Source organism: Rhizobium sp. P40RR-XXII, assembly GCF_012641405.1.
Lineage (GTDB): Bacteria > Pseudomonadota > Alphaproteobacteria > Rhizobiales > Rhizobiaceae > Rhizobium.
On record NZ_JABAII010000020.1, the window covers coordinates 56806 to 113740 of the forward strand.

The 56935-nt window shown below is 55.4% G+C and carries 53 protein-coding genes and 3 pseudogenes (1 of these 56 cut by a window edge); 29 read left to right on the top strand and 27 right to left on the bottom strand.

The window, feature by feature from the left end; all coding sequences use genetic code 11:
- Positions 1–475: 475 nt before the first annotated feature.
- Positions 476–913, top strand: a complete 438-nt coding sequence (locus tag HGP16_RS28080; protein WP_168843245.1) for a universal stress protein — start codon at positions 476–478, stop codon at positions 911–913.
- 526 nt (positions 914–1439) lie between these two features.
- Here the strand turns inward: HGP16_RS28080 and HGP16_RS28085 are convergent.
- The 3 genes from HGP16_RS28085 to HGP16_RS28095 all read right to left on the bottom strand — a co-directional run bounded on the left by HGP16_RS28085 (position 1440) and on the right by HGP16_RS28095 (position 2874).
- Positions 1440–1688 (bottom strand): PDZ domain-containing protein, encoded by a 249-nt coding sequence (locus tag HGP16_RS28085; protein WP_168843246.1) that lies wholly within the window; start codon positions 1686–1688, stop codon positions 1440–1442.
- An 86-nt stretch (positions 1689–1774) separates the two neighbouring features.
- Positions 1775–1975, bottom strand: coding sequence for a PDZ domain-containing protein (locus HGP16_RS34785; protein WP_168843300.1), 201 nt, complete (start codon positions 1973–1975; stop codon positions 1775–1777).
- Complete coding sequence (locus HGP16_RS28095) at positions 1906–2874, bottom strand: trypsin-like peptidase domain-containing protein (protein ID WP_168843247.1); 969 nt, start codon at positions 2872–2874, stop codon at positions 1906–1908. The genes HGP16_RS34785 and HGP16_RS28095 overlap by 70 nt, the downstream gene beginning before the upstream one ends.
- Positions 2875–3117: 243 nt before the next feature.
- On the opposite strand from HGP16_RS28095, the gene HGP16_RS28100 reads away from it, so the two are divergent.
- Positions 3118–3645 (top strand): universal stress protein, encoded by a 528-nt coding sequence (locus HGP16_RS28100; RefSeq protein WP_168843248.1) that lies wholly within the window; start codon positions 3118–3120, stop codon positions 3643–3645.
- 38 nt (positions 3646–3683) lie between these two features.
- On the opposite strand, the gene HGP16_RS28105 is transcribed toward HGP16_RS28100, so the two are convergent.
- From HGP16_RS28105 to HGP16_RS28115, 3 genes are all read right to left on the bottom strand, one after another.
- Positions 3684–4130 (bottom strand): DUF3775 domain-containing protein, encoded by a 447-nt coding sequence (locus HGP16_RS28105; protein ID WP_168843249.1) that lies wholly within the window; start codon positions 4128–4130, stop codon positions 3684–3686.
- A gap of 68 nt (positions 4131–4198) precedes the next feature.
- Entirely contained in the window at positions 4199–4846 is a 648-nt protein-coding gene (locus tag HGP16_RS28110; protein ID WP_168843250.1) for a BON domain-containing protein, read from the bottom strand.
- A gap of 73 nt (positions 4847–4919) precedes the next feature.
- The gene (locus HGP16_RS28115) at positions 4920–5759 is read right to left on the bottom strand and encodes a 3'(2'),5'-bisphosphate nucleotidase CysQ (RefSeq protein WP_168843251.1); all 840 of its coding nucleotides are present in this window, start codon (positions 5757–5759) and stop codon (positions 4920–4922) included.
- Between the two features lie 134 nt (positions 5760–5893).
- On the opposite strand from HGP16_RS28115, the gene HGP16_RS28120 reads away from it, so the two are divergent.
- From HGP16_RS28120 to HGP16_RS28150, 7 genes are all read left to right on the top strand, one after another.
- Positions 5894–7450, top strand: a complete 1557-nt coding sequence (locus HGP16_RS28120) for an AAA family ATPase (RefSeq protein WP_168843252.1) — start codon at positions 5894–5896, stop codon at positions 7448–7450.
- A gap of 162 nt (positions 7451–7612) precedes the next feature.
- Entirely contained in the window at positions 7613–9463 is a 1851-nt protein-coding gene (gene ftsH, locus HGP16_RS28125; RefSeq protein ID WP_168843253.1) for an ATP-dependent zinc metalloprotease FtsH, read from the top strand.
- Between the two features lie 9 nt (positions 9464–9472).
- Positions 9473–10501: a YbhN family protein gene (locus tag HGP16_RS28130; RefSeq protein WP_168843254.1), complete on the top strand. Its 1029-nt coding sequence runs from the start codon at positions 9473–9475 to the stop codon at positions 10499–10501.
- A 449-nt stretch (positions 10502–10950) separates the two neighbouring features.
- Positions 10951–11787, top strand: a complete 837-nt coding sequence (locus tag HGP16_RS28135; protein WP_168843301.1) for a universal stress protein — start codon at positions 10951–10953, stop codon at positions 11785–11787.
- Between the two features lie 54 nt (positions 11788–11841).
- Complete coding sequence (locus HGP16_RS28140; protein ID WP_168843255.1) at positions 11842–12279, top strand: universal stress protein; 438 nt, start codon at positions 11842–11844, stop codon at positions 12277–12279.
- 16 nt (positions 12280–12295) lie between these two features.
- Entirely contained in the window at positions 12296–15016 is a 2721-nt protein-coding gene (locus HGP16_RS28145) for a bifunctional acetate--CoA ligase family protein/GNAT family N-acetyltransferase (RefSeq protein WP_168843256.1), read from the top strand.
- Between the two features lie 89 nt (positions 15017–15105).
- Positions 15106–15753, top strand: a complete 648-nt coding sequence (locus HGP16_RS28150) for a BON domain-containing protein (protein WP_168843257.1) — start codon at positions 15106–15108, stop codon at positions 15751–15753.
- Between the two features lie 212 nt (positions 15754–15965).
- On the opposite strand, the gene HGP16_RS28155 is transcribed toward HGP16_RS28150, so the two are convergent.
- The 4 genes from HGP16_RS28155 to HGP16_RS28170 form a co-directional block, all read right to left on the bottom strand.
- Positions 15966–16484 carry an Hsp20/alpha crystallin family protein gene (locus tag HGP16_RS28155; RefSeq protein ID WP_168843258.1) on the bottom strand — a complete coding sequence of 173 codons (519 nt, stop codon included), beginning with the start codon at positions 16482–16484 and terminating at the stop codon, positions 15966–15968.
- A gap of 845 nt (positions 16485–17329) precedes the next feature.
- On the bottom strand, positions 17330–17695 hold the full coding sequence (locus HGP16_RS28160; RefSeq protein ID WP_168843259.1) for an SPW repeat protein: 366 nt from the start codon (positions 17693–17695) through the stop codon (positions 17330–17332).
- 104 nt (positions 17696–17799) lie between these two features.
- Positions 17800–19899, bottom strand: a complete 2100-nt coding sequence (locus tag HGP16_RS28165; protein ID WP_205927577.1) for an ABC transporter permease — start codon at positions 19897–19899, stop codon at positions 17800–17802.
- A 10-nt stretch (positions 19900–19909) separates the two neighbouring features.
- Positions 19910–21151: an efflux RND transporter periplasmic adaptor subunit gene (locus HGP16_RS28170; RefSeq protein ID WP_246705615.1), complete on the bottom strand. Its 1242-nt coding sequence runs from the start codon at positions 21149–21151 to the stop codon at positions 19910–19912.
- Positions 21152–21409: 258 nt separating this feature from the next.
- Here HGP16_RS28170 and HGP16_RS28175 point away from each other — a divergent pair, with 258 nt between their 5' ends.
- The 5 genes from HGP16_RS28175 (at position 21410) to HGP16_RS28195 (ending at position 25028) form a co-directional block, all read left to right on the top strand.
- Positions 21410–21991, top strand: coding sequence for an NAD(P)H-dependent oxidoreductase (locus HGP16_RS28175; protein ID WP_168843261.1), 582 nt, complete (start codon positions 21410–21412; stop codon positions 21989–21991).
- A gap of 239 nt (positions 21992–22230) precedes the next feature.
- The gene (locus HGP16_RS28180; protein ID WP_168843262.1) at positions 22231–22932 is read left to right on the top strand and encodes a CBS domain-containing protein; all 702 of its coding nucleotides are present in this window, start codon (positions 22231–22233) and stop codon (positions 22930–22932) included.
- A gap of 93 nt (positions 22933–23025) precedes the next feature.
- Positions 23026–23424 carry an SPW repeat protein gene (locus HGP16_RS28185; protein ID WP_168843263.1) on the top strand — a complete coding sequence of 133 codons (399 nt, stop codon included), beginning with the start codon at positions 23026–23028 and terminating at the stop codon, positions 23422–23424.
- 12 nt (positions 23425–23436) lie between these two features.
- Positions 23437–23895 carry a host attachment protein gene (locus HGP16_RS28190; RefSeq protein ID WP_168843264.1) on the top strand — a complete coding sequence of 153 codons (459 nt, stop codon included), beginning with the start codon at positions 23437–23439 and terminating at the stop codon, positions 23893–23895.
- A 158-nt stretch (positions 23896–24053) separates the two neighbouring features.
- A complete protein-coding gene (locus HGP16_RS28195) occupies positions 24054–25028 on the top strand; it encodes an ABC transporter ATP-binding protein (protein ID WP_312867341.1) in 975 nt (324 codons plus the stop codon).
- 246 nt (positions 25029–25274) lie between these two features.
- Here HGP16_RS28195 and HGP16_RS28200 read toward each other — a convergent pair whose 3' ends face one another.
- Both HGP16_RS28200 and adhP read right to left on the bottom strand, forming a co-directional pair.
- Positions 25275–26096, bottom strand: a complete 822-nt coding sequence (locus tag HGP16_RS28200) for a universal stress protein (RefSeq protein WP_168843265.1) — start codon at positions 26094–26096, stop codon at positions 25275–25277.
- A 276-nt stretch (positions 26097–26372) separates the two neighbouring features.
- The gene (adhP, locus tag HGP16_RS28205; protein ID WP_246705616.1) at positions 26373–27446 is read right to left on the bottom strand and encodes an alcohol dehydrogenase AdhP; all 1074 of its coding nucleotides are present in this window, start codon (positions 27444–27446) and stop codon (positions 26373–26375) included.
- Between the two features lie 142 nt (positions 27447–27588).
- Between adhP and HGP16_RS28210 the strand changes: the two genes are divergently transcribed.
- Together HGP16_RS28210 and HGP16_RS28215 are read left to right on the top strand one after the other, a co-directional pair.
- Entirely contained in the window at positions 27589–28035 is a 447-nt protein-coding gene (locus HGP16_RS28210) for a hypothetical protein (protein WP_168843266.1), read from the top strand.
- Between the two features lie 112 nt (positions 28036–28147).
- A complete protein-coding gene (locus tag HGP16_RS28215; protein ID WP_168843267.1) occupies positions 28148–28894 on the top strand; it encodes a helix-turn-helix domain-containing protein in 747 nt (248 codons plus the stop codon).
- A gap of 261 nt (positions 28895–29155) precedes the next feature.
- On the opposite strand, the gene HGP16_RS28220 is transcribed toward HGP16_RS28215, so the two are convergent.
- The 4 genes and pseudogenes from HGP16_RS28220 to HGP16_RS28235 all read right to left on the bottom strand — a co-directional run bounded on the left by HGP16_RS28220 (position 29156) and on the right by HGP16_RS28235 (position 31697).
- Positions 29156–29671, bottom strand: coding sequence for a GNAT family N-acetyltransferase (locus HGP16_RS28220; RefSeq protein WP_168843268.1), 516 nt, complete (start codon positions 29669–29671; stop codon positions 29156–29158).
- A gap of 302 nt (positions 29672–29973) precedes the next feature.
- Positions 29974–30933: pseudogene (locus tag HGP16_RS34790) on the bottom strand (hypothetical protein).
- Positions 30934–31033: 100 nt separating this feature from the next.
- Positions 31034–31549 carry a CBS domain-containing protein gene (locus HGP16_RS28230; protein ID WP_168843269.1) on the bottom strand — a complete coding sequence of 172 codons (516 nt, stop codon included), beginning with the start codon at positions 31547–31549 and terminating at the stop codon, positions 31034–31036.
- Entirely contained in the window at positions 31542–31697 is a 156-nt protein-coding gene (locus tag HGP16_RS28235) for an HPP family protein (RefSeq protein WP_168843270.1), read from the bottom strand. Before HGP16_RS28235 ends, HGP16_RS28230 begins: the two co-directional genes overlap by 8 nt.
- Positions 31698–32015: 318 nt before the next feature.
- On the opposite strand from HGP16_RS28235, the gene HGP16_RS28240 reads away from it, so the two are divergent.
- The gene (locus tag HGP16_RS28240; protein ID WP_246705617.1) at positions 32016–32768 is read left to right on the top strand and encodes a universal stress protein; all 753 of its coding nucleotides are present in this window, start codon (positions 32016–32018) and stop codon (positions 32766–32768) included.
- Positions 32769–32801: 33 nt separating this feature from the next.
- On the opposite strand, the gene HGP16_RS28245 is transcribed toward HGP16_RS28240, so the two are convergent.
- A complete protein-coding gene (locus HGP16_RS28245) occupies positions 32802–33524 on the bottom strand; it encodes a response regulator (RefSeq protein WP_168843272.1) in 723 nt (240 codons plus the stop codon).
- A gap of 324 nt (positions 33525–33848) precedes the next feature.
- Between HGP16_RS28245 and HGP16_RS28250 the strand changes: the two genes are divergently transcribed.
- Entirely contained in the window at positions 33849–35726 is a 1878-nt protein-coding gene (locus HGP16_RS28250) for a PAS domain-containing sensor histidine kinase (RefSeq protein WP_246705622.1), read from the top strand.
- 157 nt (positions 35727–35883) lie between these two features.
- On the opposite strand, the gene HGP16_RS28255 is transcribed toward HGP16_RS28250, so the two are convergent.
- The 3 genes from HGP16_RS28255 to HGP16_RS28265 all read right to left on the bottom strand — a co-directional run bounded on the left by HGP16_RS28255 (position 35884) and on the right by HGP16_RS28265 (position 37504).
- Positions 35884–36636, bottom strand: coding sequence for a CBS domain-containing protein (locus HGP16_RS28255; RefSeq protein ID WP_312867345.1), 753 nt, complete (start codon positions 36634–36636; stop codon positions 35884–35886).
- A 93-nt stretch (positions 36637–36729) separates the two neighbouring features.
- Entirely contained in the window at positions 36730–37188 is a 459-nt protein-coding gene (locus HGP16_RS28260) for a universal stress protein (protein ID WP_168843274.1), read from the bottom strand.
- A gap of 10 nt (positions 37189–37198) precedes the next feature.
- On the bottom strand, positions 37199–37504 hold the full coding sequence (locus tag HGP16_RS28265) for a hypothetical protein (protein ID WP_168843275.1): 306 nt from the start codon (positions 37502–37504) through the stop codon (positions 37199–37201).
- A 328-nt stretch (positions 37505–37832) separates the two neighbouring features.
- Here HGP16_RS28265 and HGP16_RS28270 point away from each other — a divergent pair, with 328 nt between their 5' ends.
- A complete protein-coding gene (locus tag HGP16_RS28270; RefSeq protein ID WP_168843276.1) occupies positions 37833–39146 on the top strand; it encodes an NRAMP family divalent metal transporter in 1314 nt (437 codons plus the stop codon).
- 243 nt (positions 39147–39389) lie between these two features.
- Here HGP16_RS28270 and HGP16_RS28275 read toward each other — a convergent pair.
- The 4 genes and pseudogenes from HGP16_RS28275 to HGP16_RS28290 all read right to left on the bottom strand — a co-directional run bounded on the left by HGP16_RS28275 (position 39390) and on the right by HGP16_RS28290 (position 44275).
- Positions 39390–40373: pseudogene (locus HGP16_RS28275) on the bottom strand (zinc-dependent alcohol dehydrogenase family protein).
- 98 nt (positions 40374–40471) lie between these two features.
- Complete coding sequence (locus tag HGP16_RS28280) at positions 40472–40900, bottom strand: hypothetical protein (RefSeq protein ID WP_168843277.1); 429 nt, start codon at positions 40898–40900, stop codon at positions 40472–40474.
- Between the two features lie 184 nt (positions 40901–41084).
- Entirely contained in the window at positions 41085–42539 is a 1455-nt protein-coding gene (locus HGP16_RS28285; RefSeq protein WP_168843278.1) for an ATP-binding cassette domain-containing protein, read from the bottom strand.
- 131 nt (positions 42540–42670) lie between these two features.
- Positions 42671–44275 carry an ATP-binding cassette domain-containing protein gene (locus HGP16_RS28290; RefSeq protein WP_168843279.1) on the bottom strand — a complete coding sequence of 535 codons (1605 nt, stop codon included), beginning with the start codon at positions 44273–44275 and terminating at the stop codon, positions 42671–42673.
- 101 nt (positions 44276–44376) lie between these two features.
- Here HGP16_RS28290 and HGP16_RS28295 point away from each other — a divergent pair, with 101 nt between their 5' ends.
- Genes HGP16_RS28295 through cydX form a run of 3 tightly spaced genes read left to right on the top strand, consistent with a single transcriptional unit; the run spans position 44377 to position 47290 of the window.
- A complete protein-coding gene (locus HGP16_RS28295) occupies positions 44377–45960 on the top strand; it encodes a cytochrome ubiquinol oxidase subunit I (RefSeq protein WP_168843280.1) in 1584 nt (527 codons plus the stop codon).
- A gap of 24 nt (positions 45961–45984) precedes the next feature.
- Entirely contained in the window at positions 45985–47139 is a 1155-nt protein-coding gene (gene cydB, locus HGP16_RS28300) for a cytochrome d ubiquinol oxidase subunit II (protein ID WP_168843281.1), read from the top strand.
- 19 nt (positions 47140–47158) lie between these two features.
- Positions 47159–47290: a cytochrome bd-I oxidase subunit CydX gene (gene cydX / locus HGP16_RS28305; protein WP_168843282.1), complete on the top strand. Its 132-nt coding sequence runs from the start codon at positions 47159–47161 to the stop codon at positions 47288–47290.
- 63 nt (positions 47291–47353) lie between these two features.
- Here the strand turns inward: cydX and HGP16_RS28310 are convergent, their stop codons facing one another.
- Positions 47354–49066 carry a GMC oxidoreductase gene (locus HGP16_RS28310; protein WP_168843283.1) on the bottom strand — a complete coding sequence of 571 codons (1713 nt, stop codon included), beginning with the start codon at positions 49064–49066 and terminating at the stop codon, positions 47354–47356.
- Positions 49067–49438: 372 nt separating this feature from the next.
- Between HGP16_RS28310 and HGP16_RS28315 the strand changes: the two genes are divergently transcribed.
- The 7 genes and pseudogenes from HGP16_RS28315 (at position 49439) to HGP16_RS28345 (ending at position 56012) form a co-directional block, all read left to right on the top strand.
- Positions 49439–49915: a pyridoxamine 5'-phosphate oxidase family protein gene (locus HGP16_RS28315; protein WP_168843284.1), complete on the top strand. Its 477-nt coding sequence runs from the start codon at positions 49439–49441 to the stop codon at positions 49913–49915.
- 580 nt (positions 49916–50495) lie between these two features.
- Positions 50496–50771 carry a hypothetical protein gene (locus HGP16_RS28320; protein ID WP_168843285.1) on the top strand — a complete coding sequence of 92 codons (276 nt, stop codon included), beginning with the start codon at positions 50496–50498 and terminating at the stop codon, positions 50769–50771.
- Positions 50772–51370: 599 nt separating this feature from the next.
- Positions 51371–52915: a PAS domain-containing sensor histidine kinase gene (locus HGP16_RS28325; RefSeq protein WP_246705618.1), complete on the top strand. Its 1545-nt coding sequence runs from the start codon at positions 51371–51373 to the stop codon at positions 52913–52915.
- Positions 52916–53085: 170 nt separating this feature from the next.
- Positions 53086–53876, top strand: a pseudogene (locus HGP16_RS34225) (MFS transporter); the annotation flags it as partial.
- Between the two features lie 377 nt (positions 53877–54253).
- Positions 54254–54745: an NUDIX domain-containing protein gene (locus HGP16_RS28335; RefSeq protein ID WP_168843286.1), complete on the top strand. Its 492-nt coding sequence runs from the start codon at positions 54254–54256 to the stop codon at positions 54743–54745.
- Positions 54746–55518: 773 nt separating this feature from the next.
- Positions 55519–55734, top strand: coding sequence for a hypothetical protein (locus tag HGP16_RS28340; protein WP_168843287.1), 216 nt, complete (start codon positions 55519–55521; stop codon positions 55732–55734).
- A gap of 89 nt (positions 55735–55823) precedes the next feature.
- Entirely contained in the window at positions 55824–56012 is a 189-nt protein-coding gene (locus HGP16_RS28345; RefSeq protein ID WP_168843288.1) for a hypothetical protein, read from the top strand.
- A 215-nt stretch (positions 56013–56227) separates the two neighbouring features.
- On the opposite strand, the gene HGP16_RS28350 is transcribed toward HGP16_RS28345, so the two are convergent.
- Complete coding sequence (locus HGP16_RS28350) at positions 56228–56431, bottom strand: hypothetical protein (protein ID WP_168843289.1); 204 nt, start codon at positions 56429–56431, stop codon at positions 56228–56230.
- A gap of 84 nt (positions 56432–56515) precedes the next feature.
- Positions 56516–56935, bottom strand: partial view of a DUF2249 domain-containing protein gene (locus HGP16_RS28355; protein ID WP_168843290.1) — the 3' portion only. The gene runs 153 nt beyond the window's last position; only the last 420 of its 573 coding nucleotides appear in the window; its start codon lies off the right edge, out of view; the stop codon is at positions 56516–56518.

Here is a 56935-nt window from a genome sequence, read left to right on the forward strand (position 1 = left end):
GCCGCAGATCCCCCCTAGAAATCCGGTCGCGCCATAGGTTCTGGGGCGCGCCGTTCGTTCACCGGCCGCCATGTTGCGATCCCGCCAGCCGCGTTCGATGCCGACAAGGGCGCCGATTGCAAGCGCGAGACCCAAACGTTGGAATCCCTCGATTGCAGCCATATTGCTAATCACATCCATCGGCACCGTGGGCTGCTTATCGTCGCCAATGGCTTGCCGGTCATTTCATCATGATTGGTCACTACCCGCAGCAAAACCAGACATGCCAGATGTTGGCATTGTTGCCCGATTGTCGCCAAGGATGTTGATGGCGACTAATTCAGCTTCGTCTTGTAATTGAAGATGCCATTTGGGTGCGGGGCAACAATCGCTTCGGCGCGGAATGCAAGCTCGCTGCCATTCGGATGGCTTTGATGCCGATCAAGGTTGATGTGGACGGCATCTGCTAAGCGTTGCCAAAATGGAGGAGTTTCTCATGTTCTCAAATATTCTTTTGCCGACCGACGGCTCGCCAACTGCTCAGTCCGCAGTCGATAAAGCTGTCGAATTTGCACGTGATTGCGGGGCAACCGTTACTTTCATGACGGTGATTGAGCCCTTCCACTTGTTCTCGATCGATAGCAAGCAGCTTTCCGGCAACCCGGAAGACTACGGCAAGCTCGCTCATGCGGAAGCATCGCAGCTTTTGGCCGAAGTGGAGGCTAAGGCCCGCCATCAAGGGCTTATCTGTCGCTCCGTCGCGATCGAGGATGAGGAAGTCGATGCGGCGATCATCCGCGTGGCTTTGGAAAACGGTTGTGACCTGATTGCGATGGCATCACATGGCCGGGGAAGCGTCGGCAGCTTATTGCTCGGCAGCGTCACGGCGAAGGTCCTAAGTCATTCGCGTATTCCCGTTCTCGTTTATCGATGATTATGGCCGAAGCGGCGGATAGACTGAGACCGTCTTGAGCGACACTGGATTCTCAAACGCGGTCGCCGGGCCAGCCCTGCGCTCATCACCTCTTCCCTTCGTGACGCAATGCCGGAGAAGATCAAAAAATCCGGAACGCAAATACAGTCTGCCGGGCAGCATTTGCTCAGTTTATCAACGTCAAGAAGATCGCGATTGCCGCATGGTAACCGGGATAAAGCAGCAACTGCACGGCCAGTAAGATCCTCGATATTGTCTAACGAAAGGACTGGCAGCGCTGCGATCGCCGCCTACGGACCTGTAAGAAAGGATTTGTCTACCTTGCGCGGGCACTTTCGTTTCAAGAGACCCAGCCTCAGTGCCGCATTTGCAGCTTGCTGGCGGCTCCTACATAAATGCGAAATTTTCCTTGTCTGTCGCATATGGCTGCCGTGCCCTTGGTTAAGGGTTCGACTCCAGTCATGCGGTCGGCATCGACGTTAGTTGAACGGTGTATTTTCCTTGTGGTGCCAGCGCGTGGCGATGGTCATTTTACGATAAGGAAAAGCTTGCGGCCGTCGCGGAAGATGCCCAGAAGCAAGATTTCATCTTGCTTTTGCGTAAGGTCAGCAACCATCTGCGGCGTTGATACCGGGTGCTGGTTGACGCTCACAATTACATCACCCGGCAATAGGCCGGCTGCCGCCGCCTTGCTACTATCGATAAGCGATGATACAAACGCCCCTTGAACTTTGCCATAGGCATCCGAAACCGAGCTGAGCTTCTCGACTGTCACGCTGTCTAGCAATCCGTGGCCTTTGACTTCCGCAGTGGTCGAAGGTTCGCTCTGAGGAAGTGCCGCGCTCAATGTCGCATTGAGGTCTACCTTTCCAGTCTGGCGTACCAGTGAGATCCGTACGGAGACATCAGGCGGGAAGGCTGATACCCGTGCATGGAGTTCGTTAGCGCTTTTGATTGGAACTCGTTGACGGCGATGATGACGTCGCCCGCTTTTATTCCCGCGATCGCACCGCCTGATCCGGAAATAACATCGCTGACCAGCGCTCCAGTCGCTGTGTTGATGCGAAGAGCTCTTCCGAAGTCGCGTTGTTGTTCTGCACGATTACCCCAAGCTGCCCACGACGAATCTCACCATGAGCGACAAGTTGTTGCATGACGGATCGTGCCGTGTTGATCGGAATGGCAAAGCCTATGCCAATATTACTTCCTGAAGGACCGATAATGGCGCTGTTGATGCCAACAAGCTCGCCTTCGAGATTAATTAAGGCACCTCCGGAATTGCCAGGATTGAGAGAGGCATCGGTTTGAATGATATCCTGGTAGCCTTCAACGCCGAACTCGGCCCGGCCAAGCGCACTGACGATACCGAATGTGGCTGTTTGACCAAGGCCAAACGGATTGCCTATCGCGGTGACATAATCTCCGACGCGCAGCTTGCTTGAGTCACCAATATGGGCAGCTGTTAATCCCGCAGCTCTGATCTTTATCACAGCGATGTCCGTTTCAGCATCTGCACCGACAACTTTGCCTTGGTAACTAGAACCGTCGGAGGTCGCGACCCGGATGTCGTCGGCGTTTTCGATGACATGATTGTTCGTCAGAATATAACCATTGGACGCATCGATGATGACGCCTGCAGCGACGGTCTGAGAAATCTCAAACAGGGGACCAACATTCTCAGCGGTGCCCAGCGATCCGCCTGCTTGAGGCAATGTTGCGTCGTTCGTATCACCCGCCCCAGTCGAACGAATAGAGATGCTGACAACGCTCGGAATAACTCTTTCCAATATTGGCGCCAATGAGGGTAGGGGTAAGGACGCCGATTGCGCCGGATCCCAGCCTGCGATGACGATCAATCCCATTGTCAGCACGATGGCGCGCGCGTGTCGCCTACCCATATAAGGCCAATGCCTTGCCCTGACACCCATCTCACATAGCCCGATAATCAAGCCTCTCGACATACTTGCTCCTCCTTCGAAGGTTCACAAATTATCGATTGGGATCGAGTTCGCATTGACCAGGAACAAAGTCGCCCAATTGGCCAACACATCGGCCCGACTTTTGATTGGGCGGGCGAAAGGGGCCCATCGGTCCGTCGCGATCAGGAAGTGACTTTGATCGGGCTCAATGTGCCTGCCACTAGTCGGTTTAGCCTTGAAAACAACCGCAGTTCTTGTGGGTGTCACAATTTGAGGAAAATCGATATGTTCAAAAAGATCCTGATTGCCACGGATGGCTCATCGCATGCGCAGACGGCCGTCGAAATTGGTGCGGACCTCGTGGAAAAAGGAGACGGCGAGGTCCATTTGGTTCATGTCATTCTTTCCGGAGAACTCGACACCAATATTGAGCGCATGATCAAAATCGAACATCTCGATGACCTAGTAATGACTGTGGACGAGCCGACAGCCCCCTTCGTGGTGGCGCCAGGTCTTCCAATGGTGCCTCCGCTCGCTGATCCGGTCGCATCTTACCGCATGCTGCACGCTCTCGGAGTTGAAATTCTCAAGCGAGCTGAATCCGTGGTCAGGGCTTATGGCATTAGGCGTATCTTTACCCATCTAATGGATGGAAATGCCACGGACCAAATCATCGAAACAATCCGGAAAGAGACGCCGGATCTTGTCGTTTGTGGTGCAAGAGGTCTTTCCCCTCTGTCGCAATTGGCCTTTGGGAGCGTGTCCACCAGAGTTGCGCATTCGTGTCCAGTCACGTGCATAACCGTTCACTAGAACCTATGCGAAATGATGCGGCTTCCGAATTTTAAATGCTAGAGATGATTTGCTTCCATTGCCTGACAGGACTCGTCAAACATTGACAAGGCTTCCTCAAGATAATCGCCGAGTAGTGGTGTGCCAAGAAGGTAGGCGGCTGTCCGGTTATTGTGCGCCTCTGCCGCCGCCTCACGTATGTCTCGCCAATCTGAAGCAATACCGTCGCCACGACCGAGCCAAACCAGGGTCACGAGGTCAATCTGCTCGTCCACGCTGAGAGCCCATATGGCGGAGCGAATTTCTTCTTGAACTGGATCGTCCGCTCTGTCTTCGAGCACGTCGATCATGGCGTCGTCCGATGGGTTCGAGGCTGAACCTTCGTTGGTGGGTGCGTCTTTCGCGTCAAATTGGCGGGCTTTCAAGATAAAAAAGCAGACCTTCTCGGGTGATATGGTCAATGGCCAGGCCGGCCGATCCTTGTCGAGCTTCTTTGTCATAGCCATACTCCATTCTGGGGCACAAAATAAGGGTGGCGCCGGGTCGCCCGCTCCAGGTAACCCGGCGCTTACGTCTAGCCGACTGATAGTCGGTCTTCGACGGTTCGTACGCCAGGGGCTGACCAGGCTGCATGTTCGGCAGCCCGCCGTTCCGACCAGGTTTTGACTTTGCCCTGCAGCGTTACCTTGCCGTCGGCGACGTTGACGCTGATAGCATGCGCCTCGATTTCCGCGTCACGCCGGAAGGCGTCCTCAATACGCCTCTTGACGTCAATCGAACTGGCATGTGGAGCCACTTCAATCATGTTTGACACGCCGACCACGCCGGAAAGGTCGCGAACCGCATCGGCTGCCGCATTCTTCTGATACTGCCATTCAACACGACCGTTCAAGGTCACCCAGCCATTCTGGACTTTGATCTGAACCGCGTCCTTGGGAATGGTCACATGCCATCCCATAGTATTGACGGCGCGTTTGGCAATTTCGTCGTCTGCCATCCTGTTTGCTCCGATGGGCCTGACTTCAATGCCTTGCGCGATCGCCTTAACACCTTTAATGCGTCGTGTTGCCCGTTCCGCGGCTTCTCTTTCGGTATAGGTCGCAACGTGGCCCGAAAGGGTAATAACACCATTATCCGCGGCAACGCCGATGTTGGCTGCATCGATGCTTGGCTCGAACTCGAGCTCATCGAGAACTAATTGACGAAGTGTGATATCGTCCATGAGACAATCTCCTCTGTTGATATCTCGAACACGGAAACATTACGATGATGTTTTGTGGTCACATTGACTTGGCTCAATTGCCAGGCCCTGCGATGTGTGAAGGAGAGGTTTCTTGCATCGTTTTGATAAGCCGCGCGGCAAGCTGCGGGGTGCGGGCCGCAATGAAACCGTCGATCCTCATTGATGAGCAGCCCGCTGTCAGTAGAGGAGACCCATCCGTCCGAAGGACGACACCACCGGTGGCCTCGACAAGCGCCTGGCCAGCTGCGCAGTCCCATATCATCGTTGGTGAAAGCCTCACGTAGGCGTCGGCCTCAGCAGCCGCGATCAGGGCGAATTTCAGCGCGGATCCCAGTTTGTGCACAACACATGGTCGGGATGCAAACAGCAGGTCGCGTGTATGCTGATCGAGGTGAGACCTGCTCGTAAGTGCGATGAACTTTCTCGATGGGATGGAGCGATCGGCAAGACTACTGCGCTGCCCGTCTCTTTTCTCCTCGAATGCATAGCCGCCTCCATATGAGAAGAAAAGCCGCCCTCGAGCCGGCGCGTAGATTAAGCCGATAGTGGGTCTCCCATCTTCGACCAACGCCACATTGATCGTAAATTCGTCGCGGCCGGAGATGAATTCCTTTGTTCCGTCGAGCGGATCGATGATGAAGGCGATCGCATTTAGGGCTTTTGTCGCTGAGTTTTCATCCTCCTCGCTGACCACGGGAATGGTCGTCGTCAAGGCTCTGCAACCGGCGTAGAGAATATCATGGCTCGCGAGATCGGCCGGTGTAATAGGAGAGCCGTCGCGTTTGCTGCGTGATGGTTGCGGGGTTTTTTGAAGCGAGCAAATCACATCTCCCGCCCGACGAGCGATCGGGATCAGGGCCTCAGCGAGCCGTCGTCGGGAGTCGAGTTCCATTCCTCATACTCCGGTTATTATTATTGGAAGAACAGCTATCCGATATGAAGGCCTTTTCATTGATACGCATCAATGTCGGCTGACACCAGTTGGCGCCAGATATAGTTGACCCAAACGACACGCAAGGCAAACCGATGATCGTCGAAGACCAAACTAAGGTCGTATCCTTTCTCGAAAGCGTTCTTTCCCGGGACGGTGAGCCCGTGCAGACGATGGAGACGCATATATCCCGCATATTCCTGTCGGGAGACCGCGCCTATAAGATGAAGCGGGCTGTCAAACTGCCTTACGTCGATTTTTCCACATGTGATAAAAGATGGGCGGCCTGTGAGAAAGAGGTTGAGCTCAATGGCCCGACGGCGCCTGGCCTCTACCTCGGTGTGCGCGCGATTACGCAGGCCGCAGACGGTACGCTCGCGATTGGTGGCGCGGGACAGACGATCGAGACCGTCGTCGAGATGAAGCGCTTCGATCAATCGCTCCTGCTTGATCATGTCGCTCAATCCGGCGGATTGACTCCTCAGATGATGACGGCACTTGCCGGCGCGATCGTGGAATTTCACCATCAGGCGCCGATTATCCGAGATCGCGGCGGAACTGAGTATGTGCAAGCTGTTCTCAAGATCAATGAAGCTGGCTTTGCCACCAGTCACGTTTTCACGCCGACGGAGGTTGCCGAACTGACTGCTTCCTTCAACAAGCGGCTCGCCGCCCTTGGCGGATCATTGGACAAGCGGGCAATGGCGGGAAGAGTTAGACGTTGCCACGGCGATCTGCACTTGCGCAATATTTTTCTGCGCGATGGTCGGCCATGCTTGTTCGATTGCATCGAGTTCAGCGAAGAGATCGCCACCAGCGATGTGCTGTATGACCTGGCGTTTCTCCTGATGGATCTCTGGCATCGTGGCCATGCCGAATTTGCCAATCTTGTCATGAATCGATACCTTGACGAAACCGGAGACGACAACGGTTTTGCCACGCTTCCGTTCTTTATGAGCATGCGGGCAGCCGTACGGGCCCATGTGGTTGCCACGCAAGCGGAGGGGGGCGGCGTCCACGCGTCGGAACTCGCATCGGAGGCGCGATCCTACTTTGCGCTGGCGGGAAGGCTTCTTCAGTCGCCTCAGCCTAGCCTTGTTGCCATCGGCGGACTTAGTGGATCGGGAAAGTCGACGCTTGCCGAAACATTGGCACCACGCATCGGCCTTCCGCCTGGAGCGCGCATCATCGAGAGCGATCGCATTCGCAAGTCACTGTATGATGTGCCGCCGGAAACCCGATTGCCCCAGAGCGCCTATCGTCAGGAAGTTTCCGTTCGGGTATATCGGGAAATATCATGGCGTAGCCGGCTCATTCTCGCCCAGGACGGCGCAGTCGTTGCCGACGCCGTATTCGACAAGGTCGAGAATCGCAAGCTGCTCGAGTGGGCGGCGAAAGAGAAGGGCTGCGCATTTTCGGGTTTCTGGTTGGAAGCCGACCCGGCGCTGCTATGGCAACGCATCGAGGCGCGACGGGATAATGTATCGGATGCGACGGTCGACATATTGGCCGAACAGCTTTCGAGGAAGTTACATCCGATCGACTGGGTCAAACTGAATGCAGCCCGTCGGCCAACCGAGCTCGCGGATGAAATTCTGCGTCGCATGGCGAGCGACGAGCCGGCCCTTTCCTGCATCGCCGAAGATATTTGAGATCAGACTCGACGTGAATCATACCCGACACTATGGACAGCCCCATTTCACATCCGGGCTTTCTCAAGCTTAAGAGTGCTTGATCGGCGTGATCGTCCCCAGAAGATGATCTCGTCCGCCACAGTGAAGATTGGCAAAGGGTTGTCGCCGGCGGAGAACGAGATGGAACGCAAGCACAAATTCAATATCGGATATGTTTTGATGGCCTTCTTGTTGATAGGCCTCCTGCAGCTTTGGCTGGCCGCGCGCAATGTGGAGGAAATCGCCTATAGCGATCTTATGCGGATGGTCGCTGAGGGCAAGATACAGTCGGTCACGTTAACCGAAACGATGATTGAAGGCGTCTTTAAGCAGCCCCAGGCCGGCAAATCGGAATTTATCAGCAATCGTGTCGACCCTCTGGCCGCTGCAAATTTTGAAAAGGCTGGTGTTCAGGTGTCCGGCGGCTCGGATAGCACGTGGCTTACGATCGCTCTTTCCTGGATCCTGCCGATATTGTTGTTTGCAGGTATCTGGTTTTTTCTGTTTCGAAATATGGCGGGACGGCAAGGCATGGGTGGGCTGATCCAGATCGGCAAGTCACGTGCCAAGGTCTATCTCGAGCACAAAACCGGCGTGACATTCGAGGACGTGGCAGGCGCAGATGAAGCCAAGGCAGAATTAAAGGAAATTGTTTCGTTTCTGAAAGAGAAGGATAAATACGGCCGCCTCGGTGCCCGTGTTCCCAAAGGCACCCTGCTCGTCGGTCCTCCCGGCACCGGCAAAACCCTTTTGGCACGTGCAGTCGCGGGGGAGGCGGATGTACCTTTCTTTTCCATTTCCGGATCAGAATTCGTTGAGCTCTTCGTCGGTGTCGGAGCTGCCCGTGTACGCGATCTGTTCGAACAGGCACGGGCTGCTGCCCCATGCATCATCTTCATCGACGAACTCGATGCGTTGGGGCGTGCGCGCACCAGCCTTGGCGGGTTCGGCGGTGGCGATGAAAAGGAGCAGACGCTCAACCAACTGCTCTCGGAGTTGGATGGCTTCGATCCAAGCGTTGGGATTGTTTTGCTGGCAGCGACCAACCGGCCGGAAATTCTTGATGTCGCCTTGCTGCGCGCCGGCCGGTTTGATCGCCAGATCGTCATCGACCGGCCCGACTTCAAGGGACGGGCCGCAATCCTATCTGTGCATGCAAAGAAAATCGCGATGGCGCCCAGCGTCCGCGCTGACGACATCGCCGGTCTCACTCCTGGCTTTACCGGGGCCGATCTTGCTAATTTGATCAATGAAGCAGCGATCTTCGCCACCCGCAGGAATGCCGATATGGTGACCCTGGAGGACTTTGTGCAAGCTGTGGAGCGCATCATCGCGGGCTCCGAACGGCGCAGCCGTCTTTTGAACCCCAAGGAACGGGAACGTATCGCCTATCACGAAATGGGACATGCCCTGGCCGCGACATTGCTGGAAAAGACGGATCCTGTTCAGAAGGTTTCCATCATTCCGCGTTCGATCGGCGCCTTAGGTTATACTCTGCAGCGCCCAACGGAGGATCGCTTTTTGATCACCGCGAGCGAACTGAATGAGCGAATGGTTGCCCTGCTGGCTGGCCGGGCCGCAGAAGAGATAGTTTTTGCCGAAGTTTCGACCGGCGCTGCCGATGACCTTGCAAAGGCGACTGACATCGCCCGACAGTGCATCACTCGTTTCGGAATGAGTCCCGTTGGTCAGGCCGTGCTCGAGCCACAGCGATTAGAATGGTTGGCCCAGGATCGTGCGGAAATGCACGAGCGGGATTATTCCGAGGCGACCGCTCGCGAAGTCGATCTCGAAGTGCGTACCATGATCGACACAGCCTATGCGGCTGCCAAAGGCATCTTGTCGGCACATGTCGATGATCTGCGCGCCGGAGCAAGGCTTCTTCTCGAACGCGAAACGATTACGCCTGCCGATTTCAAGCCTCTGCGGCGAAAGAGCGACGAAAGGCACGGTGCTGCCGCGTTGGAAGGCGCTCTGGTCCAACTGCCATAGGAGTGCGCAATGACGGATCAGCCGGAAGACGGGTCGCCCGGAAAACTGGTCCATGAGCTGGTATCGTTGGACGGTCAAAGAAGCAAATTCGCTATCGCGGCCAGCTGGCTCATAGGCATCCTACTGCTTGCGGCTCTTGTCGTTCTAGTGCTGCGTCGCGGTGATATCGAGCTCTTTATTTCGGTCCTGGTTTCGGCCGATCCGGTTTGGCTTATGGCAGCATTCCTGTCACAAGTTGGAACTTATGCATGCGCCGCTGCTATCTGGGCAAATGTGTTGGGACGCGTGGGTGTTCAAAGGAGAACGCGCGACCTTTTCGGTCTAGCACTCATGGAACTCTTCGCAAATCAGGCCATGCCGACGGGCGGAATTAGCGGCAGCGTCATCGTCATGCATGGCCTGCGTCGGCGAGCTGTTCCGGACGCGATTGCGGCCACAGCGCTTCTGACCGCCGCGCTTTCATACTATGTTGCCTACCTGCTTGTGGCACTTTTGGGCTTTGCATTGTTGTGGTGGCAAGTTGGGTTAAGCAATGGCTGGTTTTACCTCGGCGCAATATTCGTCCTGGTTATTATCCTTATCGCTGCGCTGCTGCTTTTCGTCGTTCGGTCACGTGGCCGCTTCATTCCCAAATCGATACGGGGCTGGCCCTCGGTAAAACGGCTTGCAGATGTGATGCAGTCGATACGACGAGATGTTGTCGGTGACAGCATGGTTATTCTGCGCGCGGTGAGCCTCCAGACGTTTATCTTCATGCTTGACGCGATGACACTTTGGCTGGCACTGCGCGCAATTGCAGTCGAGATTGCTCCAACCGATGCCTTTGTCAGCTTTATTCTCGCATCGGTCGTTGCGACGCTTGCGCCCTTACCGCTTGGATTAGGCTCATTCGAGGGTACATGCGTAGCCCTATTGCATCTTTTTGGTGTCCAGATCGAGGCAGCCCTCGCCGGCACATTGGTGCTACGCGGCCTCACTTTCTGGCTGCCGATGGTACCGGGCATCTGGCTGCTGCGCCGGGAGGCCCGAGTCTCCTGACCGTCATCAAGATCGATTATGATCAATCCTTCAAGATAGCGGTCGGAGCCTCATCCCCACCGCGAAATCAAAATCCGTGACCTTTGGTCGGGGGGATATAGGGGTCGTCATATCCGAGCCGCGGCTTCTTTTCCGTCTTCCTTGGGCTTTCCTTCTGCTGATCGCCTCCCGCGTTCGACCCTGCATTGGGATTGGCACAAACGATTGTGAATGCGGCCAGAGAAACGATTATTGCTCGAAACATCATGGTTTCCTTCCAGTTAATATTGATGTCCGAGAAGAGATTCCATCTACCCGCAGCTGTTTGCATTGCCTTGGATCAATCTGTCGCAATGGCCATATGAGCGGTGGCATCGGCGAACTGCAAAGTTGATATCGATCAAGGCGAAATTCAGCAGGGACTGCATGATCGACAGTCAATATGGATGCTCGAATGTGGAGATATGGCAATGCGCTACAAAACCATCCTCGCCCCGGTCGGGGTAAATCATCTGGAAGAAGACCTCAGACAAGCAATTGCTCTGAGTGAAACGGTGGAAGCACATCTTTCGGTTCTGGTCGTGGCGATGGCTGCGCCACCTCCGATCGGTGGCTTTGGCGAGGTTGTCTCGGCCGCCTGGTTGGAGGAGCGTGAAGGCGACATCTCAAAGCTGGTTAGCCAGGCGGAGGTCGCCAAGGATAGTCTCAAGCAATCAGGCTTGTCTTATGATGTTCAGGATGTCTATGCGGAATATGCCTGGGCAGGGGAGGATATCGCTCAGCGCGCACTCTATGCCGATCTCGTGTTGATCGGCCCGAAAGCGGCTGCGGATCCGCAATTTGCAAAGCGCATCATGGATGGTGCGCTGTTCCAGTCTCCGGCACCGCTGTTTGTCAACCCAACCGATCGGGCTGCGACTTTGGCACCTCAATCTGTATTGATAGCGTGGAATTCCCGGATGGAGGCCGCTCGTGCTGTCCAGCAGGCCTTGCCTCTGCTGCGTGCCGCAAAAGAAGTCCACGTGACCATGATCGATCCTGTCGGGACCGCGATTTCCAACGGGGAAGAACCCGGAGCCGATATTGCTGCCTATCTTGCGCGGCATGGAGTTTCGGTGGTGGTGGACGCCCTTCCAAGTGAAGGTCGAGGTGTCGCGACGATGCTTCACCAACATGCAATCGATGTCGGTGCCGATCTGATGGTCATGGGAGCTTACGGCCATTCCCGCCTCCGAGAATTCATTTTCGGCGGCGTCACGCGATCGATGCTTGAAACGGCAAAGCTGCCCATATTCTGGGGTCATTAGAAGACGTCCATCACTCACCAAAAACCCTTGTGCCAATCCAGCGGGACGATGCCGATGTTCAAGCATATATTGGTTCCAACCGATGGCTCCAAGATGGCGTCGCATGCGGCCACACACGCAATATCGCTTGCCGACGAAATGAACGCCGAAGTCACGTTGCTGGCCGTGACCGAGCCGTTCCATATGCTATTGATTGACAGCAATGAGTATCTGGACCAGCAGCAGCGACATGAAAAAGCGGCTGCTTCGGAATGCGGTGCAATGTTGGCACGGCAGAAGGTCAAGGCGTCCGACAAAGGGGTCCCCTGCAAGACCCTGGTCATCAACAGTATGGATGTGGCCAAGACCATTGTCGACACCGCCGATAGCTTGAATTGCGACTTGATCGCCATGGCGTCTCATGGGCGCAGCGGTTTGTCGTCTCTGCTATTGGGAAGTGTCGCCGCCGGTGTGATCGCCAAAAGTCACATCCCTGTTCTTGTGTATCGCTAAAGCGGGGCGCATCGCGATGTCCATCAAGAATCTCGCCGCGTTGTCCAACCCGTATTCAGTGGCCATTATCGGTGCATCAACACGTCAGGATGCGATCGGGTCAAAAATCTTGCGGAATGTCATCGATGGTGGATTTTCGGGAGAAGTGTGGCCGGTTAATCCGAAATACAGTCGTATCGTCGGACGCAGGTGTTTTAGAGATGTCGCGGCTCTTCCACAGGCGCCAGATATCGCTGTGATCGCGACGCCGGCCCGTACCGTCGCTCCCCTTGTTCATGAGCTTGGAGAAAAGGGGACAAAAGTTGCCGTCATCGTTACCGGAAATCTCAACAATGAGCTGAGGCATACCATTCTGGAGGCATCTAAGCCATATGGTCTGCGCATTTTCGGACCCAACGTTGTCGGCCTTATTCTTCCGGAAGCGAGGCTCAATCTGAGTTTCGTCCTGACAGGCGCGCAAACAGGTAAAATTGGACTGATCTCACAATCAGGAGCCATTGTCAGTTCACTTCTCGACTGGGCTTGTGATCACTCGATAGGCTTCTCCAAGGTTCTTTCCCTAGGCGATATGATCGATGTCGATGCAGGTGATGCGATCGACTTTCTAGCTGCGGATCATCAGACAACGGCGATCGTCATGTATCTGGAATCCATTCCCAATCCGAGGAAGTTCATATCTGCCGCACGCGCGGCGGGTCGCCAAAAGCCGCTGATCGCCATCGTGCCAGGCAGGCACCTTGAAGCCGCAAAAGCCGCCATGACACATACAGGCGCATTGATAGGGAACGCCCGCATCATTGATGCCGTACTCAGGCGCGCAGGCATCATCCCCGTCAAAAGCCTATCGGAACTTCTCGCTGCCGCAGAAATTACGCAGAAAGTTCGTCCCGCGAAATCCTTGCGCGTGGGAATAGTCACCAATGGTGGCGGTGCAGGCGTTCTCGCCGTCGATAGTCTTCTTGATCGCGGCGAATGCCTGGCAACTTTAAGCGACCAAACGATAAATGACCTTGATCGCATCCTTTCCACAGGCTGGTCGCGAAGCAATCCAGTGGATGTCTTGGGAGATGCAACGCCGGCACAGATTGCCGAAGCCATCAAGATTGCGGCACGTGATCCGAATGTCGATGCCGTTCTTGCGCTGCATTGCCCAGTCCGAGCGGCAGAACCGATCGCGACAGCTGCAGCCGTCGTTAGCGCGGTGCAAACAAACGAATGGAGGGGCAAGCCACTGCTGGCCTGTCTTCTGGGGGGGCGAGCCAGTCGTCAGGGCCGCCTCGTTCTGCGCGCCGCAGGTATTCCCGACTACGGCATGCCCGACGACGCTATTGCGGCACTGCATATTCTGGGCGAATGGGGACGACGGCAGGACGCGTTGACCCATATTGCCACCACCTTTGAACTGGAAGCGAACAGAAGTGCGGCGCGGCAGTTGATGGAGGCGGTGGCACGCCAATCGCGAACGATGCTGACCGAGGCAGAGGCGAAGACGGTCCTAAGGTCCTATCAAATCCCGGTTGCCGAATGCTCGATCGCAGGAAATGTTGCGGCAGTCGGCCCGCTTGCCGCAATGATGCTTCGCAAGCACCAATCTATCGTCGTCAAGCTTCTATCGCGCTCCATAACGCATAAATCCGAACTCGGCGGCGTCGCCCTCGATATCCACAGCCGGGTTGCCGCATGCCGCGCTGCGCGCGACATGCAAAAAAGGGTTAACGCTGCCGGACTGGAGACGCAAATCGACGGCTTCGTCGTAGAGCCGATGATTGAGATGGAAAACGGCATCGAATTATTCGCCGGCCTCTCCGTTGATCCGGTTTTCGGGCCGGTCATCGCCTTCGGCGCCGGTGGAATCGCGATTGAGCAGCTTGATGATGTCGCCGTGTCTCTGCCGCCGCTCGACGACGCATTGGCCGCGGATCTAATCAGCCAAACCAGAGTGTCGAGATTGTTACGGGGGTTCCGTCATGTTCGGCCGGCAAATATGGATGCCATCAGAAAGACGCTTCTAGCCCTATCGCAAATCGCGATCGATTTTCCCTTCATTCGAGCGATCGATATCAATCCCTTGGCTGCCGGAAATGAGGTCGCAGTGGCAATGGATGCGCGCATCGAAATCGATCTTCTTCGTCTGAATGAGACCGCGCCGAATCGCAATCTTGTTATTAAGCCATATCCTGGTGAGTGGACGGAACGGATCAGCCTGAACGACCAAGCCTTCACATTGCGCCCCATTCGCCCCATGGATGCACATGCTTATAGCGCTATGCTGGAGCGCACTTCGCCCTCGGACACACGCGCCCGATTCTTTGGACAGACGAAGCTTTCCAATGCAACTGTCGTGCGCATGACGCATATCGACTACGAGCGTGAAATGGCCTTCGTGGCGACCGATATAGATGGGCAGATTGTTGGTGTCGCTCGGCTTGCAATAGACGATGCCAAGGAATCTGGTGATTTTGGTCTACTTGTGCGAAGCGACCGCCAGCGAATAGGACTGGGAAGGATCCTTTTGCGCAAGCTTGTTGACTTTGCTAACGCGCAAGGTCTGAAAGAGATCCGTGGTTCGGTCCTGCCCGACAATTTCAAGATGCTGAATTTCTGTCGCAAAGTAGGTTTTGCGATAGCGGCCTCATCTGGGGACGTGGGTCTCCGGCAGGTTCAGCTGTCGCTGCCGGATCGCGACTTGTCCGTTCTAGGTGATAATGTTCCCGTCCCACAGGCGCATGCCGTTTGATTGATTGAGCGCAATGACACGACCCACGAAAAAGCAATCATACCTTTGAGGTCCGCCTCAAGTTGTTTCCAGCCAATCGGAGAAGTGCGATGAATGATCTTTCCTTGCGACAGGACGTCATGGACGAACTGCAATTTGACCCCAGCATAGATGCAGCCAATATCGGTGTCGCGGTCACGAACGGCGTCGTCACCCTTTCTGGCCACGTCGGCAGCTATGCGGAAAAGTCCGCGGCGGAAAGCGCCGTCAAGCGCGTGCGCGGTGTGCGCGCCATCGCTGAGGAAATCGAGGTGCGCTATGCGGGACGAAAAATGCACGCCGATGATGAGATCGCTTCGAGAGCGCTCGACATTATCGAATGGGATACGGCGTTGCCGGACGGTCTTATCGATGTCAAGGTCCAGCGCGGCTGGGTGACGCTTTCGGGTGAGGTGCCTTGGCATTTCCAGCGTCTGGCGGCGGAGAACGCGGTCAAGAAGCTAGGCGGCGTGACAGGTGTCTCAAATCTCCTTAGCATTCGGCCCAGCTCAATGATTGCGGATATCAAAGGCCGAATTGAAGGCGCCTTGCGACGCAACGCGGAGGTAGAGGCTGACCGCATTCGGGTCGATATCATAGAGGGGCGAGTTGCCTTGGAAGGTGCCGTGCATGCGTGGAGCGAACGCAGCGCAGCCGAGCGGGCGGTCTGGTCGGTGCCTGGCGTGATTGCCGTTGAAAACCACCTGACAATCGGTTGATTTCCCAAGCTCATGCTTCACCGTTGAGCGCCTGCGGGTCTTGAGCTTCTGCAGGCGCCATTCGCTTTTGATCGGTCAAGTCGGATCGGGAAGTCTACCCGTTTGAGCGATTCAACGAGACGATCAATCTTCAAACGAACCGAACAATCCGAAAAATAAGCAGGCAAGACCGATCATCTTGCCTGCTGTAAGTGTTGACGCGGCCGATTCAATCAGGAAGCCTTGATGGCAATCTTGCGCTCGCCTTTGCGTGCCTCTGCAGTCTTGGGCAGTACGACGGTCAATACGCCGTTAGCAAAGGATGCTTCGATTTTTGCGGCGTCAATACCTTCCGGAAGCTGGAAGTTTCGCTGAAAGGAGCCGAAGCGGCGCTCCGACAGGAAATATTCCTTTTCCTTTTCTTCCTTCGTTTCCTCTTTTTCGCCTTTGATGGAAAGAGTACTGTTGGAAAGCTTTACATCGACGTTCTTGGCGTCGATACCCGGCAATTCCGCCGTTATTTCATAAGCATTTTCCTTCTCGATCACATCGACGGCCGGCGCTGTGATGATCGAAAACGACTTGGCTTGAGACAGGCGTCCGAAAGGGCGATGCCAAAACGCCGGCGTAAAGTCATCGAACAGGCGATCAACCTCCCTTCTCAGATTTTCGAAGGGGAACCATCCCTGATCCCGGGCCGTAAGAGTTTTTTCATCGGTTTTTATAGGCAGCTTAGTAGCAGTATCGGCCATTTCTATTCTCCTCTTGGTGAAAAAAGTGAGGTGGCGATCAGCCTAGTCGCCACGATTGCCGGCAACGGACATCGTGCGCCTTCCCGGCATTGATAGTGAAATAGATAAGTACCTTTTCGGCATTGATCGTCGTCAAACCGGTCCTCTCGATTTCCCAACAACGAGACGATTGGCCTGGCAGAAGCCACTGCTTCCGCCTATGCGTCGCGAGTTCTATCGGATAAAGTCGTCAATTTTACGCAGAAACTGGTGCAATTGATGCTGAGCAATGTGATCGTAGACAACAGAGATTATGATCGTCGTCGTATAAAATCGGTAGTCAAGCATATAGGAATTCTTCGACAACCGTGAAATTCGAATATTTGGGCAATAAAAAATGATGATCTCAAGGCTATGAATATGGTGTACTTACATGACAGTTTGCGCTGGTTGCGCTGGTTTGTGCTCGACCATCTTCTAATGATCATTCTCGTAATCATGATAGCTACGGTAATATCAGTGATATTTATCCAGCCTAAAAGCGATCTTTTTCAAGAAAAAACGCATTTGCAGAACTCTCTCAATTGAATTCGACATTGCCTAGTTCGTTGATAGATAGGCAATGAATTGAATGAGCCATGAGAAAACCGAAATGTGGTAGGAAACATACTCAATACAATCGTGTTCGAGAAAAAATGCCCCATCATTTGGTACTGGTATTAAATATGTTTGATAAAAACCAAAGCGCGGTATCAAAACCTTTAACCAATAAATTGATGCTCTGGCAACAATGCTTGTCTCCCGTCCGCTAGCGATGATTTGACAATCTTTCTGTCATTTAATGAGAAAATCAGAAGTCAGACATTTCATTTCTTTCCTGAGATATCCGTCAGATGTTTTCTCCAAAGAACCCAAACTGCCAGGATCGTCAGTAGCAACCCCGCAAGCAGCGCATTCCAGGTTAGCAATACGCGATCAGTAAATTCCAAGATCCATGGAGAAACGATAAGCCAGAGACCGAGCAGAACATCCAGCCTATCTTCCCAGACATAACGGGACGCATATGCAAGTCCTCCCAAGGCGGCAACGAGTAAGCCGCAGAAAAAGAAACTCCATGCTGCGGCTCCAGCAGGTAGGGAATCGGAGCCATATGCTCCAAGGCTCCAGGGTGTTACGATCAACCATAGGCCGAGAACGAATATTGTGTGATCTTGCCAACGCCGACTTTGCATTTCCCTCTCCTTGGTGTTTAGATCTGCCTAAAATCTGGTCGCTGGTCCGGCGCCTGTTGCATTTCGTTTTTGCTTGAACTTGCAACGCACAGGGACTTTAACCGCTATTCATATCTAAGGGCCTCAATGGGATTGAGGTTGGCGGCCTTGTGGGCGGGATAATAGCCGAAGAAGACGCCAACCACTACCGAGAAGAGAAACCCGCCGGCAATTGCGACAACCGACAAGGAGGCTGGCCAATTCGAAACCTGTGAGATGACCAACGATATTCCGATCCCCATACCAATTCCCGCAAGGCCACCCGTAACACTGAGAAAGATCGCCTCGGCCAGAAATTGCAGCAGGATATGTAGACGCCTGGCTCCAATCGCCATTCGAAGCCCGATTTCCCGGGTGCGCTCGGTTACGGACACCAGGAGAATATTCATGATGCCTATGCCGCCCACAAGCAGAGAAATCGAGGCGACGGCTGCAAGAAGCAGTGCCATTATGCGGCTGCTGCTCTTGGCGGTTTCGGCAAACTGGCTGAGATTGCGAACGTCGAAATCCTTGCCTTCGATCGTCCTGATGTTGTGACGGCGGATGAGGACGGCATTGATGACGGTTATGACCTCACTCACCTGATCGGGGCTTCTCGCCTGGACGAACAGAAGATTGGCGAAGCCCGTCAGGCGCTGTTGCAAGCCATAGGGATTAGGCGCCGGCAAATAGGCCCAATTGCTCTGCGTCTGCGCCTGGAGCGGTGCCGCTGCCCCCAGGACGCGACGCTCGGCTGTCGTAAATGGAATCAATACGATATCGTCCTGATCCTGACCCATGGCCGACTGGCCTTTCGGCGCCAAGAGCCCAATGACGCGCATGGGTACGTTTCTGATCCTGATCGTCGCCCCTATGGGATTCTCGCCGGCTCCAAACAATTGATGAACGACCGTTTGACCGATGACGGCGACTAGAGCTTCATTCTGCTCGTTTCCCCTACTGATCGTGGCTCCCGCAGAGATATGCCAGTTGGTGATGGCAGCGTAGGATTCACTGACACCTTGAATGCTGGTGGTCCAATTGTTGCCGTTATAGGTGATCTGCCCCTGTTGGCGAATGAGATAACCGATATCTGCAATGGGCGCTTCTTTGGAGAGTGCCCTCGCATCCGCAACGGTCAATGTGCTGGCACTGCCAAAACCACTGCGCAAACCGCCACCGGTTACCGCTCCCGGTATTACCACGACTACGTTCGTACCAAGGCTCTCGATCTGTTTCATGACCGCGATATTTGCTCCTTGACCCACTGCAACCATCACGATGAGCGCTGCCACTCCTATAAAGACACCGAGCATTGTCAGTAGCGAGCGCATCTTGTTGCGCATGATTGCTTGCGCGGCAGCACCCAACGCCATGACACCGAACGAGAAGGCGGTCTTGAAGCCGGAGCGGGTTTCCGATTGGCCTGGCGGATGAAAATGCCGTATGTCATGGGCTTCAACGGCCCGCGGCATCGGTTTGCGCTCGTCGGAAATGATCTTGCCATCACGCATGGTGATGATGCGATCGGCATAAGCGGCCATGTCCTGTTCATGGGTAACTAGCACGATCGTTACGCCGTCACGACGATTGAGGGTCACCATTATGTCCATGATTTCCCGCGAGGTCTTCGTATCCAGATTGCCCGTTGGTTCATCCGCAAGTAGCAGGCCCGGCGCATTGATCAATGCACGCGCGATGGCGACCCGCTGTTGCTGGCCGCCAGACAATTGCCCGGGCGTGTTGTATTGTCGATCGCCAAGGCCCATTCTTTCGAGCGCTAAGCGAGCGCGATCGACCATGGCTGTATGAGTGAGAGAACTTGTGCCGGCATAGTAAAGTGGCAGACAGACGTTCTCCAGGGCGCCCGTGCGCGGCAAGAGGTTGAAGCTTTGAAAAACGAATCCGAGACGGTCGCTGCGTATTGCGGCCAGATCCGGCTCGCTGAGCTTGGCAACATCCAGACCCTCAAATAAATAATGACCAGCGCCAGGCTGGTCAAGGCAGCCGAGAATCGACATCAACGTCGATTTTCCAGAGCCCGAAGAGCCTATGATCGCAACAAACTCGCCCCGGTTTATCGTCAGCGTAACGCCCTGAACGGCCGAAATCTGCACGTCGCCAACCGTGAACGTCCTGGCAATATCCTTCAAGACTATGATTGGCGGATTGGCTGAGCAATTCATGACGGTGTACCTAGAATCTGAAGAAGCGAAAGCTTGTCGACGCATTCACCGGAGTAAGCTGTCCGACAACAACCTTATCCCCCGCGTGCAGGTCGCCATCGGCAATTGCTGTGTAAGATTCATCACTGATCCCGGCTTTCACCGGAACCATCCTCAGGGTGCCGTCGCGTTCCACCCAGACATGATCGAACTTGCCTTCGGCGGGATGTGGAACAGCAGATGCCTTCGGTTCAAAGCGCAGGGCTTGGCTCGGAACGCGCAATGTATTCTTTTGCCGATCGGTCACAATATTGAGGGAGGCGGTCATCCCAGGTTTGAGGTGGAGATCCGCATTGTCGATCGTGACCACGGCGTCAAAGGTTACGACATTCTGAACGGTCTGCGGTGATTGCCGGACCTGCGTGACGATGCCGTTGAAGACGCGATCTGGAAACGCATCGACCGTAAACGTGGCCGCCTGGCCATTCTTGAGCCCGCCGATGTCACTTTCGCTGATGTTGGTATCAACCTGCATTCTGGTAAGATCAGTGGCAATGAGGAAAAGCGTCGGCGTCTGGAAGCTTGCTGCCACTGTCTGCCCCTGCGTCACGTTGCGCGAAACCACGACGCCATCGACCGGAGATTTGATATTTGTGTAATCAAGATTGATCCGGGCGGCTGAAAGCGCCGCCTTGCGCTGCTCGATCGTCGCCTGGTCGAGGCCGACCTGCGCCGCTGCTTGATCCACGAGGTTTCTGGCAACATCCACCGTGTCTTGGGAGACTGCATCCGTATCCTTCAGCCGCAGGTTACGCTGATAGCTCAATTGAGTGTAAGTCAGATTGGCCTGATCCTTTCTGAGTTGGGCCACGGCCACAAATAGATCGGCATTATCCTGATCGACGATGGTTTGGTAGGGGCGCGCGTCAATAGTGGCGCAAACCTGGCCGGCTTTGACCATTGTATTGTAGTCGCAGCGGATCTCCGTAATCGGTCCGGACACATAGCTACCGACGATGATCGTCAGCTGTGGATTGACCGTGCCCGTTGCCATCACCTGCCGTGCGATATCGCCTCTGTCGAGCATAACCGTCTCATATGAAGGCAGTTGCGGCTGTCGAGCGCGCTCCCATATCGAAAAGAGGGCAACTCCACCGAGGAAGACGGTCGTTATCGCGAGCCAGAACCATCCCGAGTTCCCCTTCTTGATTTTGTTGCCTGAAAGCGAAGAGATGACGTCTCGTTGCGCTAATGCTTCAACCGGATTGTCCATGTGCGTTGCTCCTTCGTGATGTAACCATGCGATAGAAGGAGATAAATGCGCATTGATGCCGCTCAAAAATTATGAACACGAGGGCGGTTCGCCATTCTGCCGGATTGCGATAGATCAAGGTCGGATCGGCTAAACTGAAGATGATAAATGTCGATCGAAAGATCAGTCTACGGTGATTAGGCCAGGTGTGGGCACGCGGTTGTTGCGCATGGACATTCCCTTCACGACCGTTCTTGCTTGGAAGCAGGAGATGCGATCTTGTCACGACACATACTGATCATTGAAGCGCATCCGAACGGCCATGATAAGCATCTTTGCGGAGCTCTTGCCGATTCCTATGCGGCGGGAGCCGCCGAAGCGGGTTTTATGCTGCGCCGGTTGGACATCTCACAGTTGGATTTTCCGTTGCTGCGTTCACGCGAGGCGTTTGAGAATGGAACCTTGCCTCAATCTCTTGTTCCTGCTGGTGAGGCGCTCCAATGGGCAGAGCACATCGTTTTCGTCTTTCCGCTATGGCTCGGCACCATGCCGGCTCTTCTCAAGGCGTTTCTGGAACAGCTGTTTCGACCCGGCCTTGCCTTTCAATATCAAGATGGCGGAGCCAAAGAACTGCTTGGTGGCTGCACGGCGCGAATTATCGTCACTATGGGGATGCCAGCGACGGTCTATCGCTTCTGGTTCGGCGCGCATGGTATAAATGTCCTGCGCCGAAGCATTCTGAATTTCGCAGGAATTCGTCCCGTCCGCCAAACGTATTTTGGGATGGTCGAGCAAGCTGGTAAGCGAAGAAGAGAGCGATGGCTTGCCCAGGTGGAGATGCTTGGTCGCCGTGGGTCGTGACGCCTTGTCGCCATCGCCCTTATTCAAGCGCGCTCGAGAGCGATTGAGACCAGATTTGCTTTAAGAGTTTGACCTCGATCAACCCGCAAACGGGATGTCCGCATTATTGGTTAGCTAGGCTTCGAACGCGTTGCTCCGTGAATGTCAGTCCAAGCCACAGCGACCGGTGGGGTTTCAAGCGGAAATGCCATGATACGGACCGGCCTCACGTCCATCATCAATTCAAATGGAGAAGACCCATGCTCATTCAGGATATCATGACACGGACACCCATAACGGTTAGATCATCCTCATCGATCGCACAGGCTGCGAAAGTGCTATTGGACAATCACATAAGCGGGCTTCCAGTCGTCGACGACAACAGCGCGATTGTCGGCATTGTCAGCGAAGGGGATTTCTTGCGGCGAGGTGAACTCGATACCGAACGGCAACGCTCAGCCTTTCTTGAGTTTTTTGTTAGTCCGGGGCGGCTCGCGGATGAATATGTGCATGCCCATGGCAGGCTGGTCGGAGAAGTGATGACGTCGCCGGCAAAGACGATTTCGCCTCAAGCGCTGGTCAGTGACGCCGTCGAGATGATGGAACGCGACGGCATCAATCGGCTGCCGGTCGTCGATGGGGAAAAGCTCGTCGGCATTGTTACGCGTTCCGACCTGCTGCGCGCTCTTGCCGACATTCTTGCCGATAAAGCGAAGCCGCACAGCGATGCCGAGATTGAAGCGCTCATCATTGCCGAACTTGGAAAACGAAGCTGGAGCCAGAACGGCTTCATCCATGTGAATGTCAAGGACGGGACCGCTGAACTCTCAGGTTCCATTTTTGACGAGCGCGAGCGCCTAGCTGCCAAGGTTCTTGCCGAAAATGTCCCGGGAGTAAAGGCTGTCAAGGATTGCTTGACCTGGATCGACCCCTACATCGGCGTCGCCATGTCGATGCCTTGAACGATCACGCTACTTGTCGTGCCGCCGAACCGACCGACCGCAATGCGCAAATTCGCGGACCTCATATGCTATCGGAAATCATTGGAGACAGCCATGCCAAATCACGCTCTAGGCGACTACATGACAAACATGATCGGCATTGTACTTGTCGTTGCATCCTTCGCGCTGATTTTTCTCTGTCCAGACCTTCCTGGCTTAGGGGTTTCAACCGTCAATCTTGCACTGACGGGACTATTGTTGCTTTGCAGCGCTACCGTACGGGATAGAGCTGCGTTGGAATGGGAGCGGATCGTGTTGGCGGCATGGCTTGCTCTGTCGCCTTGGATGATCGGCGTTTCTGCGGTGGATGGAGTGGCTTGGATCAGCCTTATCTGCGCTACCCTGGTGTTCTTTCCCGCCGCATCGTTTGTCTCGCAGCCATGGGGCCTTGGCAAAGCAAAGGCACTTGGCTCGTTTCCCACATACGATCCAGGCAAAAAGAGACACATGTAAAGGAGATCGAGTATGAGCGAATTCAAAATTGGCCAGAAATGCTGGGTTATCGTCTGTGACGGAGCCAGGGCGCTTTTCCTACGCAACGACGGTGACGGACACTTCCTCAACCTGGTTGAGGTCGACGTCTACCACGAGGCGTCTAAGGCGACGCACGATTTAGGCACTGATCGACCAGGCCGGGTTTATGCATCCGAAGGTGGAGCGCGCAGCTCCGTCGAGTCCACGGATCTTCATGACAAGGCGGAGGAGGAATTCGTCACAAAAATCGCCGATCGTCTCGACGAGTATGTAAGTGGCGGCGTCATTGCCAATTTCGTACTGGTCGCACCGCCAAGGACGCTGGGTTTCCTGCGCAAATATATGAGTGCAGCCGCCATGAACGCGATGAAGGCGGTCGTCAACAAGGATCTTACAAAGTTGCCTGTCTATGAAATCGAGGCTCACTTGCAGCGTCAAGCTGATATTTGAAGCGCTTTTTCATTCGCGACTGGCGACCGGCTGGCAAGCCTCACCTTGGAATGCTGATCGCCGCTTGATAGATCTCCCGAATACGGAACCAGTGCTGGCGCATCGCAGTTGGCTTGATATCCCTCTGTCGCGCCAATCAGCGGATCAAGGAGCCTAAAGTGCCCAAAAGCCTATTTGGCTTTATTTTGATAATGGGACGACGCCATCAATTTGCGCTCGCGGTGATTTCCATTGTGCTTTTCGTTGTCGAGGCCGCACCTCTGGAACTGCAAAGACGCATCGTGAATGCCGCGACGGCTGGCGCTGCTTATCGCGTCATTCTGTTGCTTGCGCTTGGCTATCTTGGTCTTGTTGCTGCAGAGGGTACTATAAAACTCATACTCAATATTTATCGCGGTTGGATCGCCGAGACTGCAATTCTATGGCTGCGTGGGCGGACCCTGGCAACGTCAGCGCATCAGGACGGATCATCGGTCGAGGTCGTCGCCGAAAGCATTCAGCTTTCAATCGTCCTGGCCGAGGCAGAGCCTGTGGGCGGCTTTGTCGGCACCAGTATTTCCGAGCCTCTTCTGCAGGTGGGAATCCTGCTTACCGTCGGCGGCTATCTCATTTTTCTCCAGCCATTGATGGCACTTGCCATCGCTGTTGTCTATTGTCCACAGTTTGGCTTTGTTCCCCTCATGCAGTCAGCAATCAATCGCCGGATTGGAACAAAGGTTAGCGTAATGCGTGAAATCAGCGAGGGCATGATGGAGCATGTCGATACCGACGAAGCCTCCGCTGCACAGGCGCAGCGCATCCAGGCGCTCTTTTCCACCAATATGAGCATCTATAAACTGAAGTTTACCATGAACTTCATGATGAATCTGATGATCCAACTGGGTTATGTCGGAATTTTCGTTCTGGGAGGCTACTATGTCGTAACTGGAAAGACCGAGATCGGCACAGTCGTCGCCTTTTTGTCTGGCCTTTCCAAGTTGACCGATCCGTGGAGCGCGCTGGTGGATTGGTATCGTGATCTGAAGGCAACGCAGGTCAAATATGCCTTGATCCGCGATGCAAGCAAAGTTGCCGTCGGATCAAGTCAAATCGTCGTCGTGCCGCCGGGTGTGAAATCGTCGTTGGCCACCTAATGTGAGGTATGCCGAAAGTCGCAGCCTGTTCGACAATCAGGGCGAGCGGTCGTCCAGAGTTTGCTGCACATGGGCCACCGCCGCGCCAACAGAGCACAAGAAGGTGCCTATACGCTGCGGCGTCACCTCTTCTCGGCAGGTCCGGTTCAGCGATTTGGTGTCGATCAATCGCCGCTTGCCATTACGATGAGGTTACATCGTCGAATAACGCGGTCAGCTTCGAACTCTTTGCACGGAGCTATTGCATCAATTCGACAAAAGCAGATGCTGCGGGCAATGCTGAAGCAGATGCTGCGTGACACCGCCGAATATCCGCTCCCTGAAGCGACTATGCCCGTAACCGCCGGCAACGATCAGATCAGCTTGAAGTTCTGTTGCAATATCGATGATCGCTTCGCCGGTGCTTCCTAGCCGCAGCGGTTCAATCAGGCGTCGCGCTCGAACATTATACCGAATGAGATAGTGCATGATATCCTCGGCAGGATCATTGTCGTAATCTGTCTCCCGAACGCTCAACAGTACGACATCTTCGGCTTGCTGAAGCAAAGGTATCGCGTCAGCTATCGACCGTCTCGTTTCCCTGGTATCTTTCCAGGCAACCACGACCGTACGTGGCACCAAAGCATTCATTGTCGGAGAGGGAATCAGCAAAGGGCGGCCGGCGGATAGCAAGACGGCACCCTGATCTGCGGTTCGGTGACTGTCGTATGCATGCCCCTTGTCGAGGCGAAAAAGCACCACGAGATCGGCACAGCGGGCTCGCTTGATGATCGTCGTTGTCGGGTCGGTGATTTCAGCGAACCATTCGACGTGCGTTCGGAATGGAGCATTTTGCATGATCTGTTCATGCAAATCCCGCTGTCGAGCTTCAATGGCGGCCGCGTCCCGGCGCATGATATTGACAGCTAAAGCTGCGCTGCGCCCCATAGCGAGTGCGAATGTGGGATCGGCAAAGCAGGCACAGTTCAGTTCGGCATCGAATCTGCCCGCTAGCTGAAGTGCGAAGGCTATACGTCTTTCTGCGCGTGCCTCGATATCCAAATGAACCAGAATAGATTTGAATGTCATGAGCTGTTTCCTTTGTTGGCTCTGGGCAAAAGCCGTTAATCGGCTATCATGATCGGATCGCTGCCGCGGCAATGCCGTGACCTGCGTCAAAGTCTGCACAGAGATCGGGCCAGCGTCGTTGGCTGGAACGCGGCGGCATCTTTTTGGTGAAAGCCGTCGAATAGGGTAGCCGCGCTCAGACAAACCCCCGGTGTGAGAATGATCGCATCTGGAGCGTCGATTGAGCGGGCAAAGCCACGATATTGATTCCGATCTGCTAGAAAGTCTTTCCGTTTTTCAAGCATAGAGCGGTTCGGTTCCAATTTTTTGCGTTGCCGCTTCCATCGCCATATCCAGGACGATGCGCCCATCGATGCGCCCTTGCTTCAGATCGCTGAACACTTGGTTGATGTCTTCGAGGGGGGCACGGCGGACGGCGACCTTGACTTTGTGATCGGCGGCAAAAGCTATCGCCTCGTCGAGATCTCGACGTGTTCCGACGATCGACCCGCGAACCGTGATGCGCTTAAGGACGACGTCGAAGATCGGAGTGGCGAACTGGCCAGGCGGCAGACCTACCAGGCTGATGGTACCCTTCTTGCGAACCAACGACAGGGCCTGCGAAAACGCGGTCGGCGAGACCGCTGTCACAAGGACGCCGTGGGCACCCCCATTGGTAACCTTCATCACTTCCGAGACCGTATCCGGCACCGTGGCGTTGATGGCGATATCGGCTCCGGCCATGCGCGCAAGAATGAGCTTCGGCGGCGCAATGTCGAGAGCAATTACTTTCAATCCCATTGCCTTGGCATACTGAATTGCGACGTGCCCGAGGCCACCCACGCCAGAGATGACAACCCATTCGCCAGGTTTTGCTTCCGTCTCCTTCAACCCCTTATATGTCGTGACGCCGGCACACAAAATGGGCGCTATTTCGGCGAAATCCATGTGGCCGGGAAGATGGGCGGCGAAGGCCGCTTTGGCGATGACATAATCGGCAAAGCCGCCATCGCAGCTATATCCGGTATTGTGCTGATGATCGCATAGTGTTTCCCATCCTGTCTCGCAATATTCGCATTGCAGGCAAGCATCGTGCAGCCACGCGACACCCACACGGTCGCCCTCCTTCACATTGGTGACGCCTGGTCCGATCGCCGCAACAACGCCGGCAACTTCGTGTCCCGGTATAAAGGGCAATCTGGGACGCACCGGCCAGTCGCCATCGGCTGCATGCAGATCCGTGTGACAGACGCCACAGGCTTTGACCTTGACGAGAATCTCGCCCGGGCCTGGCTGCGGCACCGGCACCTGTTCGATCGTCAAAGGCCTGCCGAACTCTCTTACGATCGCTGCCCGCATGAATTTATCCATGGAAATCTCCGTCCAGATCAAATTAACACCACTTTACAAATCTGCCGCAATGTGCGGGCGCAACATTGATCTGCCGCAATGACGCAAGTTGCGCTGACTGGCTTCCATTATCCACTTACGGATCAATCATGAGGTGAGGCCGATGAGAGGTAACTACACGCTCAACCCCATGAGGGGAGGTCAGGTTGTCCAGGCTTTGGCCTTTCTTCGGGCTTTCGGCCCGGAGATTAGCGTCGAACGCTGGCAAGTCATCGTTGAGCAGGGCTATGCGACGATGGTGGTGACCGATGGCGCTGGTTACATTCGTGGATTGACCTTCTCGCTTGTGCGTATGCATCCGATTGCGCATAAGCTGCTTGACGTTCCGATCTTGATTGTCGGTAGTGTCACGAACGAAAAAGCCATCGCCGAATCGCTCTTCCTGGAGGCCAAACGCCGTGCGATCGTTCAGCGTTGCGACTTCATACGCATCTGGACCTGGTCACCCGATGTGCTTGACAGGCTTGATGATCTTTCCTTCTGCAATCGCTGGGATCACGGCCTGATGCACTGCCTCAAACCTGCCCCTATTCAATCTCTCGGCGACTGAGCTGGCGCTGTTACATTCAGTTACAAATTCGCACCAATTGGCACATGGCTGGCGTTTCCCTGTCACGCGAAAACCGTCAATTGCTCTTCATTGATTTAAAGGAGTAACGGGCATGCTGACGAGCAATCTGCATATGGTTCGCGACGTGAGAGGCGATACGTCCGCCGCCGCAGAACTATCTGATTTCAATGGCATATTTTGCAGGCAGCCTCTCGAACACGCGCAGCCGGGGCAAATTGTGTTCTTCGAAGGCGACCCTGCGAAACACGTCTTTTCACTGGTTGAAGGAAACCTTCGGATCTGCCGGTTGCTGTCAGATGGCCGACGCGTCATTACAGGCTTCCTGAGAAGTGGCGATGCGGTGGGCGTTTCATTCAAGAATCGGTATCTCTATAGCGCTGAGGCGATCGATGAGGTCACGTTCCGACGAGTAACCAAGCGGTCTTTCGAAGAGGAGCTTGCGACGTCCCCGCAGCTTCGCCCTCTGGTGTTTTCGAGGGTTTGTGACGAGGTTGCCGCAGCGCAAGATCAAATGGTGCTGCTATCTTGCAAAAGCGCTGAGGAGCGTCTTGCTAGTTTTCTTCTGCGCCAATTGCAATCCGATGAAGCCCATGGTGGTTTGCGCGGCGTGATCGCGCTGCCCATGACGCGGCTGGATATTGCGGATTATCTAGGGCTGACGATCGAGACAGTGTCACGAACGGTGACGAAATTGTCCAGTAAGGGGATCATCAGCGTATGCGGTCGTCACGGTATCAAGGTCCTCAGCAGGGCCGGTCTCGCGCATCAAGCAGCAGAATACGAAGATGATGACGTCGGAAATAACGGCAGAACTATGATGGCCCAGCGCCGCCACTAGCATCGTGTTGGCTATCCGGGGAATTGGGGCGCGGACGTGTCGCAATCAATGTGATACGCTGGCGCCCCAACTTCAATGAGGACAGCTCTTCTAATAGATGCCGCACTCTCATCGGGATTGTCTTGACTATCAAGCCCTTAGGGCCCGTATGGCCCCTAGGGGCTAAAGAACGAAGATTCCGTTTGCGCGCGATACATTCGTGCGGGCTTGAAAATCGGATGCGGAAACCGATGGAGGATATATCGTCTTAAAGATTGCAACTCATGCGGTCAGCGATTTCGACAAGAGAAGAAGTGTAGGATCGCCCGGGCAGGCTTCAGCCTTGAAGCCCATGTTCTCCTCTAGTTCGATGGCGTCGTAATTACTTCTGTCTTCCATCGACTCGATCTTTTCCAAGCCCCGCTGTCTGGCTTCTTTCACCATCAGGCCCAGAAGTTCCCAACCAAGGCCGTGACCCTTGAAGTCGCTGCGCACGGTAATGGCGACTTCACCACGTTTTTTTTGGTGATCACATGCCAACACGGCCGTCGCAACGGGCGTAGTAGAGTTCCCAGGGAAAGCGAGATAGCTTTCTATGGCCTTGTGATCTGCACCGATCAGGTCAGCAATCTGCTTTCGCGAAACATGTTTGACGGCTGATAGAAAACGGAAGCGCAGGTCCTGTGGACTGACATGATCGAAAAGCTGGATCATGAGCTCTTCGTCTTCGATACCTGCCGGCCTAACCGTCACCTGCAGGCCTTCCCGCGTCGTGATGTTCCATTTTTCTTCTGGCATCGCAGTCTCCTTCTTGTCCAAAATGACGTCTTATTTGCCCAACGTGGATATCTGACGGCAAAATCGAACCCTTGTAAGCGCTCTGTGCACGACATAAATCCTTTATCGGGTTGCCTACCATGAACTGCACATGCAGACACTGATCGCAGGATTTGTTTTATCCGCGGTCGCACGGATCAGCCTTGCGGTGGATCAAACTTGCGGAGCGACGATTTGGGAGCCTCGATGTCCATTGGGACAGGTTCGGCTCCGATAAGCGATCTTTGAGATTGTCATGCGAGGCGCGAGCCTCAGCACACGCTTCACATCCTGGTTTCGCTCGTCAATTGCAATAGCGAAAGGGTTTCATTGGCCATGACCCGCTCGTCGCCCGTCGGAATCACATATGCGGCAAGGCGACTTTGCGCTGAATGGACGACCATCGCGTTTCGCATATTAGCAACTGCCTCCAGCTCAAGCCGGAGCCAGGCAAGATGGCGTGCCGCCATCGCGCGAATTTGCGGTTGATGCTCGCCCATGCCAGCCGTAAAGACAAGCCCGTCGAGACCGCAAAGCGTTGCCTCCATTCGGCGACTTTCCCGGCAATACGAAGCGCGAAGAGTTCGAGGGCCTGCTTTACCTGCGCGCTATCGTCGGTCAACAGGTCGCGCGTATCGGCACTGATACCGGAGACGCCGAGCAGTCCGGAATGGCAATAGACCATGTCCTCGATATCGCGTAGGCTGCGACCCTTGGCTCCCAAGATGTATGGCAAAGCACTGGGATCAAGCACCCCGCAACGGCCATATGCCATCCAGTGTGGAAAATCCCATGCTGCCATCGCGACTTATGACACCATCAAGCGCGCGTAAACTGGCGCCGCTGCCGATATGGGCGACAACGACCTTGCCAGCTGCCAGCCTAGGTGCCGGTTGTCGCAACGCCGGTATGATGAATTGATGAGACAGCCCGTGAAAGGTGTAGCGTGGAACGTGTATCCGATACGGTGACCTACGCCGCGGAGCATCGACAGATCCATATGCCTGCCGAGAAGGTCAGACATTTTCCTCGGTGATCATATGAAGTTCATCGCCCGGCGCCGCCTTCAGCGGCAGATTGAGGCAAGCTGGTCCGTCTGGCAGATGGAAGGTCAAGGGCCGCCTGCGGAAATCAATCACCGCTCGAGCGATATCGATCGCCGTATCGTGACGGACTTCGCACAGGCCGATTTTAACGCTGGACGAGTCCTCATTGAAGGTTATGAGCTGGAAGGTGGTTTCAATATCGATCTTGTTGGAGCTCGCATGCCTGGAAAAGCCTGATTGGCAGTTGCGCGATACCTCGACTGCTCGGTTTGTGATCAAGCAAGCATTGGGGTGGGTTTCATGCGTTTTGCGATGCAATCTGAAGGCCATCGACAAGGCCGCTTGTGCCCCTGATGCGTTCGACGAGGACCTTGATCGCTTGGCGTTGCAGTTCAGAATCAATAGTTCCTGTTAGTGAGACCCGCGCGTTTCGAACCGCGACATTGATCCTGTGGTTATCCAGGCCCAGCTCGCTCTTCAATCGCGTCGCAATAGCCAACCTGAGCGCATCGTCTCCGGAAGCGATGACATCGGGTTTTGTCTCGACAAGCGCGATCAGGAGGTCACGACGGCTCACGAGCCCGATGAGATGGCTCTGGTCAAGAACAAGGACGCGCTTGATGTTGTGGGCGGCCATGAGCTTTGCGACGATTGAAACGGGGGTATCAGGTGAGACCGCGACGAGGTTGGGGGTCATGATGTCGGCGACACGCCATGCCCTATTTTTGATATAGTTGCGGATTCCGCAATCGGCTAAACCTTCCGTAATCGGAGGAACTGAATTGATTTCGCAGCGTCCCAGCAAATCACCCATCCGTGATGACGCCGCAGACATCGCCCCGATCGTCGATCACAGGCAAACCGCTGACGCGATTGTCGATCATCAACCGGATCGCGTGGCCGATACCTGCACTGGCATCAATCGTGATGACCTTCGCTGTCATAACGTCGCGAGCCAACATGGTGAGCACTCCCAATTGAAAACGGGCTGTCCGGATCGAATAGCGATCGCCGGAACGCCACCAAATTCACCAGAAATCTGCGCTTGATCATTGATCGGCGTCAAACTCCGTCGGCAGATGATCAAGCGCCTTCGTAAGCGGTCTTTGAATGGGCTTGTTGATGCCGATCAAAGTACCTGCAAGACAAAATGCCTAGTGTGACGTCATTCAAATCGCTAATCGAGGGCAAAGTCGATGCCATGCAAAACACTATTGTGCGTCACCGCCGCTCGTCACGGTGATCAGGATCTGCAAGCAGCAATCTCGCTGAGCATGATTATGGAAGCTCATCTTGTCCTCCTCGTCGTCGCATTCGGTGCGATGCCTCCCTATAGCGGCTATGCGGGTGAAACCGCGAGTATTTGGTTCGATGAACGCGACCGCGAGGCAACACTGCTCGGCGAGAAGATCGAAACGGCTCGAGCCAAGCTCACTGCTTCTGGCATATCCTATGAAGTTCAGGAGTTTTTCTGCGACTTCCCATGGGCCCCGGATTTGCTCGGGCAACGAGCCATGTATGCCGATATGACAATCATCGGTTCGGAAATGACGGCGGACGAAGATCTCAGAGGATTTGCGATCGACGGCGTGCTGTTCCATTCTCCAACGCCGGCTCTCATCGTGCCGAAGGATTCTTCGCCGGTATGGCCGCCACGCACCGTCATGATTGCCTGGGATGCGGGTCAGGAGGCCGCCGACGCGGTTCATAAGGCACTTGATATCCTAAAGGCAGCCGAGCGCGTGCACGTCGCCATGGTCGACCCAGTCGCCCTGCCTGGCCTGCAGGGTGAGGAACCGGGCGCCGATATTGCCACCTATCTGGCTCGGCAGGGAGTGAACGTGACCGTTGATGTTATCGCAAGCGGAAAGCGATCAGCCGACGAGGCATTACAACGACATGGGGTCGACATCAGCGCGGATCTGATTGTCATGGGAGCCTATGGCCACTCGCGAATGCGGGAAAGAATCTTCGGCGGTGTCACCCGCGCCATGCTGGAGCATGCGAAATTGCCGATATTTCTTGGCCGATAGAGCTGCCGATCCGCAAATCTGTGAGGATGCCATTCACAGGCGGACTGTGAAGACGTATCCAACGCCGCGCACCGATTTGATCAGCTTGGGGTGTTTGGGATCCTCCTCGATCTTCTTCCGTAAGCGCCCGATCTGGGCATCAATCGAGCGGTCGAATGCCTCCAGATTGCGTCCTCGCGTCAAATCCATGAGCCGTTCGCGGCCGAGCACGCGCCCGGCATGGCGGACTAAGGCCGCCAGCATGTCGAATTCACCTGTTGTCAGCTGCATTTCACTACCGTCACCGGCAATGAGCTGGCGGCGATCAAAATTCAGCTGCCAGTCGTCGAAATGAATGATATCCTCCTGCTTGGCTTCCGGCTTCGATGCGGGGACGCGTCGACGGAAGATGGTCTTCATTCGCGCATGTACCTCGCGCAAATGAAAAGGCTTGGCGATATAGTCGTCTGCCCCTATCTCCAGCCCGACGATCCGGTCGACCACATCGTCGCGGCCGGTCAGCATGATGATCGGAACGTCCGATTGCATGCGAATTTCCTTGGCAAGCGTCAAGCCGTCCTCGCCGGTCGGCAGCATGAGATCGAGCAAAATCATGTCGAAGACATCTTGCTTTAGCCGCAGGCGCATTTCGGCACCATCCGAAGCGGTGGTGACCTGATATCCCTCGTCTTCGAAATAGCGTGTCAACATCTGGCAAATTCTTTGATCGTCGTCGACGACGAGAAGATGGTCTTGCCGCCGCTGTTCAGAAATCATTGCACAAACCTCGGAGAAATGTGAGCATGCCCGCAACCAGCACGATATAGTCGCAAAAATATTTATATCATGTGGCATGTTCGCAAGTCACGCGATGGCGTAGCGATATTTTTTCTAAAGGGAAATGGCGAAGCTCTGTCACGTTTCACCAACCCGACGAACCGGAGACTATCAACATCGGCTATTGCGCTCGCATTTTATCGCGATAGACCAGTGAATGACCAACGGCGGTTCTTTCCCAGGAACCATTCAGATGATTAGATTGTGAACGATATGAACGACCAAAGCGTATCTTCAAACACAAGCGAGAGTGGTTTGGACGACATGGCCCGCATCCTGACGGGGGCCTATATTATTGTCCATGGCTTCGACGGCGTCATCAGCCGCTGGAGTGCGGGATGTGAACATCTCTACGGATGGAGCCAGGAAGAGGCGGTCGGTAAAGTGGTGCATGAGCTGTTGCACACTGAAATGCCAATTTCCCTCGAAGCAATCCGTGCGCATGTTGCAGAGCAAGGCATGTGGCAAGGCGAACTCATCCACTACAATAAGAAGGGCGAGCGCATTTTCGTCGTCAGTCGCTGGGTCAAGGTGTCTGTCGGCGATCCTTCAAGACAGGTAGTCGTGCAGACAAACAATGACATCACCGATTTGAAGCGAACTCAGGCCGATCTAGCAACCCGTGAGGCCCACTTGAGATCGATACTGGACACGGTTCCCGAGGCTATGATCGTCATTGATTCGGCTGGAATCATCGCTTCATTCAGTACCGCTGCCGAGCGCCTCTTTGGCTATTCCTCCCCAGAAGTCGTGGGGAAAAATGTCAAGTTGTTGATGCCTTCCCCCGATCGGGAGGCGCATGACAGCTATTTGTCACGCTATCTGAACACCGGTGAGCGCCGCATTATCGGCTATGGGCGCGTTGTCAGTGGCTTGCGCAAGGATGGCTCGATCTTTCCGATGGAACTGTCGGTCGGCGAGGTCGCGATGGACGGCAATCGGATTTTCACGGGCTTCATCCGGGATCTAACAAGCCGACACAAGATCGAGGAAGAATTGCGCCAATCGCAGAAGATGGAGGCGATCGGGCAGTTGACCGGCGGTCTAGCCCACGATTTCAATAATCTTCTGACCGTCATCAGCGGCAATCTTGAAATGCTCGAAGGCAAAATAAGTGATCCCGCGCTCAAAATGCTGGTGGGGGAAGCCCAGGATGCGGCAGACGATGGCGCAAAGCTGACTGGCCAGTTGCTCGCCTTCGGGCGCAGGCAGCCCCTTAATCCGACGGTTCTGGATATCGGCCGGCATCTTTCCGGCTTTTCCGATCTTCTACGCCGCACCCTCGGGGAGACGATCGAGCTGCGAACCATCATCAGCGGTGGGCAAAATCATGCGCTTGTGGATGGACCTCAGTTCCAAAGCGCGCTGCTCAATCTGATTCTCAATGCGCGCGATGCGATGCCCCGGGGAGGGCGCCTTTCCGTCGAGATTTCGAGGGTACGTCTCGACGCGGATTATGCACAGATGTATCCACAGGTGCGGCCGGGCGAATATGTGTTGGTGGCAGTCACCGACACGGGAGCTGGTATGTCCAAGGACGTACTGGAGCGTGCGTTTGAACCGTTTTTCACGACTAAGGGGGTCGGCGCGGGAACCGGATTGGGGCTCAGCATGGTTTACGGTTTTGCCAAGCAGTCGGGTGGTCATGTGCAGCTCTATAGCGAGATCGGACAGGGAACCAGCGTGCGCGTATTTCTGCCAACCGCCAAGTCGCAGAGCGCGCAAGCCGGTTTGAGGGATATTCGCTCAGAGCCTGCAAGGCTGGATGATATTCCGCGTGGTTTTGAGAAGATTCTGGTGGTCGAAGACGACGCTCGTGTTCGCCGTGTGATGGTTGCCAGACTGTTCGATGCCGGCTATCGCGTTGTCGAAGCTGCGGATGGTGAACAAGCTCTCGCACAGCTCGAGGATACGCCGGATATTGCATTGTTGCTTACCGACATCGTCATGCCAGGCGAACTCACTGGTGACGAGTTGGCGCGCCGGGTGCGCATGACTCATCCACAGATCAAGATACTCTTCACGTCCGGTTATGCGGAGCCGATTATCGCAGAAAAGGAGTTGGCTCAGCTGGGGAGTTGGCTGAAGAAACCCTACACCGCGCGCGAGCTTGCCTTGCGCTTGCGCGAGCTTCTTGATTGATTGAAATCGGCTTGGACGAGATAAGATTCTGCCTCGTCCAACGCATGACAGAGATATCCAAAGCAAAGCATCACGTTATTGCCGCCACAGTCAGCGTCGGATGAGATCTGGAGAGGCATCACTGGCAAGGCGAGGCCGTGTTTGGTTCGTTTCAGATTTAGATCATGCCAACGCCGATAAGGGGATCGATATAGACGAGCTGGTCGCAGACGGCGCGCACGCCCGGAGTGTTTTCGGCAGCGATCTTTGCCGCGAGGCGTTCTCGCTCATCGAGTATTCCACCGGAAAGCTCGGCCACCCCGTCTACGACTTTGACATGGATAGAGCCACTCCGCCCCCAGCTCTGTGCAGCCAGTTCTCTTGTGATCGCTGCTTCGATCTCCTGATCTTTCTCCTTCGATGCCTGCGCGGGTGGAAGCTTGTCCAGGAGCGTCTTCAGAAGATCGGATCGAGAAACGATCCCCACCAGCACGCCGCGTGACAGTACGGGAAGACGTTTGACGTGGTGTTTTTCCATGAGATCGACCGCCTCGTCGAGCATTGTTGTCGGCGTGACCGTCACAACATCGCAGCTCATAACCTCCCCAACCGTGCGACCATGGGTCTGGGCGTATTCATCAGCCAGCTTTCCCGGGCTTGTCAGAAAATCGACTAGCCAGGTGCGCTTGCGTTCTGTTCGCAGTTCGGCGCGCCGGACGAAGTCGCCTTCGCTAATGATGCCAACCAGATCGCCGATGTCATCGATGACCGGAAGACCGCTGATATGGTTGTCGAGCATTATCATTGCGGCTTCAGCGACGGGCGTTTCGGGTCGGACCGATATTACAGGCGATGTCATGACCGCGTGGATAAGCATGGTTTTATTCCTCACTCTCTTGACGATGCATGCCGAGGACGTCGGGCATGTCATTGACGGAAGAATATCCGGCCCCGTGGGCCTTACCTTGATCGCGATCAATAGAACGGTGCTGGGGTTTGGTTACGCTTGGAAATATTGTCTGACTTAGCTCTCACGTCTCGTCGTTGCGCGTTCCGCTGTGGCAACCTGACGTGCGCCAATTCGGTCGATAAGCACGGAAGATCTGGCGTGACGTACGATGTAGTCGACGGTCGAGCCAAAGATGTGGTCGAATATATCCGAGGCGTGGGCGGCGACGACGATCAAATCCGCCTCTCTTTCCTCGGCGATCTTCAATAGCGTTCGCGACGCAGACCCGGATCGCACATGAACGAAAGCCGGTATGTCGAGATTATTGCACAGTGTGCTGAGCTTTTCCTCCGCCTCACCGATCACCGAAATTGCCCAGCTGTCGGGACATTTCTGCTCAGCGGGGAAGCGCTCGACGATATGCGCCACCGTCAATTCGCCTTCTGGTGCCAACAACGAGTACGACGTTCGCAGAAGATGTTCGGCGCGTTCACGCGACCCAAGTCCGATTGCGCAGATGATCCGTGCATACATTGCCGCCTCCTTAAAATATGTCGATGCCCGAGCGGCAGATGAATTCCGTCCGCAACCCCCTCGCATGCGCTTCCTTGAGAAGCCGATCGGCACTCATCACGTCAACGACGATATCGCCGGTGAAGCATTGAGCCAGGGGGGACAATAAGGTCTCGCGCATCCATGCCTCAGCGCGAGGAGAAACCGCATTGATCTGCCAACGCACTTCGTCCAGGCGGGTAAGGCGAAAATCGCAATGGTCGCTGTGCATCGGCGCATAACCAGCAGCAGCGAGGAGCGCTTCCTCGTTTCGGTTGGTGACAGGGTTATGGGGCATTCGCTCTCCCTCCGATATGGCACCTTTGTATTCTTCCGAGGTTGCACGACAGGCTGAGACTGCTTGCAATCATGGTCCCAGCGGTCCGGCTGAGCATTGATCGCAATCAAAGAAGCGCGAATTCGCTTGATACCCAGAAGAATGCTGAGCACTGGCCGAAAGGCAGGCAGCCCTCGATCGCACTTCTTGATCCAACGCAATGCCGAATACTGTGGTGACGGCGATGGTAGTCGATATCGGAACGTTTTGAGACCGATGCAAACTGCCGCAACCGCGGATTGCTTGAGGTGGGCGAAAATCGCTTGGCCGGCTGGAGGATAAAGCGCCTATGGCATCTCCTGAAAATACTGGCCAAACCTGGCATATGAAGATCACAAGCGTGTTCTGGTCTCGCCTGAGGGAGCATCCGCTTGCACGCGTCGGACCTGGTTTGATCACCGGAGTTGCCGATGACGACCCGAGCGGAATCGCGACCTATTCGCAAGCGGGGGCGCAATTCGGGCTTAACATGCTGTGGACGATGCCGCTCACCTTCCCCTTGATGGCTGCAATCCAATCCATGTGCGCGCGGATTGGACGGGTGACCGGCAAAGGGCTGGCGGCAAATATCAAGTTGGCCTTTCCACCGTCGATACTTCGAGGCGTCGTAGCGCTTCTACTTGTCGCCAACATTCTGAATATTGGCTCCGACGTCGCCGCCATGGGCGAAGTCGCGGAACTGGTTATCGGCATCAACCGTCATGCCATGACGATCTTCTTTGTGATTGCCACCTTGCTGCTTCAGGTTTTCGTTCCCTATCACCGCTATGTTGTGTTTCTCAAATGGTTGACACTGTCGTTGCTCGCCTATGCCGCAGTCTTGTTTACGATGCATGTTCCCTGGGGCGAGGTTGGCTTGAAGACAATATGGCCCAACCTTTCGTTCAGTTCTGATGCCGCGGCGGTCGTTACGGGAGTTTTCGGTACGACCATCAGCCCATATCTCTTCTTTTGGCAGGCGTCAGAAGAAGTTGAAGATATGGAGCGCAAGTGGGGTGGCGTTGCCCTCAAAAAGGACAGCCCGAGCGCCAATGCGGAACTGCGACGCATTCGCTGGGACACATGGAGTGGAATGTTCTATTCCAATATCACTGCCTACTTCATCATTCTGGCAACGGCCATGACACTCAATGTTGCCGGCATTACCCAGATCAATACGGCCGCCGAGGCCGCCAGCGCACTGAAGCCGCTCGCGGGCGACTTTGCCTTCCTATTGTTTGCCATGGGAATTCTAGGTGTCGGTCTGATCGGTGTGCCGGTCCTGGCAGGTTCGGGGGCCTATGCTCTTTCCGAAGCGATGGGATGGAGAGAAGGGCTTGAACTGAAACCAGCTGACGCGCGCGGTTTCTATAGTGTGATCGCTATCAGCGTGCTTGCCGGGATGATTATCCAATATTCACCCGTCAGTCCCATGAGAGCATTGTTTTGGAGCGCTGTCATCAACGGCGTCGTGGCTGTCCCCCTCATGGCGGTTGTGATCCTTCTTGCCTCCAGCAAATCCGTTATGGGTGATTTGACCGCCCCTAGATCGGTCATAATTCTGGGTTGGATTGCGACTGCCATCATGGGCATGGCAGCCATTTGCATGCTCCTTCCCGGGTAGGCTTTTCCGTGTTCACTTCGTGAAGCAGGACGTGGAAGATCGTCGCCCGGAAAAAGCGCGGCAAATCCCCCTGATTGCCATCAGTGACGGAAAATCGTTCTCTCGGGAAGGCAGACGCTCAATGAAGCGTCTTATTGAAAGTCGAATGGCGATATCCGGCGAAGGTTTCTTCCAGGCAAGCGCGAACTTTTCCGCCGACGATATCGAATGCAGGATTCGACGGTGTCGGATGCCCTCGCTTTGTCAGGGCACAAGCACCGCGGCCCCCTTGATCTTTGCATCGCGTAATTGTCTTTGGGCCTCGTTTGCGTCGTTCAACGCAAAGGGCGAAATTGTGGTGCGCACCGGGATCTTTGCCGCGATCGCCAGAAATTCACCCCAGTCTCTTCGCGTAAGGTTGGCGGCAGACCGCACGACGCGTTCTTCCCACAAGATGTTATAGGGGAAACTTGGAATGTCCGTCATGTGAATGCCGGCGCAGACAACCGTATCACCTTTGGCCGTGGATCTTAGCGTTGCCGGCACGAGTTCGCCCGCGGGTGCAAAGATTAGAGCGGCATTGAGGGGTTCAGGTGGCAGCGTGTCGGAGCACGACACCCAGACTGCGCCAAGTTCGCGGGCGAAGGCCCGTCCCGCGATATCGCCCGGTTTGGTGAATACATAGACCTGCTGCCCACGATAGCGTGCAACCTGAATGGCAATGTGGGCCGCGGCTCCGAAGCCACAGAGGCCGAGCAGAGGTGCGTCTCCCGCAAGTCTCAGAGCTCGGTAGCCGATCAATCCCGCGCAAAGCAATGGTGCTGCCTAGACATCGCTGAATTGGGCAGGAATAGGAAAGCAGATACGTTCATCGGCAATCGTATATTCGGCATAGCCACTGTCTACCTGATAGCCAGTGAAGCGGGCGTTCGAGCAGAGGTCACGTCCGCTCTTGCAGTAGATGCATTTACCACACGTCCAGCCCAGCCAAGGCACTCCGGGGCGGTCACCAACTTTAATGTTTGTTGTTTTCGCTCCCACAGCGGTGACGATACCGACAATTTCATGACTCGAAACCAGGGGAAGCTTTGGATGGGTAAGCTCACCGTCGACGCCATGGAGGTCGGTACGACAGACTCCACAGGCACAGACGCGGATTTGCACTTGATGCCGACTTGGTCACGGAAGTGCTTTCTGCTCATCCAGTCGTAGCATCTTATGTGCGCTGTCCAAAATCATTGCGCGCATGATAACGGTCCCTCAAACGTTCATTATGCTATTCTAGCATGATCTGATGCGGCGTTGCGTCCTATCAAAACAGTTGGGACAGCGTAGAGCTAGAAAATTCAAGAGGGCTTCGGTTCGATGATCGTTGCGCACGCTTCGCTGCCTGATGCGCGATTGTCGCCCTGCAGCGAGAAAAACGCCATCGCTGATTCCTGGCCAATCTGAGCTAGTCGAACGCTATGGTCGCAGGCATCGTTCAGATTGGCCATAAGGCGGTCCACGCTTCCTGTGAGCCAGTCGCTGTAGGCTGTGGTGATCACGACAGGATTGCGTGAATGGAGTATGACATCAGCGGCTTTCATGGCGGCGTCTATTGTTGCTTGTCGGCGCTTCATCCAGGTGGTGGTGATCGTCCACCCTTCTTCAAGGAGCTCGGCATGCTCTTCCGAAAGGATCTTCGTCGGCATTTGCCATGCCTCGACTACGCTCCCTATGATAGAGGCCGGCAATGGCACAGCGCTATTTTCAGTCTTCAGCAGATCAGTCATCTCGGGATCTCCGTTCTTGAACGTATGGTTTATCGTCACGGCCCCTGCGCTACAGCGCTCGCAAACGCTATACCAATAAGGAATGCCGCACTTCGTTAGTATGCAAATACCGGTTGAATTGGGTCGTAGGCGTAGCGCGGAACCTTCATGTCGATCAGACGATGGTTGAGGACGGCTGTCATATTCATAATTCCAGGATGGTGCTGTTGCGCAGACAGATGGCGCGATGGGTCGAAATCACGAGGACGCGGTCGTTCAGTTGCTCGGTAAGGCGAGCGAGGATGCGTTGACCTTGTGCCGCATCAAGGTGCTCGGTTGGTTCATCGAGCAGGACGACAGGCGTATGCGCCAGAAGGGCGCGCGCCAGATTGAGCCGCTGCGCTTCGCCGAGCGAAAGCATATCCTGCCTGATCCAAGCGTCGAGGCCGCCCGCATCCCGCATACGCGTATCGAGTTCCACGGTCGCCAGCGCCCGCCACATCGTCTCGTCGTCGCCTGCAGGGTCGAAAAGATTGCCTCGAACGGTGTCTTCGAGAATGGTCGCATCGTGCAGGACGAGAGTCGTCGTGACGCGCCGCTGCGCCGCCGAGAGGCTTGCTTCCGGTCCATCGAAGATGTCTTCGCCGATCCAGCCCGCGATCTGCTTCAAGAGGCTCGATTTACCGCTGCCGCTGGTGCCGACCAGGATTGTCGGAAATCCGGGTCTCAAACAAAGCGCAATCGGCCTGTTGCCGATCGGGGCGCCCGTCGGAGAAATCCGCTGGAGGAGTTCTTGTCGGAGCTCGACCGGCGTCTTGCCTGCCGAACAGCTCGCCAGGGCTTCCGCATCTCGCTTCCACTTACGGATCTCCATCCAGGCGGCGTCCCGCCGCAGATTGGCGACCAAGATTCGGGATGCTCCGTTCATGGCTTCGCCGAGTGCAAGCCACGCAAATCCGAGCGCAATCGGCAGGAGCATCGTCTCACCGCGTGCGCCTGCGAGCCACGCGGCAACAACGACGCTGAAAGCCGCGATCGGACCGATGAGGGAAGCAAGCGCATCAAATCCCGATTGCAGGCGACGCAAGGCAGATATTTGGCCATCGGCTTCACAAAAGGCGCTCATGGCCAATTGACATTGTTCATTCCACAAGCGTTCGGCCTTTAACGAAACAGCCGAAGCCATGATGGCTCCCAGTCGCTCCGTACCGTCTCGCCGTTGGAGCCGCGCCCGCGACCAGACGACGGCGCCAGTTTCTGTCAGTCTGCGGACAACTATAACGCCGAGCGACAAGGTGATGACGATGGGCAATAGCGACAGTGGCGCGATGATGGCGCAGCCGATGAGAAGCGCCGCAAAGCCCATTGCCAGCGTGAGCAGCGGAAGTCGGGCGCGCAGACATGCATAGTCGACATCGTCAACGTCATCCACATAATCGGCTAGGCGAGCCTCGTCGCCAAGCTGCCAACTGGCGCTGCGCACGGCTGGTGCCGTCGCCATGGCTGCAAAAAGATCCACGCGGCGATGGATCTGATCGCTGAGCGCAGCCTTATGACCGAGGAGGCGTTCGCCATAACGTGCCGCCGTGCGTCCGATGGCGAACAGGCGGATGAACGCCGAAGGAACGTGGAAATTGAAGGTGGCGGCCGAAGCTGTCAATCCTGCCGTCGCCACGGCGCCCAAGAACCAGGCGGAGACTCCACCCAGTAAAATGCCGCATGCTAGAGCGCAACAGCTCAACAGCGTCGCCCGCCGCCACTGTTTCCTGGTTGCAGAGAACGAGGCGCCGATCATGCAGCCACCTCGATATTTTCGTCATTTGAAAGGTCGATTGTGAGCCATGCGCTGCTGGCCAGTTCCTTGTCATGGGTGGCAACGACCACCAGCCGGGAGCGCGCTATCTCAAGAAGCGCATGCCGCACGAGGGCAGATGTCGTTGTGTCGAGCTTGGCCGTTGGCTCGTCGGCGACGACCACTTTTCCCGAAAGAATGGAGCGGGCTACCAAGATGCGAAGCCGCTGGCCGCCTGAAAGGTTGCCACCGCCGCGCGCAAGAGGCGCGCCAAGGCCACCGGGCAGGAGCGCATCGTCAAGCAGAGCAACCGCGCTTGCCGCGTCGAGCAGTCGTGTCGGCGATACGGGTGGGAGCCCCCACAGGATCGCCTCGCCAAGCGTATGCCCCGCTACGAAGCCGTCGGTCGAAACCCACGCGATCTCCCCTGAAATCGACCGGGCAGGACTTGCTGTTGGGTCCAACCCGCAAAGCCGGCGCAGCAAGGTCGACTTGCCGCAACCGCTCGGGCCGACGATGGCAACGAGGCCGTGTTCGGGAAGGGGAGGCAGCGATCGGCTCAGGGTGGAGACGACCACCGCTTCTGGCACCTCGACGTTGAGCAAACGCTCGAGTGCGTTCGCTGCCGCGAGCCCCTCCGCCTTGGCGTGATATTGTTCCGAAAACCGCCTGAAAGGCGCAAAATAATCAGGCGCGATCATCAGGATGAACAGGCTTTGCCAGAGCGCGAGATTGAAAAAACCTGGGATCATCATCAACTTGAGATGTCCAAGGCCGAGAAAGACGGCAAGCAAGGCGATCGATAGCGAGGCGAAAAAGTCGATGATGCCGGCATTGATGAATGCAATGGTGAGGACGCCCATCGTCTCGTGCGCATAGGTCTCAAGCCGGGCGGAGAGTTTTTTCTCCTGCTCGACAAGAGCGTGATTGGCCAGAATCGTCGGCAATGCCCGGATGCGATCCGCAAATTGGCCCGCCAAACGGCCAAAGGCGCGTTCCTGAACCGCCGCGCGGCTGCGGATCGCATCGCCCACCAATGCAAAGAACATGATCATGACCGGCGTCAGACAGATGATCAGGACTGCAGCCTGCCAGGAAACGAGCAAGAGCATAGTTGCAGCCAGCAGCGGACCGACCGCCATCATCCAAGAGGCCATGCGATGGCCGATGACGAGCGATGCCACCGCCTCAGGATAGCGTTGCGTGGCGATAACCAACGTCCCAATGGGCAGTTGGTTCAACTGTCGTGGCGACATGGCGTCAAGTCTTGTTTTTGCTGCATCGCGCAACCCTGCCGCGATTGTGGCCTCCGCTTTCGCCTGGGTCCTGTCGCCGAACAATCCTGCTATGGCTGATGAAGTCAGAAGGCCGACCGCAAGGATTGGCAGCCAGAGATCAACCCTTTGCTCCATCACAAGCCGCCCGGCGATTACGGCGGTGACGGCCGAGAAGCCCAGCCGCAGAACCAAGCGCGTCACCTGAAGCGTAAACACGGTTCGCAGGCTGCCGTTCGCGCCGTGGCGCGCAAGGGCAAGCATGTCGGTCTTGTCGGCGCCCCTGTGGGCGCATTCTGGCTTTGCTGCCGATGCCTTGTCTTTGCTCATTCAGCTCTTTTGACACCGATCGACGCGCACAAGGTTGATCTGTGTCAACTCGGAGAAGGAACGTTGGCGCTAAAAAATGGTGACTAAGAAAGGATCCATTCATGTTCGACCCACTCCTTGTCGACCTATCCCGGCTGCAATTCGCGCTTACGGCGCTGTACCATTTCCTCTTCGTGCCTTTGACGCTCGGCCTCTCCATCATGATCGCTATGATGGAGACTGTCTATGTCATGACGCGGCGGATCATCTGGCGCGACATGACGAAATTCTGGGGCGCTCTCTTCGGCATCAACTTCGCGCTCGGTGTTGCGACCGGCATTACCATGGAGTTCCAGTTCGGTATGAACTGGGCCTATTACTCGCATTATGTCGGTGATGTCTTCGGCGCGCCGCTTGCGATCGAAGGCTTGATGGCTTTCTTTCTCGAAGCGACCTTCGTCGGCCTGTTCTTCTTTGGCTGGGATCGTCTTTCGCCACGCGCCCATATGATCGTGACCTGGCTGATGGCGCTTGGCACGAATTTTTCGGCGCTCTGGATCTTGATTGCCAATGGTTGGATGCAGAATCCGGTGGGATCGGCCTTCAATCCCGACACAATGCGGATGGAAGTAACGGACTTTATGGCGGTCTTGTTCAATCCCGTCGCTCAGGCGAAATTCGTTCATACAGTTTCGGCCGGCTATGTCTGTGGCGCGGTTTTCGTCCTTGGTGTTTCGGCGTGGTATTTGCTGCGAAATCGGCATGTCGCGCTCGCAAAGCGCTCCTTTGTGATTGCCGCAGCTTTCGGCACAGCCTCCTCGCTTTCTGTTATCGTGCTGGGCGACGAGAGCGGCTATGCCTTGACCGATAACCAGAAGATGAAGCTCGCCGCAATCGAAGCCATGTGGGAGACGGAGCGCGCGCCGGCATCCTTCACAGCGTTTGGAATTCCAAGCTTGGTGGACCACAAGACTCTCTATGCAGTCCATGTTCCCTGGGTCATGGGACTGATTGGCACCCGGTCGATAGACAAGGAAATTCCAGGCATTGATCAGTTGGTTGCGAAGGCGGAGGACCGCGTTCGCAATGGCCTGATCGCCTATGATGCGCTTGAAAAGCTGAAGGTGAATTTAGGCGATGCGACTGCACGGACGACTTTCGAGGCAAAGTCCCAGGATCTCGGCTATGCCCTCCTTCTCAAGCAATATGTTGAGGACCCGCGCATGGCGAGTGATCAACAGATCAAGGATGCTGCATGGTCGTCGGTGCCGCAGGTGCCGTGGCTGTTCTTCTCCTTCCGCATCATGGTGGCCTGCGGTTTTGCCCTGCTCGTCCTTTTTGTTACCTCTCTTTGGTACACGATGCGTGAACAAGGCGCTCCGCGTTGGCTGTTCAGCCTGGCGGTGCTTGCAATGCCATTGCCTTGGGTTGCGATCGAGCTGGGATGGTTCGTCGCGGAATTCGGTCGTCAGCCTTGGATCATCGATGGCGTACTGCCGACCTTTCTCGCCACATCGGAGCTCGGCATCTACAATCTCATCCTGAGCATTGCTGGTTTTACCCTGGTTTATAGCGTGCTTGCCGTCATCGAGGTGCGGTTGATGCTGGCCGCGATCCGCAAGGGGCCTGATGCCGCCGTGGTGATGACCGGTCAGCGATCGGCCTCGCCCGAGAAGGTCGAGCCGGTATTGCAGGCGGGCCAATAGCCTATTTTAGAGGGAATCAACTCAATGATCGAATTTCTTTTCAGCTATGAAACGCTACGCGTGACCTGGTGGGTCCTGCTCGGTGTCCTGCTTATCGGATTTGCCGTCATGGACGGTTTCGACATAGGCGTGGGGGCACTCCTGCCCTTTGTTGCGAAAACGGACCTTGAGCGGCGTGTCGCCATCAACACGGTGGGGCCGGTTTGGGAGGGTAACCAGGTTTGGTTCATCCTTGGTGGCGGCGCGATCTTTGCCGCGTGGCCCGCGCTCTATGCTTTGAGCTTTTCAGGCTTCTACCTTGCGATGTTCCTGGTGTTGCTGGCTCTCATTTTGCGGCCCGTCGCCTTCAAATACCGCTCAAAGAGGCCGGAGAAAGCATGGCGTGCGCGCTGGGACTGGGCGCTGTTCGTCGGGGGTAGCGTTCCGGCGCTGATCTTCGGGGTTGCGGTCGGCAATGCACTTGAGGGTGTGCCCTTCCATCTGACTTCGGATCTGCGCCCGATTTATGAAGGAACGCTTCTTGGGTTGCTCAATCCATTAGCACTTTATTGCGGCCTGGTTTCGCTTTCGATGCTCGTGATGCATGGGGCGGCCTGGCTCGCCTTCAAGGCCGAAGGTGCCGTTGCAGAGCGTGCAAAGGCGATCGGATCCAAGGCAGCTCTCGCCGCAGGCGTGCTTTTTGCTGGTGGCGGCCTGTTGGTTTGGCTCGGCCTCCTCGGCGGTTACAGCGTCACCTCGGCCATCAGATGGGATGGTCCGTCAAACCCGCTTTTGAAAAGCGTCGAGCATGATGGCGGTGCCTGGCTTGCCAATTTTGGGGCTCATCCCATTCTCTGGCTCGTTCCCGCCATTGGCGTCATCGGACCTTTTGGGGTGGCATTGGGTTTCCACACACGCCGCGAAGGCTTGACGTTTCTCGCGTCCAAACTTTCGGTCGCGGTGATCATCGCGACGGTCGGTCTGGCAATGTTCCCGATGATATTGCCGTCGAGCACAAACCCCGCTCATTCGCTGACCGTATTCGACGCGTCGTCTAGCCGTGCCACCTTGCGCAACATGCTTCTGGCGACCGTCATCTTTATGCCGATCATTCTTCTCTATACCGCCTGGGTTTACCGGATCCTATGGGGCAAGGTGAGCGAAAAGAGCGTCGAGAAGGCCGGGGATTCTGTCTACTGAAAATATTGGAGATCAAGCTATGTGGTATTTTGCCTGGATTCTTGGATTAGGTTTGGCCGCTGCCGTGGGCATTTTGAATGCGCTCTGGTATGAGCTTCGCGCAGTACGCGAAGAACCGACTGACGAATCGGTGCCACTGCCGACGCCGTAGTTAAGGCCAAACTCATGAGCAAATCCCACTTGGTTCGTTGCTCGGCCAAGTGGGATCTGGGAATTAACCGGCTGCTAGCTGCTGGTTCAAGTGATCGGCCAACCGGGTCGCGAGAGCAAGGATCATCAATGTAGGGTTCGCATGGCCACTGGTGGGAAACACCGATCCGCCGGCGACATAAAGGTTATGCACGTCATGGATTTTGCAATTCTGGTCGACGACACCTGTCTTCGCATCAACAGACATGCGCGTCGTACCGAGCGTGTGTGCCATGTCGATAATGACGATGTCTTGTGGTCGCCGTTCGACTGCCCAGTCTTCGAGCTTGGGCACTGGCATGCCGGCGCTCGAAAGGCACGCAACCGATATTTCCGCAATTCTGAGGAGCGTCTGGCGCTCGAGATCATTGATCCGCCAATCGACCTTGGCTAGCGGCATTCCGAGCCGGTCCCTCCTGGTGCTGAGGCTGATGCGGCTGTCGGCATTCGGAATTTGTTCGCAGATCGCTTCGATCCGCAGACCTGTGAGCTTGTGAGGAAGACCCCGACATTGAAATTCATCTGCCACCATATTCGGAGACAGTCTTATCGCGGTGTTGATTATAATGTCCTTGAGCATTTTCGGGGTTCGATGATCCGAAAGGATCTTCATTCCGATCCCCTTGACTATGAGGCCAGAACCTTTGGCAACGGAACATAGGTCATGCTGAAAATTTGCGTCATGGCGCAGCAGCCGTTTTAGTGCGTCCCAGGGGTCATCGGGTGCGCGCTCCGTGGCGAAATAGATCGCGGCGTTCAGTAGTTGCTCGCGCTCCTGTATCTGCGGCGTTAGTGCCAGGCCGTGCATGAACATGTGGGCCCGACCTTTGTGGTGAACCCCGAAGAACCCAAAGAGCTTGGCCAGCGACGTCATTTGGCTGGCTTCTATGCGGCCTATACGAGCGCCGGGATGATCCATCAGATATCGCCCGACCCGGTCATAGTGATTGCCGATTCCCTTCGAGTGCACATCATTGGATGCCAGCAGCAATCGGGCATTCTCAATTCCGCCCGCGGCCAACACACATAATCTGGCCTGAATGCGTGCACGCTTTCCCGCCGTATTCGCGATGTCAAGGTGTGAAAAATGCGATCCGTCCGCGCTCAGGCCGATACGCGTCACGGTCGCATCCAGAAGAACATGTATCTGATCCGACCGCTTCGCCAGGAACTCCCTTCCGAAACGCATGATGTCGAGACGCTCTACGCGGGAGCGGGCAAACTGCCAATAAAAGGAATGAAGCTCCGCGGCGTCAAAGCGCCTTGGCGGCTCTCCGGGGCTGAGATTGAGCACCTCCATTGCCCGCAGGAGATAAGGTTCAATTTGGCCGCGATCCATCGGCCAGCCGGAACACGGAACCCATGAGCGAGCCTTGAAGTCTATAGCATCGAAAGGTGCTGATTTGCCCGCCCATGCGTGCGTCGATCCGCCAAGCGCTCGGCAGCGGACGCCGAACGGTTGAATCTCGCTAGACCAAAACTCTGCCTGGGGGCCGTGAAATTCCACTCGCCTGCGGATTTGCGCTTCGGATTGAAGCTCGTCGACATTCTCGACTTCGTTGAGTGTCGAATGCTCGGCGTCTTCGAACTCGAGGCCACTTTCAACGACGAGTACCTTTCTGCCCGCTTTCGCGCATTGCATTGCAATTGTCAGTCCCGCCGGTCCGCCTCCCACAATGACCAGATCTGCCGTCATTGTCGAATTATCATCAAGTTTGGATAGACGGTCGATATTCATGCTGTGTCAACAATTCAAAGTGGTCATCATCCAAGATGGAGCGATCTTCGTCGCCTCATGTCATCCGGTGATTTACCAAGAATTAGAAATCAACAATATCCGTACAAAATTGGTAGGAGTTAATTCGGTTGGACGTCAAAGGCCGCAAGAATATCACCCTATTCGGCAAGAGCTCCGCACCGATTCCAGCCTTGAATGCGCCGAGCGTCAGCGTTTGCACGATAGGGTTTACCGTTGCTGTAATGAACGGTGCACGCACGGCATCACAAGGCGTTTTTCTTGATCGGGCACACAAGTTGGAAAGGCTTTGCGCCATATCAAACTCTCACGGCTCGAGATGGTAGAGACTTTGGCTTTGTGAGGAGGAAAGCCATGTCTGCGACATTTGCATCGATCGATAAGGAAGATTGCCTCAAGCTTCTGGATGAGATCGCGTTTGGAAACATTGTTGTCCGCAATGACGGTCCATCTAACATTCTTCCGGCGTTCTTCGTCAGAGAGGGGAGCAAGATATTCGGACTGATGCTTGTCGCCAGCGGCGACATGCAAGGAGCGATGGATCCAGACCGCTGGCGACTGGTGGCAAACGAGATCAAAGGTGACCAGTGGTATCTGGTTGTCATCTCAGGTCCCTCACAGCAGTTCCCGGTGACAGAAGCCTTCAAAGGCGAACGAGCCCACGCCTGGCGCCTGCTGCAGGAGCGCAATCCATGTTGGAAAGGTAAGAAACTGGACGATGTTTTCTCGGTCAGCAAGAAGGAAGTGGCCGTATGCTTCAGCATGTGGCTGGACGAGATATCAGGTTATCGCATTGAATCGCAGCTTTTTCAGCGATTGCCGGATCCGTGAACGCAGCGGTGCCAATCGGATGCCGAAGCCCCATGGTATCGGCATCCGATTGTCGGACGCAAACCCTGGAATGGGATCTACGAGATCAGTTAGGTCGCCCGAGGACGTCGCAAGAGCGAAGTCTATGATTCGGCCTTATGCCGAGCTTCGCAAATCTTGAGGATTTGTCGAACTCAACTCGCTTAAGCCGCTTCTGCGAGCAAAAAGAACAAGCATCTCGGCTTTTCGCGAAGCCGCGAGATATCAGAAAGCGCGATTTGCCGGATTTGCGACGTCGCGAGCAGTCTGGTGTCTCAGTACCGCAAAATCAATGGAAGTCTTTGGGTCGTTTGTCTAATTCCGATGTGATCTCTTCCATCAATCTGCGTTCCTGTGGCTGGAAAACTGTGGCATGCAGGCGACAATTAATGAGAATCATGTCCGGCGTGGCGACACTGCCGCAGCGATCACAGGACCGTAAATGGTATCGCGATCGTCATGTGGTCCAATGTGATCTAGGTCAAGGATCGCGGCATCCGCTGTGCGTAAAAACGCAATTCGAAGCCGACAGAGCATTGTTCGGCTTGAGGATACAACCACCATGCGCCACCAGACTGCTCTTATCATTGCCGCCGCGATCTGGCTGGGCCTAGGTGCCGATGCTCGGGCCGAAGACGCGGCGTCACGCGCCCTGGCCGGGATTAAGGCTCTCTGGAGCAGTGTCACCGGCCAAGAACTCCCGCAGAATATCGCCATGTCGAACGACCGTATCGACGCTCAACAGATACTGATCTCGGCCAAATTCGCGGCAGGCTTGCACCTTCGACCCATTTCGTCGCCCTTTCTCACGCTATCCTTTATCGCGGAGCCGGACTGAAGGTTGTCTGGCTGGAGGCATCCTCCTTGCTGGTGCTGGGCGCGGCCTTCTTCGTCATTGCTCTCTTCCGTTTCCGTTCGACTGTCGCGCAGGCGCAGTAGGACCGCTTTTCACATCTGACGGCGGTCTCTTCCTCCCAGCGTCAAGGCATCGACTTCCCCCTCTGGCGGTTCTTATCCGCCACACCTTACGGGCTGTAGACCTTCCAGCGGCCCATTTTTTTCTTCAAGCCTCGCAAACATTTCACTTTGTGCAAGGCGATTAATCATCCCGACCGGCGACTACTAGCGGGCGGCCTGCACGAGCGCCATCACCGATACGTGTTCGCTATGTCGTCCACTTCGTAGAAGGACCGGTAGCTTTCATGGGGGATGAATTCACTTCGGTGATGTGAATTCGTCGACAATGCTGGGCCAATTGACCGGGATCAAAGCGATTATATGCCGGATGCCGCACTATCGCGGTTCTTCGGTATCCGTTGTGTTGGTTTGCACCATCCCTTCATTTCTCGAAAAAGGAATTGGATATGACCTGCGCAGACCGGACACCGAAGACAACGCGAGGGCGTTAATCCATCAGACGAGCAAGGACGTGAACAAATGACCAAAGCGCAGGGCGATCTCATGGAAAGAGAGGCGCATTTGCGCTCGATCCTTGATACCGTGCCGGAGGCGATGGTGATTGCTGATGAAGCCGGAGTGATCTCGTCCTTCAGCGTCGCGGCCGAAAAGCTCTTTGGTTACACGGCCGAGGAGGTGTGCGGCAAGAACGTTAAAATCCTCATGCCACAACCCGATCGTGATGCGCACGACGAGTATATTTCGCGTTACCTGGCAACTGGCGAGCGCCACATCATCGGCTACGGGCGCGTAGTAACGGGACAGCGCAAGGATGGCTCGTTGTTTCCCATGGAGCTCGCAGTTGGTGAGGCGATCGCGAACGGCCGGCGCATCTTCACCGGGTTTATCAGGGATTTAAGTAGCCGGCACAAAATTGAAGAGGAGTTGCGCCAAGCGCAAAAGATGGAAGCGATCGGCCAACTCACAGGTGGGCTGGCGCACGACTTCAACAATCTGCTCACCATCATCGGCGGCAATCTCGAGATGATCGAGAACAAGCTTCACGATGAAAATCTTCGATCGTTGTTGCGCGAGGCACAAGGAGCTGCCGAAGAGGGCGCAAAACTGACAGGGCAGTTGCTCGCTTTCGGACGGCGTCAGCCACTTCATCCGAAACTTCTGGATGTCGGCCAGCTGGTATCGGGTTTTTCCGATCTCCTAAGGCGGACACTCGGCGAGTCGGTTGAATTTCGCACCGTCATCTCGGGCTCGGAAAACACCGCGCTCGTTGATGCGTCCCAATTGCAGAACGCAATATTGAATCTTGTTCTGAATGCGCGCGATGCCATGCCACGCGGCGGTAGTCTCTCGATCGAAATTTCCCGCGTGCGTCTCGACGCCGATTACGCGCAAATGTATCCGCAGGTTCGCGCCGGCAATTTCGTCCTTATCACGGTGACAGATACTGGCACAGGAATGTCAGCAGATATCAAGCAACGTGCCTTCGAGCCATTCTTTACAACCAAGGGTGTAGGATCTGGCACAGGGCTTGGTCTCTCGATGGTTTATGGTTTTGCCAAGCAATCCGGCGGCCATGTTCAGCTTTACAGTGAAATGGGACGGGGCACGAGTGTACGCATTTTTCTACCTGTCGTACAAAAGGAGACGCTCGCTTCGCACAGTCAAGGACAGGCAGACAAGGCTCAATCGGCAATACCTGGTGGTTCCGAGAAGATTCTTGTCGTCGAGGATGATGCGCGCGTGCGGCGCGTTGCCGTTTTGAGGCTTGTCGATGCCGGCTACAAGGTGGTTGAGGCATCCAACGGCAAGGAAGCGCTTGAACGGCTTGGGGAAAACCTGGACGTTGCATTGCTTTTTACGGATATCGTCATGCCCGGAGGCATGACAGGTGACGAACTCGCTGAGACCGTTCGTGTAACTCGGCCGGAAATCAAGATTCTCTTTACCTCTGGCTACGCGGAGCCAACGATTGCCGGCCGAGAACTCGCTCAGTCCGGAACCTGGTTGAAGAAGCCCTATACGGCCCGCGAATTGGCCGTCCTCTTGCGAGAGTTACTCGATTGATGGTGAATTTGCCTGATGTAGAATAACGATCCCCGACAAAGGTGGGATTTGATAATACATCACATCGGCACTTCCGCTTGATGAAATCAAAACCGCATCCCGCATTCGTAGTTATTCCCGATTTCGAGACTGAAGTAGGACTATCCTCTTGTCACGAATCGAATTTCGCCATGCCTTCTCTCGAAGAGATTGATAGCAAGGCCCAACATGCCGTCCTTGCTGCAAGCACCGTCGCCTTTACCGCATGTCTTGCAGCGTGGACCATTTTCGCCATCATGGGTATCAGGATTCGAGGTCCGCTCGGGCTTAGCGAAACCGAAATTGGGCTCTTGGGATCGGTGTCGCAGGCGGTTCGTTTGCTGTTGGGGTTGCCTATGTGTCCCGTTAGTACCCGCCTGGCAAACAGGGTACGGCGCTCAGAAGCTTTGGGGCCGGCAATGTCGGTTCGGCCATCACTAAGTTTCTCGCGCCACTGGTGCTGGTCGCCTGGGGCTGGCATGCGGTTGCGGAAATCTAGGCGGCAGGTCTGACAGTTCTCAGTCTATTACTTCGTCGTATTCGGCGCCTTTGTCGTCCTTGCGCTGTGGTTGCCTCAGTAGCTATCAATGTTTACGGGCCCGGTATTCGCACCGCCGACATGATCGCAGCCTTCTTCTCTGTACCAGCCCGTCTATTTCGGGCCTATGGCGGCCATCTCTCGGGTATCTATGGCGCCCGTGGCGTGCACTACTGGACGTTCTTCGTCTCCATCGCTGCCACCTTCATCCTGGCCTATCCGCCGACCGGCTACGTGGTCAAAACATAGAGCGGCTCCGTCGCCTTTCATCTCGAAATGAATCTGGTAGGCTTTACCGTCGTCCCCATTGTACTCGGCTTCTTCATGGCGCTAGCCAAGGCTGCCGTCTACAAGCACATTTCCGCCCATTATCTGGATAATGTCGGTGCCGTGGGCCGCCTGGTCAGCGATTTGTGGAGAAGAAGCCGAATTCTCAAACTGAATGCTACCACTCAAAGCGTGATGCGAAATCACGCACCTCTCGACAGTCAAGGTGTTCGAACTCTTGAATGACAGACGGGTAGAGCTTTTTGATCACAGATGGTCAGCTAGGTCGCGATCCGTATTCGAGCAACAATCCTGCAATGGATTTCGCCCCATAGAAGGGCAGGATATTGACGATAAGATGTGTCGGCGCGGCGTTCACGAGTGAAGGACTAACGGTGTACGTCGATGATGAGCCAGAGATTGATCATCGTCGATTTCTCGATCATGACTATAGCTTCCGTCGAAAAATGGTTTCAAGAACGCAAGGATCACGAGCGGCAAGGAAGGGTCTTTAAATGGCACGGAAGAGCGCGGGCATTTTAGTCTATCGTGTTGACCGGGGCGAGCTCGAGGTTTTGTTGGTTCATCCTGGAGGTCCCTATTGGCAGAAGCGTGACATCGGCGCCTGGCAAATTCCAAAGGGAGAACTCTTCGACAACGAAGAGCCCGATGTCGCTGCCAGGCGAGAGTTTGTCGAGGAGACGGGTTGGGTTTTGAAAGAAGCCCTCTATCCCCTTGGCGAGATACGCCAGCATGGAGGAAAATCGGTTACTGCTTTTGCAACGGAAGGTGCATTTTTAGTCTCGACGTTGGTCAGTCAGGCATTTGACATAGAATGGCCCCCGCACAGTGGTCTTACGCAATCTTTCCCTGAAGTCGACCGTGCCGAATGGTTCACGGTTGTGCAGGCTTACGAAAAGATGCTCGACAGTCAAAGACCATTCCTGGACCGGCTTATTGACTTCATCTCCAGGGGCAGCGTCCAGCGCCTTGCGGACATGCCCTAAAAGGTCGATCAGAAGTTTCTCGCCTTCAGGTTCGGCAAGTCTGGCTGAAGTTCGCGAGGCATCGCGCTCGACAATATCTTGTTTAAATTCCAACATATCCGTCTTCTATGTCTAAATGCTACTTTATCTTCGACGCCGGCTAGCGCTTGGCGGCGACCATATGATCGATGCTCACGCACTCTTTGACTCTAAAACTGAGCTCATCGATGGAGCCGCGTGTATTGCCGATGCGTTCGACAAAGATCCTGGTTGCTTGACGTTACAACTCGGATTCGATGTTTACGCAGATCTGGGCATCGTAGACTGTGACCTGCAGCCGGTCGCTAGCCAAGCCGAGTTCAACTCTCAAGCGTGCGATGACCGCCAATTTAAGAGCCTTGCCGCCCGATGCGAATACATTCGTGCAATTGCAATATCCTTTATGGCATCTAGCAGCAACCAGCCCGGGGAGGCGAGCTTTACGCTTTTCGCGGATAGGACGTGGTCGTGCATGAAGGAACCAGCAACCCATGCAACCACGATCTAGGCCCCATGGCGGTGGCAAGACGCCCGGCACTGGCTTGGCGGCAGTTTTTCCGCCGAAAGAGCAAGGAGCGTGTTCGTCGGAACAAGTAGTGCAAGGAGAGAGAATACGGCAACGGCTAAAGCGAAGGCGTTCCTGGAAGGTCCCCTGGGGCGCCGTGGCACACTTTCCCAGCTCTGCAACTGATTAAGGTCGTGTCGGGGAACTCGCAGTCGCGTCGTTCGTTTTAATTCCAAGAACGGAGGTCGAGATGCCACAGCTGATCTCGTTCATGATCATCCGACTTATAGTTGGCTTCGCCATCGGCGGGCTCACGGGTTTCGTTGTGTGGACGAACGGCTTTTCAGAAGCGTTCATCGCCGAAGGCCCGGATCGATGGCTTGCGCAATGGCTCTTCATCTATTTCTTCGCCAGCACTATCGCGAGTGGCTATCTGGCTACGGCTCTTTTTCAGGACGATGACTAAGCGTTTCGGCAAATCGATGCGTACTTGCCTTTCGTCAAGGAGGCGGAAGACATATCAGGACAAAAACCACGCGGTTCGATGCGTTCCCGATGGCCACTCGAAAGTACGGGCCTTCACGGGGCGTCGACGTCGACACGGCTCGACGCTTACCGTTCGGCAGGCAGCGCAAGGCGGGATATGTGCTCAATCTCGAACCCACCGAGGCAGTACTGGTCAGCCGGATTCACAATGGAATTGCGGCTTCGTCCTGGTTCACCAAGAACGCGGTGACGGAGTGAGAGCTGCGGAAACTCATTCTTGCCCGTCGGGCGCACCACATGTCGCAAGATTCAATGGAAGCGTGCCACGCTGAAGCCCGACTTCGGATTGCACGCCGTTGACACTCAGGCAAGCTTTCGGCTCGAATACACGAGGTGCGCGGCGTGTGAGATTGCGGCTAGCAGTTCCTCGGAAGATCGTTCGGTACGAGCATGTCGGCGGCGATAGGCTGATTTCACACATCGCTGCCAGGAGGGACGTTTCGCCTGCGCCAAAGCTGAATGTCTTTTGCGGTTAATTTGACGTTGCGCTGCTGGCTGGATTTATCGATCTTCTCCATTGCGGTTGCACGGAACGTTTCGAGGCGTTCGAGAAAGCGGGAACGCGTGTCACGTGGCGGCGAGGCGGCACGGAAAATTCCAAGCTGCGTCACTGACACGATACACGGTTCAACGCCGTCTTGATCGCGCGGAGAGGAGCCTGTGGGGCTCAGTGGAATACGGAAAGCCGATCGCCGCAAGTGTCATCCATTCGCCATAAGATTCGGAGCAAGCTGGTGCCGACCAGTAAGAACGCAAGGCCAAGCGTTGTCGTTGCTGGGATCATCACCCAGACGGTCACAGCCGACCCCTCGCCGAGCATGAGGAAACCGAGTAGCAGCAACCCGATCGCGATTCCCGCCAGCGCAAGCGGCTGTGAGAATCCGGGGGAGAGGTCGATCCCGGTCAGAACTGGTCCGAACTAGAGAAGTGTCCCGATCATCAGCAGGGCAACCAACCGATCGTGACCTAATGCACCACGATGAGCGCGCAAGGGGGCTCCCATGTCGAGAGATGGTGCCCTCATCGGGCCGCTCCCGTCCTAGCGGTTGCCGCAGCAGCAGTCGCAGCCGCATCGAGGCGGACGATCTCCCGGGCAGCGCAGTTGCGAGCTGGTATTGAAG

What these genes read in the sequence shown, in the direction of transcription:
- HGP16_RS28080 (WP_168843245.1), top strand. Translation starts at nt 476, where the DNA reads ATGTTCTCAAATATTCTTTTGCCGACCGACGGCTCGCCAACTGCTCAG.
- HGP16_RS28095 (WP_168843247.1), bottom strand. Translation starts at nt 2,874, where the DNA reads ATGTCGAGAGGCTTGATTATCGGGCTATGTGAGATGGGTGTCAGGGCA.
- HGP16_RS28100 (WP_168843248.1), top strand. Translation starts at nt 3,118, where the DNA reads ATGTTCAAAAAGATCCTGATTGCCACGGATGGCTCATCGCATGCGCAG.
- HGP16_RS28105 (WP_168843249.1), bottom strand. Translation starts at nt 4,130, where the DNA reads ATGGCTATGACAAAGAAGCTCGACAAGGATCGGCCGGCCTGGCCATTG.
- HGP16_RS28110 (WP_168843250.1), bottom strand. Translation starts at nt 4,846, where the DNA reads ATGGACGATATCACACTTCGTCAATTAGTTCTCGATGAGCTCGAGTTC.
- HGP16_RS28115 (WP_168843251.1), bottom strand. Translation starts at nt 5,759, where the DNA reads ATGGAACTCGACTCCCGACGACGGCTCGCTGAGGCCCTGATCCCGATC.
- HGP16_RS28120 (WP_168843252.1), top strand. Translation starts at nt 5,894, where the DNA reads ATGATCGTCGAAGACCAAACTAAGGTCGTATCCTTTCTCGAAAGCGTT.
- ftsH (WP_168843253.1), top strand. Translation starts at nt 7,613, where the DNA reads ATGGAACGCAAGCACAAATTCAATATCGGATATGTTTTGATGGCCTTC.
- HGP16_RS28130 (WP_168843254.1), top strand. Translation starts at nt 9,473, where the DNA reads ATGACGGATCAGCCGGAAGACGGGTCGCCCGGAAAACTGGTCCATGAG.
- HGP16_RS28135 (WP_168843301.1), top strand. Translation starts at nt 10,951, where the DNA reads ATGCGCTACAAAACCATCCTCGCCCCGGTCGGGGTAAATCATCTGGAA.
- HGP16_RS28140 (WP_168843255.1), top strand. Translation starts at nt 11,842, where the DNA reads ATGTTCAAGCATATATTGGTTCCAACCGATGGCTCCAAGATGGCGTCG.
- HGP16_RS28145 (WP_168843256.1), top strand. Translation starts at nt 12,296, where the DNA reads ATGTCCATCAAGAATCTCGCCGCGTTGTCCAACCCGTATTCAGTGGCC.
- HGP16_RS28150 (WP_168843257.1), top strand. Translation starts at nt 15,106, where the DNA reads ATGAATGATCTTTCCTTGCGACAGGACGTCATGGACGAACTGCAATTT.
- HGP16_RS28155 (WP_168843258.1), bottom strand. Translation starts at nt 16,484, where the DNA reads ATGGCCGATACTGCTACTAAGCTGCCTATAAAAACCGATGAAAAAACT.
- HGP16_RS28160 (WP_168843259.1), bottom strand. Translation starts at nt 17,695, where the DNA reads ATGCAAAGTCGGCGTTGGCAAGATCACACAATATTCGTTCTCGGCCTA.
- HGP16_RS28165 (WP_205927577.1), bottom strand. Translation starts at nt 19,899, where the DNA reads ATGAATTGCTCAGCCAATCCGCCAATCATAGTCTTGAAGGATATTGCC.
- HGP16_RS28170 (WP_246705615.1), bottom strand. Translation starts at nt 21,151, where the DNA reads ATGGACAATCCGGTTGAAGCATTAGCGCAACGAGACGTCATCTCTTCG.
- HGP16_RS28180 (WP_168843262.1), top strand. Translation starts at nt 22,231, where the DNA reads ATGCTCATTCAGGATATCATGACACGGACACCCATAACGGTTAGATCA.
- HGP16_RS28185 (WP_168843263.1), top strand. Translation starts at nt 23,026, where the DNA reads ATGCCAAATCACGCTCTAGGCGACTACATGACAAACATGATCGGCATT.
- HGP16_RS28190 (WP_168843264.1), top strand. Translation starts at nt 23,437, where the DNA reads ATGAGCGAATTCAAAATTGGCCAGAAATGCTGGGTTATCGTCTGTGAC.
- HGP16_RS28200 (WP_168843265.1), bottom strand. Translation starts at nt 26,096, where the DNA reads ATGACATTCAAATCTATTCTGGTTCATTTGGATATCGAGGCACGCGCA.
- adhP (WP_246705616.1), bottom strand. Translation starts at nt 27,446, where the DNA reads ATGGATAAATTCATGCGGGCAGCGATCGTAAGAGAGTTCGGCAGGCCT.
- HGP16_RS28210 (WP_168843266.1), top strand. Translation starts at nt 27,589, where the DNA reads ATGAGAGGTAACTACACGCTCAACCCCATGAGGGGAGGTCAGGTTGTC.
- HGP16_RS28215 (WP_168843267.1), top strand. Translation starts at nt 28,148, where the DNA reads ATGCTGACGAGCAATCTGCATATGGTTCGCGACGTGAGAGGCGATACG.
- HGP16_RS28220 (WP_168843268.1), bottom strand. Translation starts at nt 29,671, where the DNA reads ATGCCAGAAGAAAAATGGAACATCACGACGCGGGAAGGCCTGCAGGTG.
- HGP16_RS28230 (WP_168843269.1), bottom strand. Translation starts at nt 31,549, where the DNA reads ATGGGTGATTTGCTGGGACGCTGCGAAATCAATTCAGTTCCTCCGATT.
- HGP16_RS28235 (WP_168843270.1), bottom strand. Translation starts at nt 31,697, where the DNA reads ATGTTGGCTCGCGACGTTATGACAGCGAAGGTCATCACGATTGATGCC.
- HGP16_RS28240 (WP_246705617.1), top strand. Translation starts at nt 32,016, where the DNA reads ATGGAAGCTCATCTTGTCCTCCTCGTCGTCGCATTCGGTGCGATGCCT.
- HGP16_RS28245 (WP_168843272.1), bottom strand. Translation starts at nt 33,524, where the DNA reads ATGATTTCTGAACAGCGGCGGCAAGACCATCTTCTCGTCGTCGACGAC.
- HGP16_RS28250 (WP_246705622.1), top strand. Translation starts at nt 33,849, where the DNA reads ATGGCCCGCATCCTGACGGGGGCCTATATTATTGTCCATGGCTTCGAC.
- HGP16_RS28255 (WP_312867345.1), bottom strand. Translation starts at nt 36,636, where the DNA reads ATGACATGCCCGACGTCCTCGGCATGCATCGTCAAGAGAGTGAGGAAT.
- HGP16_RS28260 (WP_168843274.1), bottom strand. Translation starts at nt 37,188, where the DNA reads ATGTATGCACGGATCATCTGCGCAATCGGACTTGGGTCGCGTGAACGC.
- HGP16_RS28265 (WP_168843275.1), bottom strand. Translation starts at nt 37,504, where the DNA reads ATGCCCCATAACCCTGTCACCAACCGAAACGAGGAAGCGCTCCTCGCT.
- HGP16_RS28270 (WP_168843276.1), top strand. Translation starts at nt 37,833, where the DNA reads ATGGCATCTCCTGAAAATACTGGCCAAACCTGGCATATGAAGATCACA.
- HGP16_RS28280 (WP_168843277.1), bottom strand. Translation starts at nt 40,900, where the DNA reads ATGACTGATCTGCTGAAGACTGAAAATAGCGCTGTGCCATTGCCGGCC.
- HGP16_RS28290 (WP_168843279.1), bottom strand. Translation starts at nt 44,275, where the DNA reads ATGAGCAAAGACAAGGCATCGGCAGCAAAGCCAGAATGCGCCCACAGG.
- HGP16_RS28295 (WP_168843280.1), top strand. Translation starts at nt 44,377, where the DNA reads ATGTTCGACCCACTCCTTGTCGACCTATCCCGGCTGCAATTCGCGCTT.
- cydB (WP_168843281.1), top strand. Translation starts at nt 45,985, where the DNA reads ATGATCGAATTTCTTTTCAGCTATGAAACGCTACGCGTGACCTGGTGG.
- cydX (WP_168843282.1), top strand. Translation starts at nt 47,159, where the DNA reads ATGTGGTATTTTGCCTGGATTCTTGGATTAGGTTTGGCCGCTGCCGTG.
- HGP16_RS28310 (WP_168843283.1), bottom strand. Translation starts at nt 49,066, where the DNA reads ATGAATATCGACCGTCTATCCAAACTTGATGATAATTCGACAATGACG.
- HGP16_RS28315 (WP_168843284.1), top strand. Translation starts at nt 49,439, where the DNA reads ATGTCTGCGACATTTGCATCGATCGATAAGGAAGATTGCCTCAAGCTT.
- HGP16_RS28320 (WP_168843285.1), top strand. Translation starts at nt 50,496, where the DNA reads ATGCGCCACCAGACTGCTCTTATCATTGCCGCCGCGATCTGGCTGGGC.
- HGP16_RS28325 (WP_246705618.1), top strand. Translation starts at nt 51,371, where the DNA reads ATGACCAAAGCGCAGGGCGATCTCATGGAAAGAGAGGCGCATTTGCGC.
- HGP16_RS28335 (WP_168843286.1), top strand. Translation starts at nt 54,254, where the DNA reads ATGGCACGGAAGAGCGCGGGCATTTTAGTCTATCGTGTTGACCGGGGC.
- HGP16_RS28340 (WP_168843287.1), top strand. Translation starts at nt 55,519, where the DNA reads ATGCCACAGCTGATCTCGTTCATGATCATCCGACTTATAGTTGGCTTC.
- HGP16_RS28345 (WP_168843288.1), top strand. Translation starts at nt 55,824, where the DNA reads ATGGCCACTCGAAAGTACGGGCCTTCACGGGGCGTCGACGTCGACACG.